Source organism: Shewanella sp. 4t3-1-2LB (assembly GCF_017368415.1).
In the GTDB taxonomy this organism is placed as follows: Bacteria; Pseudomonadota; Gammaproteobacteria; order Enterobacterales; family Shewanellaceae; genus Shewanella; species Shewanella fodinae.
In genome coordinates, this window is sequence record NZ_JAFNJD010000019.1 from 1 (window position 1) to 57671 (window position 57671).

The 57671-nt window shown below is 49.4% G+C and carries 45 protein-coding genes and 1 tRNA gene (1 of these 46 running past the window's edge); 33 read left to right on the forward strand and 13 right to left on the reverse strand.

From position 1 onward, the window contains the following. From J3L11_RS19645 to J3L11_RS08655, 3 genes are all read left to right on the forward strand, one after another. Positions 1 to 114 (forward strand): IS3 family transposase (locus tag J3L11_RS19645; RefSeq protein ID WP_347566507.1); only part of this gene is annotated, 114 nt, incomplete at its 5' end. Further along, entirely contained in the window at positions 114 to 509 is a 396-nt protein-coding gene (locus tag J3L11_RS08650) for a hypothetical protein (RefSeq protein ID WP_207570759.1), read from the forward strand. The genes J3L11_RS19645 and J3L11_RS08650, both read left to right, overlap by 1 nt. A 140-nt stretch (positions 510 to 649) precedes the next feature. Next, entirely contained in the window at positions 650 to 1219 is a 570-nt protein-coding gene (locus tag J3L11_RS08655) for a DJ-1/PfpI family protein (protein ID WP_133040172.1), read from the forward strand. A gap of 476 nt (positions 1220 to 1695) precedes the next feature. On the opposite strand, the gene J3L11_RS08660 is transcribed toward J3L11_RS08655, so the two are convergent. Continuing rightward, positions 1696 to 2310, reverse strand: coding sequence for a TetR/AcrR family transcriptional regulator (locus J3L11_RS08660; RefSeq protein ID WP_207570760.1), 615 nt, complete (start codon positions 2308 to 2310; stop codon positions 1696 to 1698). Positions 2311 to 2421: 111 nt separating this feature from the next. Here J3L11_RS08660 and J3L11_RS08665 point away from each other — a divergent pair, with 111 nt between their 5' ends. Further along, positions 2422 to 3180 (forward strand): SDR family oxidoreductase, encoded by a 759-nt coding sequence (locus tag J3L11_RS08665; protein ID WP_242695164.1) that lies wholly within the window; start codon positions 2422 to 2424, stop codon positions 3178 to 3180. 131 nt (positions 3181 to 3311) lie between these two features. Here J3L11_RS08665 and J3L11_RS08670 read toward each other — a convergent pair whose 3' ends face one another. After that, a complete protein-coding gene (locus tag J3L11_RS08670; protein ID WP_207570761.1) occupies positions 3312 to 3512 on the reverse strand; it encodes a hypothetical protein in 201 nt (66 codons plus the stop codon). Here J3L11_RS08670 and J3L11_RS08675 point away from each other — a divergent pair. Next, on the forward strand, positions 3511 to 4209 hold the full coding sequence (locus J3L11_RS08675) for a 2'-5' RNA ligase family protein (RefSeq protein WP_207570762.1): 699 nt from the start codon (positions 3511 to 3513) through the stop codon (positions 4207 to 4209). The two genes, J3L11_RS08670 and J3L11_RS08675, sit on opposite strands and share 2 nt — an antisense overlap. Here J3L11_RS08675 and J3L11_RS08680 read toward each other — a convergent pair. Continuing rightward, complete coding sequence (locus J3L11_RS08680) at positions 4199 to 5104, reverse strand: LysR family transcriptional regulator (protein ID WP_133040176.1); 906 nt, start codon at positions 5102 to 5104, stop codon at positions 4199 to 4201. The two genes, J3L11_RS08675 and J3L11_RS08680, sit on opposite strands and share 11 nt — an antisense overlap. A gap of 156 nt (positions 5105 to 5260) precedes the next feature. Here J3L11_RS08680 and J3L11_RS08685 point away from each other — a divergent pair, with 156 nt between their 5' ends. Beyond that, complete coding sequence (locus tag J3L11_RS08685) at positions 5261 to 5971, forward strand: NAD(P)H-dependent oxidoreductase (RefSeq protein ID WP_207570763.1); 711 nt, start codon at positions 5261 to 5263, stop codon at positions 5969 to 5971. Between the two features lie 45 nt (positions 5972 to 6016). Here the strand turns inward: J3L11_RS08685 and yegD are convergent, their stop codons facing one another. Beyond that, complete coding sequence (gene yegD, locus J3L11_RS08690; RefSeq protein WP_133040177.1) at positions 6017 to 7369, reverse strand: molecular chaperone; 1353 nt, start codon at positions 7367 to 7369, stop codon at positions 6017 to 6019. A 360-nt stretch (positions 7370 to 7729) separates the two neighbouring features. On the opposite strand from yegD, the gene J3L11_RS08695 reads away from it, so the two are divergent. The 11 genes from J3L11_RS08695 to selA all read left to right on the forward strand — a co-directional run bounded on the left by J3L11_RS08695 (position 7730) and on the right by selA (position 23454). Beyond that, a complete protein-coding gene (locus J3L11_RS08695) occupies positions 7730 to 8074 on the forward strand; it encodes a hypothetical protein (protein WP_207570764.1) in 345 nt (114 codons plus the stop codon). Between the two features lie 1008 nt (positions 8075 to 9082). Continuing rightward, a complete protein-coding gene (locus J3L11_RS08700; protein ID WP_207570765.1) occupies positions 9083 to 9814 on the forward strand; it encodes a DUF4197 domain-containing protein in 732 nt (243 codons plus the stop codon). 408 nt (positions 9815 to 10222) lie between these two features. Continuing rightward, positions 10223 to 10690: a MarR family transcriptional regulator gene (locus J3L11_RS08705; protein ID WP_207570766.1), complete on the forward strand. Its 468-nt coding sequence runs from the start codon at positions 10223 to 10225 to the stop codon at positions 10688 to 10690. Between the two features lie 31 nt (positions 10691 to 10721). Then, a complete protein-coding gene (locus J3L11_RS08710) occupies positions 10722 to 11939 on the forward strand; it encodes an efflux RND transporter periplasmic adaptor subunit (protein WP_207570767.1) in 1218 nt (405 codons plus the stop codon). A gap of 3 nt (positions 11940 to 11942) precedes the next feature. Beyond that, positions 11943 to 13448, forward strand: a complete 1506-nt coding sequence (locus J3L11_RS08715) for a DHA2 family efflux MFS transporter permease subunit (RefSeq protein ID WP_207570768.1) — start codon at positions 11943 to 11945, stop codon at positions 13446 to 13448. 125 nt (positions 13449 to 13573) lie between these two features. After that, positions 13574 to 15877 (forward strand): S9 family peptidase, encoded by a 2304-nt coding sequence (locus J3L11_RS08720; protein WP_207570769.1) that lies wholly within the window; start codon positions 13574 to 13576, stop codon positions 15875 to 15877. 632 nt (positions 15878 to 16509) lie between these two features. Next, positions 16510 to 19527 (forward strand): formate dehydrogenase-N subunit alpha, encoded by a 3018-nt coding sequence (fdnG, locus tag J3L11_RS08725; RefSeq protein ID WP_207570770.1) that lies wholly within the window; start codon positions 16510 to 16512, stop codon positions 19525 to 19527. A gap of 2 nt (positions 19528 to 19529) precedes the next feature. After that, a complete protein-coding gene (fdxH, locus tag J3L11_RS08730; RefSeq protein WP_133039358.1) occupies positions 19530 to 20435 on the forward strand; it encodes a formate dehydrogenase subunit beta in 906 nt (301 codons plus the stop codon). After that, the gene (locus tag J3L11_RS08735) at positions 20432 to 21061 is read left to right on the forward strand and encodes a formate dehydrogenase subunit gamma (protein ID WP_207570771.1); all 630 of its coding nucleotides are present in this window, start codon (positions 20432 to 20434) and stop codon (positions 21059 to 21061) included. The genes fdxH and J3L11_RS08735 overlap by 4 nt, the downstream gene beginning before the upstream one ends. Positions 21062 to 21063: 2 nt before the next feature. Continuing rightward, complete coding sequence (gene fdhE, locus J3L11_RS08740) at positions 21064 to 21966, forward strand: formate dehydrogenase accessory protein FdhE (RefSeq protein WP_207570772.1); 903 nt, start codon at positions 21064 to 21066, stop codon at positions 21964 to 21966. Between the two features lie 66 nt (positions 21967 to 22032). Further along, positions 22033 to 23454 (forward strand): L-seryl-tRNA(Sec) selenium transferase, encoded by a 1422-nt coding sequence (selA, locus tag J3L11_RS08745; protein WP_207570773.1) that lies wholly within the window; start codon positions 22033 to 22035, stop codon positions 23452 to 23454. A 1874-nt stretch (positions 23455 to 25328) separates the two neighbouring features. Here the strand turns inward: selA and J3L11_RS08755 are convergent. Next, a tRNA-Sec gene (locus J3L11_RS08755) sits at positions 25329 to 25423 on the reverse strand. A gap of 139 nt (positions 25424 to 25562) precedes the next feature. Between J3L11_RS08755 and fdhD the strand changes: the two genes are divergently transcribed. The 3 genes from fdhD (at position 25563) to J3L11_RS08770 (ending at position 28460) form a co-directional block, all read left to right on the forward strand. Beyond that, on the forward strand, positions 25563 to 26393 hold the full coding sequence (fdhD, locus tag J3L11_RS08760; RefSeq protein WP_189616633.1) for a formate dehydrogenase accessory sulfurtransferase FdhD: 831 nt from the start codon (positions 25563 to 25565) through the stop codon (positions 26391 to 26393). A 323-nt stretch (positions 26394 to 26716) separates the two neighbouring features. Continuing rightward, positions 26717 to 27700 carry an NAD(P)H-quinone oxidoreductase gene (locus J3L11_RS08765; RefSeq protein WP_207570774.1) on the forward strand — a complete coding sequence of 328 codons (984 nt, stop codon included), beginning with the start codon at positions 26717 to 26719 and terminating at the stop codon, positions 27698 to 27700. 328 nt (positions 27701 to 28028) lie between these two features. After that, entirely contained in the window at positions 28029 to 28460 is a 432-nt protein-coding gene (locus J3L11_RS08770; RefSeq protein WP_133039351.1) for a hypothetical protein, read from the forward strand. A gap of 10 nt (positions 28461 to 28470) precedes the next feature. Here the strand turns inward: J3L11_RS08770 and J3L11_RS08775 are convergent, their stop codons facing one another. The 6 genes from J3L11_RS08775 to cutA form a co-directional block, all read right to left on the reverse strand. After that, a complete protein-coding gene (locus J3L11_RS08775; RefSeq protein WP_133039350.1) occupies positions 28471 to 28866 on the reverse strand; it encodes a DUF2391 family protein in 396 nt (131 codons plus the stop codon). Between the two features lie 2 nt (positions 28867 to 28868). Further along, a complete protein-coding gene (locus J3L11_RS08780) occupies positions 28869 to 29918 on the reverse strand; it encodes an aldose epimerase family protein (protein ID WP_207570775.1) in 1050 nt (349 codons plus the stop codon). A gap of 26 nt (positions 29919 to 29944) precedes the next feature. After that, on the reverse strand, positions 29945 to 31099 hold the full coding sequence (gene galK, locus J3L11_RS08785; RefSeq protein WP_133039348.1) for a galactokinase: 1155 nt from the start codon (positions 31097 to 31099) through the stop codon (positions 29945 to 29947). Positions 31100 to 31231: 132 nt separating this feature from the next. After that, positions 31232 to 32842 (reverse strand): cation:proton antiporter family protein, encoded by a 1611-nt coding sequence (locus tag J3L11_RS08790; RefSeq protein WP_133039347.1) that lies wholly within the window; start codon positions 32840 to 32842, stop codon positions 31232 to 31234. A 119-nt stretch (positions 32843 to 32961) separates the two neighbouring features. Next, positions 32962 to 34779: a protein-disulfide reductase DsbD gene (locus J3L11_RS08795; RefSeq protein WP_207570776.1), complete on the reverse strand. Its 1818-nt coding sequence runs from the start codon at positions 34777 to 34779 to the stop codon at positions 32962 to 32964. Next, positions 34776 to 35099: a divalent-cation tolerance protein CutA gene (cutA, locus tag J3L11_RS08800; RefSeq protein ID WP_133039372.1), complete on the reverse strand. Its 324-nt coding sequence runs from the start codon at positions 35097 to 35099 to the stop codon at positions 34776 to 34778. The genes J3L11_RS08795 and cutA overlap by 4 nt, the downstream gene beginning before the upstream one ends. A 198-nt stretch (positions 35100 to 35297) precedes the next feature. Between cutA and J3L11_RS08805 the strand changes: the two genes are divergently transcribed. Further along, a complete protein-coding gene (locus J3L11_RS08805) occupies positions 35298 to 35816 on the forward strand; it encodes an FxsA family protein (protein ID WP_133039345.1) in 519 nt (172 codons plus the stop codon). 52 nt (positions 35817 to 35868) lie between these two features. Here the strand turns inward: J3L11_RS08805 and J3L11_RS08810 are convergent, their stop codons facing one another. Further along, complete coding sequence (locus J3L11_RS08810) at positions 35869 to 37251, reverse strand: MATE family efflux transporter (protein WP_207570777.1); 1383 nt, start codon at positions 37249 to 37251, stop codon at positions 35869 to 35871. 267 nt (positions 37252 to 37518) lie between these two features. Here J3L11_RS08810 and J3L11_RS08815 point away from each other — a divergent pair, with 267 nt between their 5' ends. The 6 genes from J3L11_RS08815 (at position 37519) to J3L11_RS08840 (ending at position 46730) form a co-directional block, all read left to right on the forward strand. Further along, positions 37519 to 37809: a co-chaperone GroES gene (locus tag J3L11_RS08815; RefSeq protein ID WP_133039343.1), complete on the forward strand. Its 291-nt coding sequence runs from the start codon at positions 37519 to 37521 to the stop codon at positions 37807 to 37809. Positions 37810 to 37864: 55 nt separating this feature from the next. Further along, entirely contained in the window at positions 37865 to 39508 is a 1644-nt protein-coding gene (gene groL, locus J3L11_RS08820; RefSeq protein WP_133039342.1) for a chaperonin GroEL, read from the forward strand. Positions 39509 to 40286: 778 nt separating this feature from the next. After that, positions 40287 to 43310 carry a TonB-dependent receptor gene (locus J3L11_RS08825; protein ID WP_207570778.1) on the forward strand — a complete coding sequence of 1008 codons (3024 nt, stop codon included), beginning with the start codon at positions 40287 to 40289 and terminating at the stop codon, positions 43308 to 43310. 98 nt (positions 43311 to 43408) lie between these two features. After that, the gene (locus tag J3L11_RS08830; RefSeq protein WP_133039341.1) at positions 43409 to 44080 is read left to right on the forward strand and encodes a response regulator transcription factor; all 672 of its coding nucleotides are present in this window, start codon (positions 43409 to 43411) and stop codon (positions 44078 to 44080) included. 73 nt (positions 44081 to 44153) lie between these two features. Further along, positions 44154 to 45164, forward strand: a complete 1011-nt coding sequence (locus tag J3L11_RS08835) for a MoxR family ATPase (protein WP_242695166.1) — start codon at positions 44154 to 44156, stop codon at positions 45162 to 45164. A gap of 138 nt (positions 45165 to 45302) precedes the next feature. After that, positions 45303 to 46730, forward strand: coding sequence for a HAMP domain-containing sensor histidine kinase (locus J3L11_RS08840; RefSeq protein WP_133039340.1), 1428 nt, complete (start codon positions 45303 to 45305; stop codon positions 46728 to 46730). 107 nt (positions 46731 to 46837) lie between these two features. On the opposite strand, the gene J3L11_RS08845 is transcribed toward J3L11_RS08840, so the two are convergent. Beyond that, complete coding sequence (locus J3L11_RS08845) at positions 46838 to 49591, reverse strand: pitrilysin family protein (protein ID WP_133039339.1); 2754 nt, start codon at positions 49589 to 49591, stop codon at positions 46838 to 46840. A gap of 190 nt (positions 49592 to 49781) precedes the next feature. Here J3L11_RS08845 and J3L11_RS08850 point away from each other — a divergent pair, with 190 nt between their 5' ends. The 6 genes in view from J3L11_RS08850 to J3L11_RS08875 are tightly spaced (at most 14 nt apart) and all read left to right on the forward strand, a layout consistent with a single transcriptional unit that may run on beyond the window. Further along, positions 49782 to 51242 (forward strand): hypothetical protein, encoded by a 1461-nt coding sequence (locus J3L11_RS08850; RefSeq protein ID WP_207570779.1) that lies wholly within the window; start codon positions 49782 to 49784, stop codon positions 51240 to 51242. A 14-nt stretch (positions 51243 to 51256) separates the two neighbouring features. After that, positions 51257 to 52249, forward strand: a complete 993-nt coding sequence (locus tag J3L11_RS08855; RefSeq protein ID WP_207570780.1) for a MoxR family ATPase — start codon at positions 51257 to 51259, stop codon at positions 52247 to 52249. Next, complete coding sequence (locus J3L11_RS08860) at positions 52249 to 53154, forward strand: DUF58 domain-containing protein (RefSeq protein WP_133039336.1); 906 nt, start codon at positions 52249 to 52251, stop codon at positions 53152 to 53154. The genes J3L11_RS08855 and J3L11_RS08860 overlap by 1 nt, the downstream gene beginning before the upstream one ends. Further along, entirely contained in the window at positions 53151 to 54803 is a 1653-nt protein-coding gene (locus tag J3L11_RS08865) for a BatA domain-containing protein (RefSeq protein WP_165900127.1), read from the forward strand. Before J3L11_RS08860 ends, J3L11_RS08865 begins: the two co-directional genes overlap by 4 nt. A gap of 12 nt (positions 54804 to 54815) precedes the next feature. After that, the gene (locus J3L11_RS19650) at positions 54816 to 57287 is read left to right on the forward strand and encodes a VWA domain-containing protein (protein WP_207570781.1); all 2472 of its coding nucleotides are present in this window, start codon (positions 54816 to 54818) and stop codon (positions 57285 to 57287) included. Continuing rightward, a protein-coding gene (locus J3L11_RS08875) for a hypothetical protein (RefSeq protein WP_133039333.1) crosses the window boundary here: on the forward strand, positions 57284 to 57671 show its beginning. 5735 nt of this gene lie beyond the right edge of the window; only the first 388 of its 6123 coding nucleotides appear in the window; its start codon is at positions 57284 to 57286; the stop codon falls past the right edge of the window. Before J3L11_RS19650 ends, J3L11_RS08875 begins: the two co-directional genes overlap by 4 nt.

Consider the following 57671-nt stretch of genomic DNA (forward strand, 5'->3'; position numbering starts at 1 on the left):
TATATTGAGATGTTTTACAACCCGAAACGACAGCATAGTTCCAATGATGGACTATCACCGTTAGAGTATGAACGTCAGTATTTTAATGAGGCTAAAAGTCGTCTAGTGAAGTAGTGGCGATTCAGACTCCAGTGAAACTGGCGCCTCTGCTTGAGACGTTACAAGGCTTAAGTATGGCTCAGTCACGATACATTGAAAAAATAGACGGAGACACTTGGGCGAGTGTTAGCAAAGAATTTGCTAATTGGCTCAGGGAGAGAGGCTTAGCGGAAGGATTTGGGTGGAGTGAAGGCGATACTCTCGTCGTCGAGGGGCAGATCTCTTTATTCTGTTTATGCTTTCCAGACCGTCATGGCGAGAGAATTAGTTTTTTTGAAGCGTGGGCAGAAGAAACTGGCCGACTGTACGGTATCAAGTCAGGCGCCGCAATATCATTTCCAGGAAATGAAAAGTTAAACGTGACATTATCGCCTCAAAATAATGTTGAGGTTCCTCCGTGGTTAAAATAAGTAATTACCAAGGTTTGCCTTGTAACAAGGCCAAGCAGCGCGACCCATTTTCCGTTCCGCCTTTGGCTGCACTCCAAATGGTCGCCTGTTTGCGGCGTTATATGGCCAGTTACTGATACTCACGAATTGTAAGGACTTTTATGAAAGTTGCATTCATCATTTTCGATCAGATGACCACATTGGACCTGATCGGAGCCTATGATCCGCTAACCCGTTTGAAGTCTATGAACATTCTTCCCGAGTTCGAGTGGGATATTTGTTCATTCACAAAAGAGGTAACCGACGATAAGGGGCTACGGCTTTTTCCTGACAAGGTTGGGGAAACATTGGTTGGGTATGACCTTATCTTTGTGCCCGGTGGTTTCGGAACTCGTTCCCTTCAATTTGACCGTGGTTTTACGGACTGGTTGAAAACGGGCAGTTCTGCGAAATTAAAGGTTTCGGTTTGCACCGGGGCTCTCCTATTGGGTTCAGCCGGGTTTCTTGCCGGAAAGCGTGCGACAACCCACCCGAATGCGTTTGGTGAGTTGGAGACCTATTGCGACACTGTAGTTGACCAGCGCGTGGTTGACGAAGGTGATGTGGTTACTGGAAGGGGCGTGTCGTCATCTATTGATTTAGGCCTCTTTCTTGTTGAGCGATTGGCTGGTGTGGACGCCCGAATTAGAATTTCGAAACAAATGGACTATCCATATTGGTGTGGGAGTTAAGGAACCCTATATAACAAGGTAAATTAACTCGGATGCAAATTCCGCTGCGCTCCATTTGCAGCATTGATATGATTCCCTCTGTCAATAGGCACATAGCTTTCTTGTCCAGAAGCCTTGTCTGGCCAGACAGAACCTGAATGAGTGATCTTTGGCAAATCAGTTTCGGCGGTTGACCTTGCTCTCTTCATTGCCAATAAAAGTCGCGGGTTTGGTTATCCGCATGACTTGTTTACGCCGTTGGAGCCTTGCCTCTGTCTAGAGACGCGAGTTGATATCGCTTAACGCCGTCGAGGGTTGCTCGCACCGCTGCCGCCAATCGCTCTCATTCAGGTTGTAACTTTTACCTGCTTTACCGCTTAGATAGTGTGTTGCCAAAGTGGTGTTTGCTGTATCCAGTTGAGGCCATTGAGACCGCTATAGTTGCAGCGGTCTTCTGTGTCGACTGATGAGCTGTGCTCATAAGCCACAGCTATCGATTAGCCTTCTGCGTGTTTGAGTGCGGGCAACAAAATATGGTCCAGTAAGGTGCCATAGTCTTCTTTGCTAAAAACGCGGTGCTCGATGCGACTGTGATAGGCCACCATGGCGACAATTATTTCACACGCCATATCAATATCTGCCTGAGGCGAAATTTCCCCTCTCTCTTGAGCCCGTAGCATCAATGTTCGGTTAAGTACACTCCATGGCTCGAAAATTCCCTGCATGGCATCTTCCGCTATTTTCTGGTAACCCGCGTAGAAAGACCCCAGCCCTGCAAGTACCTTCAGTTTGCGCTCGCTATATTCTAGCGAATGCGGCTTGAGCAGCGCCATCAGGTCGCTTCTAAGTGTTCCTGTATCGGGTAGATGTTCGATATTAAGGGAATTTCGACTCATGTGAACCATGGCATCACGTACGAGCTCCGCTTTGGAAGACCAGCGGCGGTAGACCGTTGCTTTACCTACTTTTGCCTGAGTGGACACCATATCCATGGTCATGCCATCAAAACCTGCTTCGGCGAGGATATCGATAGCGGACTCAAGAATAGCCTCATCCAGTTTGTGATTGCGTTTTCGTCCTACCGTAGCCGTGGCTTTTTCTGGGGAAGTCATGCATGCCTCATCTAATTCGATACTTGTCGGTTTCGAAACTATAATGTATCGTAATTATGTTTTTGCTAAAAATGCTTTCCAAACATTCATTTTTCAGCAGGAGTTTACCACATGAAAACCGTTATGATTACCGGATGTTCTTCAGGGTTTGGCCTTGAAATTGCCAAGTATTTCCTTGCGCACGATTGGCAGGTTATCGCGACTATGCGTACCCCTTGCGATGGTATTTTGCCCAATTCCGATAGGCTACGCATCCTGCCTTTGGATGTCACTGACATCGACTCAATCCATAAAGCGGTTGCTGCTGCCGGGGCAATTGATGTGCTAGTGAATAATGCCGGGATTGGTTTCTTAAATGCATTGGAGGGAACGCCACTACAAAAAATCCGCGAAATTTTTGAAACCAACACCTTTGGCACTATGGCAATGATTCAGGCGGTATTGCCGCAATTTAGGGCACAGAAATCCGGCATGATTGTGAATATCACATCCAGCGTTACGCTGAAATCGCTGCCACTATTATCTATCTATACGGCGAGCAAGGCGGCGGTGAATGCCTTTACAAAGTCGCTCGCGTTAGAGCTAGCACAATTTAACATTAGGGTCGGGGCGGTATTACCTGGGCGTGCTCCAAGTACACGTTTTGGCGAAAATGCCGGTGTGCAAAATCTGGAATTTCCAGAACCATACTTAGCGTTAACTCAAGAAGTATTTTCTGGATGGCAAGAATCGACTGAACCTGTCACATATGCTGAAGATGTTGCTAAGGCTGTGTGGTACATGGTTAATACGCCGACCGCGCCAATGTTGTTACCTGCTGGTGCCGATGCCATTACATGGGCAGAAGCGGCAAACCTAGAGGTGGTGTAATGACGGGATTGTCACTGCCAATTGCTAACGGTGGTGACAACGCATCGCTCATTTCACTGTGACTGTATTGACGGTTGTTTGCTTGGCCTAAGCGTTTGTTGTTGCTGATACTGTACCGCGAGCACCTCTCGTTAATTGCAACGGCGTGGCCAGTGGTGTAACGGTAAGGTGTTAAGGGTCGTCAAGATAGGCGCGGCTAGGAAGTCTTCGGCGTAGTCTATGACCATGCCTTTACCGCATAAAAATTTACGGCAGCCATTGGTAATGCACGCTTTATTGGATAACTCGCTATAATCGCGGCTAATCAGGTGTAAATCGAATGGATTTAACATGCACAAATTACTGCGTTTCCAAATCTTTAAAAATGGCTGGTATGGACTCTTCACCTTAGCACTGTGGCTGGTCGCTGGCACCGGGCAAGCGGCGCAGACGCTGGATGTATATGCGATTCCGTCTAAACCGATAGTGCAACTGGTGAGTGATACCAGCAAGCAATTAGCCACTTATGGCATGCAGAGTTTTTACCAGCAGGGGCGCCCGGTGCATATCACGCTATATCTGACAACTTTCCCTGATGACAGTGACGCCGCCATCAAACAGGCGGTGCAGCAACTGAGTCAGCAGTACCAGCCAATACCTTTAATTGCCAAAGGCTTTACGGTGACCAAAGGTAACTGGGCATTTATTGATGTGGAACGCAGTCGGGAACTGCAGCGGCTTGCTGATAAAGTGACCCTAGCACTGGAACCGTTGCGTGATCCCCATCCTGTATTGCCCGAATGGGTGAAAGCCTATCCCGGTAAATTGGCAGCTTTTGAGCGTTATGGCAGCCCCAATGTGTTCCAGAATTTTGAGCCACATCTGACGCTGCTGGCGGCTGAGAAAAATCCGCAGCTGGTAAAATTCCAGCAGTTGATGCAGCAGCAAATACCGCGTGCTAATGGTGAGATTATCGGCTTGGGTATCGGCGTTACCGATGAGTGGGGCCAACAGCGGCAAGTGCTCGCGGAATATTTTTTCAAGCCTTAGTCCCCGTTGCACTGGAGGCAAATAACTCGCGCAACCATTGATGGGAAGGATCGCGATGCGAACGCTCGTGCCACAGCATCATCATCTCGAATGGGACAACGGCAACGGGTGCTTCGGCACTGTCCATCTGCTGCGGGTCGATCAAGCGGCTCGGCAGCATCGCTACTAAGTCGCTGCTTTTTAACACTTCCACCATAAACAGAAAATGTGGTACCGACAGTACCACATTGCGTTGCTGGCCGATGGCGGTCAGCGCTGCATCAGTGGCCCCGGCAAAACCGCCCCCGCTAGGTGAGACAATGACATGCTCCAACGCACAGAAGCGCTCAAGGGTCAGTGGTTGTTGTAACGCCGGATGGCCTTTGCGGGCCGCTAACCGATAGTGTTCACTGAATAATCGGCGACTGCGTAGTGTCGGTGGCGCGGTATTCCTAACATGAAAGGCCAGATCTATCTCGCCCCGCTCCATGCGGGCCTGTAATCCAGCGGGCATCACCTGTGATACGGCAATTTTGGCATGGGGTGCTAGTTGCCGTAGTTGCGCCAACGCTGGCCGCAAAATGGTGGTTTCACCATAGTCAAAGGCGGCGATGCGCCAGATGATGTTGGCTTCTTGTGGCATAAACGGCTGCACTGCCACTAGCGCCTGCTCCAGTTCAGCTAATGCTTGCCGTAGCGGTTGACGTAACTGATCTGCCAGTGCAGTGGGTCGCATGCCGCGGGCATCGGGCAGTAACAGCGGGTCATGAAATATTTCCCGTAGCTTTGACAGTTGCACGCTAATCGTTGGTTGCGACAGATGTAGCCGCTGCGCCGTGCGTGTGACATTGTGTTCCGCCAGTAATACATCCAGCGTCCGCAGCAGGTTAAGATCCAGTGTCTTTATATTAACCATGATAATACCTGCAATTTTAGAAATTCATTATTCGTATACGTGATTAAATCCTATTGTGTAGACCTTAGCCAACAATTGAGGTCAGTTATGAATATTTTACTGGTTTACGCACACCCCGAACCCCAGTCACTCAACGGTGCCTTGTGAGATTTTGCCGTGTCACATTTGCAACAGGTCGGGCATCAGGTACAGGTGTCCGATCTGTATGCGATGAATTGGAAAGCAACATTGGATAGCCGAGACTTTCCCGCACGGCAACCCGGTCGCTTTGATGCTTCGCTAGATTCAGCGGTGGCTTTTAAAGACGATACCCAAAATGCAGATATCAAGGCGGAACAGCAAAAACTCCTCTGGGCCGATACGGTGATTTTCCAGTTTCCGCTGTGGTGGTTTTCGATGCCCGCTATCATGAAAGGGTGGTTTGATCGAGTGTACGCACACGGTTTTGCCTATGGCGTGGGCGAGTTTTCTGATAGCCGCTGGGGCGACCGTTACGGTGAAGGGGTAATGACCGGGAAGCGCGCCATGTTGCTGGTGACCACCGGCGGTTGGGATTCACACTACAGCGCCCGTGGTATCAACGGCCCCATTGATGATCTGCTGTTTCCAATTCAGCATGGTTGTTTGTTTTATCCCGGTTTTAGCGTGTTGCCACCGTTGGTGCTTTATCGGGTACAGAAGATGCAGCCATCGGCATTTACCGAGGCTTGCCAACAGCTAGCCCAGCGGTTGGATACCTTAGCCACCACTACGCCCATTCCATTCCGGCGGCAAAACTTTGGTGATTATCAGATCCCCGCTATGACATTACGCGATGATATTCTGCCTGAACAGGGCGGTTTTGCGGTGCATGTGCAGGAGAGCTAAGGCTTGTCGCCTTACCTTGCAACAGGCGTAGCGTCTGGCTGGCGGTTAGCCGAAACACACCTCGGCCCAACGTGCCAGCCCGGCGGTAACTGAGCCAAAATCGTTACCGCTGACCAAGGGCACTTGCGGTAATACTTCTGCTACCGCTTGCCGTAATAGCGGTGAGCGCGCGGATCCGCCAGTCATAAAGATCACATCTGGAACACTGTCACCTTGAGTTAACGCTTCGCGTACCAGTTTTGTGATTTGCTGTTTGGGGCCATCCAGCGCTTGCAGCATCTCATCGTAACGGATGGTGAGTGGCAGCACTTCAGTTGCTAATGCCAGCGTACTGTGAAATTCCGCCTGTTGCGACAAGGCGATTTTGGCTTCCTCAGCGCGGCGCACTAGGCTGTAACCAAGGGTGTCGTGATACACCTGTAACAAACGTGCCAGTTTTTGCGGTTCTCGTGCTTCTTTGTGCAGTAGTTTGAGTTCTGCCAGATTGCGCTGCGCATAAAAATCGTTTTGGGCTGATAGATCGTTAATCGCCACCGGATTCCACAGCTGTTTCATTGGCATTTCCAGCCCGGAGTCCAGCAAGCTGCCCAAGCCGAAATACGGCATCAGTTGCCGAAACGCCAAATGAATATCTAAGTCGTTACCGCCCACGCGTTGGCCGCTATGGGCCAATAAACTGCCACTGCGATCCTTTTTCTTGCGCCAGTTGGGGCCCATCCTTAGCAATGAACAGTCCGTGGTTCCCCCACCAATGTCCACCACTAACACGATTTGTTCCTGTGTCAGTCCGGCTTCATATTCCAGCCCGGCGGCGACCGGTTCAAACTGAAATTCAACCTGGCGGAAACCGGCGCGGTTGGCTGCTCGGCGCAAAATGTTTTCCGCTTGGCGGTTAGACTCTTCACCGCCGCTGCCTTGAAAATTAATCGGACGACCTATAACGGCATCGTCGATGGTCTGCTGGGTGACCTGCTCGGCGCGCCGCTTGATATTGGCCATCATGGCGCACACTAGATCTTCAAAAAAGCTTAGCTGCACCTCATGCAGGCCCATAGCGCCGAGAAATGACTTGGGCGATTTGACGTAATACAAATCTTGCGGATGCGCCAGATACAGCGCTAAGGCCGCTTGACCAAACAGCAGGTCCTCTGCTTGCAGGTCAATGCCTTCTTCACGGTTGGCGGCCACGGAGCGGCGCAGCAACTGTTGACCAACAGCGTCTAGCGGCTGGATCTGATAATGACGGAACAGGTACTCGGAAACCGATTCACGGGTCGGCGCTGCTAATGTGGATGGCAGATAGTGACTGGTATTTTCCAGCGGCAGTAACTGCGGCTCTCCGTCCAGCATACGTGCCACCGAGCAGTTGGAGGTGCCGTAATCAAACCCGATAAACATCAGTTATTCCCGTGTTGCCGCCAAGAAAGCCGCATAAACTAACGCAAATCATCCATGAATGCCAATGCCGTTAACAGCATCTTAGTGTTTATCCGCCTACTATTGGCGACTGTGCCATAAAACTACCAAAGCTTGGGTGAGTATTTTCCTAGAAAAATGATTTTTGCTATCTCTGAATCTTTACCGCTCAATTCTACGAATTTTTTACTGCGATACTTCCTCTGAGAGCCTGCGGGCGACATACTGCTACATCTAAATCGCAACACACATGCGGTATGACTAAGCCTTTAGCGTCAATACCCTATAAGCTGTGGAGCTAAATAGTTAGCTGACAAGCAATGAAAAAATGGAGTTGTCTACATGGATTGGGAAGCATTTTGGGCTGTAGGTGCGGTGACTTTGGTACTGGGTGTTGTATTGCTAGTCCCAGGATTGATGTTGGGACGGAAGTTAAGTAAAACGTCGTCCAATGAGTTTGTTACCAGCGTTATTACCAAACATGGGCTGTTTTTTGGTGTTGTATTTGTGGTGAGCTTGCTGCTGGCATCTGCCGCACGCTACTTTGCGCCTAATTCATTTATTGGTCATTGGACCGCGACTGATGCGGGTCTTTACAGCTTTATTGCTGTGTTGAGTGTATTAGCGATGGTGATTGAAAAAATATTGCTGTCGTTGGGCATTAATTTGGTGAGCAACAAGTGTTAGCAAAGGACGTTAAATAGTTTGTGGACAAAAAATGAGTTAGAACTCTAGCTCTAACTCATGAATTTCAGATTAACATTTCTATGGATTAATGTCCCAGCGAACCTGCAGGCGATTACAGCGGATGGTTGTGTAGCTATTCCGCTGGCTCATCACTAAAAAGCCTAAACGATAGGATCACAGAAATAACACCTGAAATCCCAGCTATCCCGTGGCCACTAAATCCCATAGCGATGACAATTGGCTTAAAGATGAAAAAGTGCAATATGATGAAGGTTGGAACCAGAAGAAGTATTAGCTTCCAACTTGGTTTCATTTCTATCCGTTTGTTGCAATATGGACAGCGATGTTTTTAACTTAACATATTAAATTTATTAGCGAAAAACCAATATTTTCTTCACGGTAAGGGCACTTCATAGATATCCCTTAGTTAAACTACTATTCAATAATGGGGCCGGTACGTAGGGCACAATAGCGAAGTCCCCTGCGTGTATACCTCCTAGCACACGAAGTGACAGCGTTTATGGCTCATGGACACATCTTTTTAGCTAATTTATCTGAATCCTAAACACTACCCGTTAAACCGAATAAGCAGCTGTAGTTAAAGGACGACCTTAAATTTATTTCAGGACGAATCGTTTCTGCTTGAGGTTAATGGTACGGAGTTGTAGATTATCGAACTGCATAAATTGTCTTTATTTATGCTTCAACTCTAACCGCAGCTGTCGTAGGAATATATCATGATGCGCGATACTCATCGTGTAGTCTGTGGCAACATCTCAAAGCAATCCCAACGTGTTATTTATCCATTCTTACGCTCGTCAACTCTCCCTAATTATCTGCCTCTTAGAAACATTTGGCGCAAGTGTGTTGAGAGCACCTGAGCAGCTTCTCCTATGACCGGACGTTTTGGAACATTTCAGTTGTAAACGTTTATCAAAAATTAATTCACGCAACGCCGCTGCAACCCTATGGCGGTGATTATTAATATTTTAGCGTCATGGAAATTCTATGTTTCGTAAAATTGCAGTAACGTTTTTATCGCTTGTTGTCTGTGCTTGCTCCTCAATGGTGGCGGATCTAGAAAGTAGCGTGCAGCAAAAATTTCAACAAATGTTGGCGGATAAATTTGCTGAACGGCTAATGGTTGGAATTGATGCCGTGGTGGATGAATTGGCAAAAAGCGGGGGGTACCTCAATGACCCGTTAGTGCGCATTTTGCTACCACCACCTATCGGTATTATTGCGGGTGTCGCCAGTGAACTTAAGCAAAATCCTGAAGCTAACCTATTACAAACATTGATGAATCAAGCGGCTGAGCATGCGATCCCTGTGGCAGGGCCGTTGCTAAAAAATATCATCACCAACATGGATGAGCCTACCTTAGTTGGTGTTCTCAACGCGGGTAACCAGGGGGCTAGTCAATATTTGAAGCAACATGCTGGCGAAATGGTGCAAACCGCATTATTGCCCGTAATTACAAAGGAACTCAATGCTAACGGTGCGGTTGAGCTCTATGGAAAGTTGCTGGAGGCTAAAAGTAAGGCGGACAACATTGCTGCAAAGGCGAACGATGTGCAACAGTCGTTGGCGACCGCGCAGCAGTTGCAAGATAACCCTGAGAATGTCGCCCAAGAACAGCTTACGCAGTATGTCGCCGAACAAGCAATGGGCGGGATGTTCCGTAAAATAGCGAAGGAGGAACTGAGTATTCGCCAAGAATTACAACAGCCCAAGTTGTAATGATTTCTCACCTTTTTAGAGGATAATAGCTTATCCGCATTATCGTAGTTGTCCCTCAGACCATCGTGAGGCCACAGATAGTTTATTGCCTTCATCAGCTGCGCGATATGCAGCGGCGTGATCAACTTTAGTCGTTCTAGCTCCGAGCGGATGACACCCGCAAACACTTACCCAAAGTCTAAACCGAATACTGCAACGGCCACGGTAAAGGCTACTGCCGTTTTTGAAAAAATTTCGACCTAGTATTTATTTTTCAGGTAGCAGGTGAGGATTTGCTGCCCAAACCAATGCCGAGAACCGAAGACCCCAAATTCCTCAGCTGCAGAGTTGTGCAGAGTTATTGCTATTGCGCCAGCTGCATTGGAGGCGTATATTCACTTTTATTTAATTGCCTAGGCAAATATTGACATGGCATATTTTACCGCAAGCAAAATTGAACAAAATCCTTTTTCGTTGGGGCACTTGTTGCATTTGGTGAACCAATATAAAGACCGGGTACTGACTCGACACTTGTTACCACTGGATATCACGGCGCAGCAGTTCAAAGTGCTGATGATGATCCATCGCGATCATGTTGAGAGCTGCAGTGTGTTGAGCCAGCGCTTATCGATTGACGGCGGTGCTACGACTCGCATGCTAGATCGACTGGAACAGAAACAACTGTTACAGCGGGTGCGAGACAGTAAGGATCGACGCCGTATCGCGCTGCAACTCACCGAAAGCGGTCACGCATTTTGTCAGCAGATGCCGGAAATAATCGCGGAAATGCTGAATGAATTCACCCAGGGACTGGATGACCAGGATATCGCACAGCTGGAACTATTGCTGCGCAAAATTCTTTGTGCCGGTGGTGTGCTAGAGCAGCAACCGGAATAACCCTTTTCAATGAATATCAAGCGAGACATTTATGGTTGAGCAAGCAACAGATAAACAGCCCGCAGTGTCAGTCCCAGCAAAATCCAGTAAGCGTAAAAAATATCTGCTGGGATTGCTGCTGGTTGTGGCTGGAACAGGCATCGGAGCCTACGTTTACCAGCAGGAATACGGCCGATTCTATGAAGACACCGATGACGCCTATGTGCAGGGAAATCTCATCACTATTGCGCCGAAAGTTCCCGGAACGGTGACCCAGGTATTTGCCGATGAAGGTGACTATGTCGAGAAAGGCCAGACGCTGGTGACGCTTGATCCCAGTGATGCCCGGATTGCATTGGATAGCGCCGAAGCAAACTTGGCCAATGTGGTGCGCCAGACCCGTGGTTTGTATAACGATGTCGACAACTACCAGGCTCAGGTACAGGTACAAGAGGTTAATTACCGCCAGGCAATGGCGGATTATCAGCGGCGGGTAAAACTGGCAAAACGCAATCTGATCTCCGATGAAGAAGTGACCCATTATCAGGACAGCCTGAAAGCTGCCGAGAATCAACTCACCGCGGTAAAACAGGCGCTAAATGCCAAATTGGCCCTTACCGAAGGCGTCAGCATCGCCAATCATCCGGCAATCAAGAGTGCGATTGCCCAACTGCAGAATGCCTATCTCAATCTGCAATATGCCCAGATTAAGGCGCCTGAGTCAGGTTATATTGCTAAACGCGCTGTGCAGGTGGGGCAACAACTGTCGGCTGGAACTGCCCTGATGGTGGTGGTGCCGCTGCAGCAGGTGTGGATTGACGCCAACTTTAAGGAAAGCCAGATGGCGGCTATGCGCATTGGACAGCCCGTGGACATTGTGGCAGATCTTTACGGTGATGATGTGCATTTTCAAGGACATATCGCCAGTTTAGGGATCGGCACTGGCAGCGCTTTCGCGCTATTGCCAGAACAAAATGCGACCGGAAACTGGATAAAAATCGTGCGACGTCTGCCGGTGCGTGTGGTGTTTGATAATCCCCAGCAGTTGCAGCAGCATCCGTTACGCATTGGGCTGTCCACGCAGGTAACTGTGCATCTTAAAGATGAAAAAGGCCCATTGCTGGCACAGACGCCGGTAACCAAACCACGTTTCAGCACTGATATATACGACGATCAGTTGCAGCAGGCACACAAACTGGTTGAGCAGATTCTACAAGATAATGGCATCAAGCCTAGTGATGTTGTGGTCGCTGACAGCAAGGGTCTCTAACGGATGAGCAACTATCAGTTCCGGCCGCAGAATCTGGTGTTAGCAACACTGGGGCTGTCGCTGGCGACCTTTATGCAGGTGCTGGATACTACGATTGCTAACGTGGCATTGCCCACCATTGCCGGTAACCTTGGGGTTTCGTCTGATCAAAGCACCTGGGTCATTACTTCCTTTGCGGTATGTAATGCCATCGCGTTGCCACTGACTGGCTGGGTGTCGCGTACGATTGGTGAAACTAAGCTGTTCCTGGGGGCGGTGATCATGTTTGCGATCACCTCATTTCTTTGTGGTATGGCGCAGTCGATGAATGAACTGATCCTGTTCCGGGCGCTACAAGGTTTCTTCTCAGGGCCGTTATTCCCCATGTCGCAAACGCTGATGATGGCGATTTTCCCCCGTGATAAGCGCGGCCTGGCATTAGCGCTGATAGGCATGGTGACGGTGGTGGCGCCGATTGTTGGGCCGATAACCGGTGGCTGGATCACCGACAATTACTCCTGGCGCTGGATCTTTTACATCAATGTGCCCATTGGGATTTTTGCCGCGCTGGTGGTCTTTATGCAACTGCGTGGTCGCCAAGAAGATACCGTGCGCAACCCCATCGATTTTGGTGGTTTGTCATTGCTGGTTATTGGGGTGGGCGCACTGCAGATCATGCTAGATAAAGGCAACGACCTCGACTGGTTCTCTTCCAGTTTTATTGTGTCGTTGGGGTTGGTATCGCTGGTGTCATTGGTGGCCTTTGTTATCTGGGAGCTTACCAGTGATCATCCCATTGTTAATCTGTCGCTGTTTCGCGATCGAAACTTTACCGCTGGCACTATCGCTTTGGTGTTTGGTTATGCGGCGTTTTTTGCGATCGCACTTATTCTGCCACAATGGTTACAGATCAATATGGGTTACACCGCCATCTGGGCTGGGCTCGCGGCGGCACCAATGGGCGTTATTCCGCTGCTGACATCGTCCCTGATGGGTAAGTATTCCCATAAGTTTGATCTGCGGTTGCTGGTGACCGGTTCCTTTATGGTGATGGGGGCGTCCAGTTTTATGCGTGCCGGGTTTAACCTGCAAGTGGATTTTGCCTCGGTAGCTTTGGTGCAATTGTTTATGGGCCTGGGCGTGGTGCTGTTCTTTATGCCTCTGACCACCATTTTATTGTCAAATCTGGAACACCATGAGATTGCTGATGGCTCTGGCTTGGCAACCTTTTTGCGGGTACTGGGTGGCAGTTTTGCCTCGTCACTGAGTATCTGGTTGTGGGATCGCCGTGAAATTTTTCACCGGGCGCAGCTCAATGAAAACATCAGTCTGTTAAATGACAAGGCCATGCATTATCTGCAACAGATGGGGGGCGTGACCCAGAGCAATCTGGCGCAGATTGAACGAATGCTGCAACAGCAGGCGGTGATGATGTCCACTATCGACTATTTCACGCTGTTGGGCTGGATGTTTATCGGTTTGATCGTGATTATCTGGTTTGCCAAACCCCCATTCTTCCATAGCCATTAAATCGGCGTGCCAAGGACGGTACACATCTGTTAACGAAGTTTAGCGGTTAAGATTATTGTATAAAATATGTGATTTATGTTAATGAATAGCTGATTCTTTCAATAATAAATTCAATAACAAAACTCATGAACATCTACAAAACTCTGCTATATGTCACTTCGCTGTTATTCGGCTTGGGTGGTTGTGTCTCTGCGGGGGCACCAACTGATGCCAGCGCTCAGCTCACTCTAAAACGGATTTTTCAGGATAAAGAATTCAAGCCACAACGCGCACCTTATTTCCGCTGGCTGGATGATGGCAGCGGTTATACCGTACTGTCACCCCGTGACAAGCAAGCCAACGCCAAGCCCAAGGCTGATGATGAACACGGCGTCAAAGGCAGCGATATCGTATTTTATCAGGCCGATGGTAGCGGCCGTAAAGTGCTGGTATCGCTGGAGCAACTAACTCCCATCGGCGCCAAAGAGGCGCTCACCATTGAAGATTATCAGTGGTCTGACGATGGCCAATGGCTGTTAGTCTTTACCAACGGACAGAAGGTGTGGCGCAGTCGTACCCGGGGGGATTTCTGGGTCTTGAATCTGAAGAATAACAAGCTGTACCAATTGGGTGGCAAGCAGCCCGATGCCAAGGTGTTGATGTTTGCTAAATTCTCGCCTGATAGCAAACGAGTCGCCTACGTCAAAGAAAACAATATCTATATGGAGTCGCTGGGCAGCAGTAAGGTCACCCAACTGACTACTGATGGCAGCGATACCTTAATCAACGGGCATTTTGACTGGGTTTATGAAGAGGAATTCACTATCAAGGATGGTTTTCTCTGGAGTCCTGACAGCCAGAATATTGCTTACTGGCAGCTCGATAGCAGCGGCGTGAAGTTATTCACCATGATCAATAACACCGCCGGGCTCTATCCAACCATCACCCAATTCCCCTATCCCAAAGCGGGCGAGCAGAATTCTGCCGTGCGCATTGGTGTGGTCAATATTAAGGACAAAAAGACCCGTTGGGCACCGTTGCTCGGTGATAATCGTGATCGTTATGTGCCGCGTATTAGCTGGGCTGGCACCAGTGAAGCGGTATTGATCCAAGATGTGAATCGGCCACAAAGCACCAACGTATTGCGCTTGTTTGATTGGCAAAAGCAGCAATTGCACACCATTATGACCGAGCATGATGACGCCTTCCTGGAGTGGTTCTATCAGGCCGAATGGGAAAAAGACGGTAGTCATTTTATTTGGCACAGCGAACGTGACGGTTGGCGCCACCTGTATCGGGTTTCCCGCGATGGTAAAAGCGTGGTGGATTTAACGCCGGGTAACTACGATGTGGTTGAACTGCTAACCTTGAATGAAGCTACCAACAGTCTCTATTTCACCGCATCGCCCGATCATCCTGAGGCGCGTTATTTGTTTAAGGCCAGTCTCGATGGCAGTGGCAAAGTGACCCGCATTACTCCAGAACAATTTAGCGGCAATAACCATTACTACATTTCCAAAGATGGCAGTTTGGCGATGCACACTCACAGCCGCTTTGATGTGCCGCCTTCCAGCGAAATCATCAAAGTCGATGGTCATAAAGCCATTAAAGCGCTGACCGATAATGCAGAGCTAAAGGCTAAACTCGCTAAACTGGATCTACCGCAACAGCAGTTCTTCCAGGTGCAGGCTCGTGACGGTGTAGCGCTGGATGGCTGGGTGATGTTTCCGCCACATATGGATAACTCTAAAAAGTATCCGATTATTTTTTACGTCTACGGCGAACCTTGGGGCTCCACGGTGCAAGATGTTTGGGGCGGTGACAACTACCTGTGGTCGAGCATGATGGCGCAGCACGGTTTTATCATGGTGTCAGTGGATAACCGCGGCACCCGTGCGCCTAAAGGTTGCGATTGGCGTAAATCCATCTACAAGAAAATCGGCATTATCACGGTGCGTGACCAAGTGGATGCACTAGATGCCATGGCTAAACGCTGGCCACAAATTGATACTGAGCGCGTCGGTGTCTGGGGGCATTCCGGTGGTGGCAGTTCAACCTTGAACCTGTTGTTCCGTCACGGTGACAAGTTCAAGGTCGGTGCCGCATTTGCGCCAGTGGCGGATATCCGTCTGTATGACTCCATTTATCAGGAGCGTTACTCCGGCAATCCGAAAACCGATCCAGAGAGTTACACTCAGAGCTCGCCTATCACTTTTGCTAAAAACCTCACGGGCAAGTTACTGCTGGTGCATGGTACCGGTGATGATAATGTGCATTATCAGGGCACTGAAGAGCTAATTAACGAACTGGTGAAATACAACAAACAGTTTGAGTTTATGTCTTATCCCAACCGTACCCACGCACTTAAAGAAGGTGAGGGTACAACGCTGCATCTGCAGACACTGAAGACGCTGTTTTTCGAGAAGTATCTGCTAACGCCAGCTAAATAGTCGGTGCACCGATACCCACAAGCCATGCCAGATGGTGCGGCTTGTGGGTTGGAGCACTACCTGAATAGTCTACGTTCCGTTTCTATGTGAGTCGCACTGTATACAAATAGTGCAGCATTGGCCGCCGTTGCTGCCATTGTGTGTTGTATGCAGTCGATTACCAATCTTGGCTGTCACTACCCGCAGCACAATCATTAAAAGATCGTTGTCAGCCAGGGTAAAAATGTCCCACGGGTGGTTTTTATCTAGCAGTAACCACTGGTGAGCAGTTGTGAAGAGTGACGGAAGTTAATTTTTTAGTGATACATATCACATTTAATATTGATAAATATCCAATATGCGACATATTTACCAATATAGCTAAGACAAAATGACCAATTGATAATATGTTAAAAAATAGAATTAAACACTAAAATAATTTATTTATATTTTATTATATTCTTTTAAATGTTGTATTTAAGCATTGTATCCTTTCAAAAATCATATGTGATCAATATCACTTGTCGTTATTTGTTATCTATTTTCCTTTTGCGGATAATTGAAGCACGGATAGTGGTGTTATTTGCCAGTGTCCGAATCGGCGGTCTGTGGACTGCCAATCGTACTCATAACAAACAAGTGTGAGATTACTTATGAACAGACGACAGTTTTTCAAACTGTGTGCTGCCGGGGCGGCAACTTCAGCGATTTCTGCGCTGGGGTTGATGTCCGACAAGGCCTATGCCGCAGTGCGAGAATTCAAGCTGCTCAGAGCCAAAGAAACCCGCAATAATTGCCCTTATTGCTCAGTGGGTTGTGGCCTGTTGATGTACAGTCAAAACAGCGGCGGCAAAAACTCAGAACATGCGATTTTCCATATCGAAGGGGATTCAGACCATCCTGTAAGTCGGGGTGCATTGTGCCCGAAAGGTGCGGGTCTGGTGGACTATGTTAACAGCCCACACCGCCTGCAATATCCAGAATATCGTGCTCCAGGTAGCAACAAGTGGCAGCGACTCAGCTGGGATGAGGCGTTCAAACGTATCGCCCGCCTGATGAAACAGGATCGTGATGCTAATTTGCTGCAGAAAAACACGGCTGGCGTCACCGTCAACCGTTGGCTGACTACCGGGATGATGACCTCATCTGGTATGTCGAATGAAAGTGGTATTGCGACCCAGAAGTTCGCCCGTGCTCTTGGCATGGTCGCTATCGATACTATTGCGCGTAACTGACACTCCCCAACGGTAGCAAGTCTTGCTCCAACATTTGGGCGTGGTGCCATGACCAACCACTGGATCGATATCAAGAATTCCAATGTGATCGTGATTATGGGCGGTAATGCTGCAGAAGCACATCCTGTCGGTTTCGGCTGGGTGACTGAAGCAATGCAACACAATAACGCCAAGTTAATCGTGGTCGATCCCCGTTTTAACCGTAGTGCCGCATTGGCCGATCACTATGCACCCATTCGTTCCGGTACGGACATCGCGTTCCTGCTGGGGGTTATCCGTTATCTGATCGATACCAAGCAGGTTAACTACGACTACGTGAAAGCGTATACCAACGCCAGTTATATCATCCGCGAGGACTTCGATTTCCATGATGGTCTGTTCAGCGGCTTTGATGAAGAAAAAGGCGCTTACAATACTGAATCCTGGTATTACGAACTGGATGAACAGGGCTATGCGAAAGTCGATGACACCCTGCAACATCCTCGTTGCGTCTGGAACCTGCTAAAACAGCATGTAGAACGTTATGACTTCAAGACGGTAAGTAACGTTACCGGAACCCCGATAGATGACTACCAGACCGTCTGCGAAATGATCGGCAGTACCCATACCAAAAACCGGGTTGCTACCTTTATGTATGCGCTGGGCTGGACCCACCACAGTAAAGGTGCGCAAAACATCCGTACCATGGCGATGGTGCAGCTGTTGCTGGGTAACATTGGTCAACTGGGTGGTGGGGTCAACGCGCTGCGTGGCCATGCTAACGTGCAGGGTTCTACCGATATGGGGTTGCTGGCGCAAAGCCTGCCGGGTTATCTGAAGCTGCCAAGTGATAAAGAAGCAACACTTGCGGCGCATTTAACCGCCCATACGCCAAAACCATTGCGTCCCGGCCAGACTAACTACTGGCAAAACTATCCCAAGTTCTTCGTGTCACTGCTGAAATCATTCTGGGGCGATGCCGCCACCGCTGAAAACGATTTTGGCTACGACTGGTTGCCAAAATGGGATCAGATGTATGACTTCGGCAAACACATCGACATGATGTATCGCGGTCAGGTGAATGGACTGCTGGTGCAAGGGGTTAACGCCATTAACTCCATGCCAAACCGCAATAAGACACTGAAAGCACTGAGCCAGCTGAAATATCTGGTGGTGCTGGATAACCTGTCTTCTGAAACTGCCACTTTCTGGCAAAATGAGCCGGGCTTTAATGAAGTGAACACTGCTGAGATCCAAACCGAAGTGTTCCGCTTACCGACGACCTGTTTTGCTGAAGAAGAAGGCTCTATCGTTAACTCCGGTCGCTGGATGCAGTGGCACTGGAAGGGCGCTAATGCACCTGGTGAAGCGATGGCCGACTCAGAGATTGTGTCAGGCATCATGCTAGAACTAAAAAATCTCTATCGTGACGAAGGTGGTGTGCTGCCAGAACCTGTGGCTGCGGTGAACTGGCATTATGCCATTGAGCACAACCCGAGTTCAGAAGAACTCACCAAAGAGCTGAACGGTTATGACGTTGCTACCCGCCGCCAGGTCAGCGGTTTCGGTGAACTGAAAGCCGATGGTAGTACCGCTTGTGGTTGCTGGCTGTATGCCGGTTCCTGGACCGAAGAAGGTAACAACATGGCTCGCCGTGATAACCATGACCCGTCAGGGAAAGGGATCACGCCGGGATGGACCTTCTCATGGCCGATGAACCGTCGCGTGCTATACAACCGTGCGTCTTGTGACATCAACGGCAAACCATGGGATCCAGAACGTACTATCGTTGAATGGAAAGACGGTAAGTGGCACGGGATCGACGTGGGCGACTTCAACATGAAGCTGACGCCGCAAGAAACGGCCAGTCCATTCATTATGCAGCCTGAAGGTGTGGGTCGTCTGTTCGCCCTGAAGCTGCTTAAAGAAGGACCGTTCCCGGAACATTATGAGCCGGTAGAATCACCCATTGGTACTAACCCGTTGCATCCTAAAGTGGTGCACAGTCCGGTATTACGCTGGCTTGAAGGGGTAAGGGAAACTCTTGGGACTAAAGATGAGTTCCCGTATGCCTGTACCACTTACTCGCTCACCGAACACTTCAACTTCTGGACCACTCACTGCCGACTGGCTGCGATTTCCATGCCGGAAACCTTTGTGGAAATGAACGAAGTGTTGGCTGCCGAGAAAGGCATCAAGAATGGCGACTGGGTGAAGGTCAGCTCCAAACGTGGGCATATCATCACCAAAGCCCTGGTGACCAAACGTTTGCGGCCGTTGCAAGTAAACGGTCAGGTAGTGCATACCTTGGGGATCCCGCGTCATGGCAGCCACAATGCACTGATCAAGAAGGCTTACACCTGTAACGTGTTGACCACCGAAATGGGTGACGCTAATACCGGTGTACCTGAGTACAAGGCGTTCCTGGTTAACGTAGAAAAGGCGGAGGGCATCTGATTATGGCCGAACAAGATATCATTCGCCGTTCTGGCACCACCGACATTACGCCAGCTTCACAGGCACGTGTTGGTGGCGTGAAGAAGGTTGCCAAACTGTTCGATGCAACTAAGTGTAATGGCTGTAAAGCCTGCCAGGTTGCCTGTTCAGAATGGAACGATCTGCGTGAGGAAGTCGGTGAGTTCAGTGGCTCATACCAGAACCCACCGTCATTGTCGCCCGAATGCTGGACCCTGATGAAGTACAACGAGATTGAGGATGCTGGCAAATTACGTTGGCAGTTTACCCACTCTGCGTGTATGCATTGTGCCGATCCGGCCTGTCTGAAAGCTTGCTCTACCGCTGGCGCGATTATTCAGCGCGCCAATGGCACGGTGGATTTTGATTCGGACAAATGCATCGGCTGTGGTTACTGTGCCAGTGCTTGCCCGTTCGACATCCCTAAGATCAGTGCTAAGGACAACAAAGCCTACAAATGTACCTTGTGTTCTGACCGCACGGCGGTAGGGCTGGAGCCTTCTTGCGTTAAGACCTGTACCACGGGTGCGCTGCGCTACGGTACCCGCGAAGACATGTTGTTCTATGCGGAAAAACGGGTCGAAGAGCTGAAGGCCCGCGGCTATAAAAACGCCGGTTTGTACAACCCTGAAGGGGTGGGTGGCACTGCGATGATGATGATCTTCCATGACATCAATGATCCTGAAAGCTACTACATGCCGAAAGATCCTCAAGTGCCAATGGCCACTGAGATCCGCCAGGATTGGCTCAAGCCATTAGGAACTGCAGGTCTTATCGCGACCGCCGCCTTTGCCCTGATGCACCGCATCACGGTGGGCCGCAACATCGTCGAAGAAGATCAACCCGGCTACATTGATGCTGCGGCCGAGAAAGAGGAGGACAGTAAATGAGCAAGCAAGAGATGATTGTGCGTCATAAGCTGTTTGACCGGTTATGTCACTGGACCATTGTCGTGGTTGGCCTCGTGACCTTTTTTACCGGGTTCTCCTTCTTCTATCCGTCGTTTCAGTGGCTTGGTGGAATTGTGGGTACACCACAGCTGGCAAAGGTGATGCACCCGTTTTTCGGGATCGCCATGTGCCTGTTGCTGGGGCTGATGCTCATTCGTTATTACCACCACAACAAGTGGGATAAGTATGACTGGCCTTGGATGAAAGCCGTGGTGTGGGTATTGCTGCAGAAAGAGGAAAACATTCCGCCAGTGGGGCATTACAACCCTGGACAGAAGATGCTATTCCGTTCTTTCGTCATCTTTGTGATCGCCTTTATCGTAACCGGCGTGATCATGTGGCAGCCGTATTTTGCACCTATGTTTGAGGCCTCCACTGTTAACTGGGCAACGCTTATCCATGCTGCCTGCGCCATTCTGATGCTGATTGCTATCGTGGTGCACTTCTGGATGGCGACCTGGATCGAAGGTTCCATCACCGGCATGTTGTACGGCAAGGTTTCCAAAGCCTGGGCCCGTAAGCATCACCCGGCGATGCTGGACGATTTTAAAGAAGAGGAGAAGTAGAGATGACATTTGCCAGTGAAATCCCGTTGAGTCTGGGTGATAAATCGCCCTTGGCACTCAAGCCGCTGTTGGCGGCCAAGCCACAGGATATTTATCGTCACCGGGCCGAACGGCTGGAAACACTAGCCGAAGGGTCGCCGCTGGCAGACTATCTCAAGCTGTGCCGGTCGCTGGTGGCCACTCAGCTGAAATTGGCTGAGGCGCAGGAATTTGGTCCCGCGCCTGAGCTGGATATGACGCAACCCATGCCATTATCACTGCAATATACCGCCGACAATCACTACTGGCTGGTGCAACTGCAATCACTGTTAAGTGAAATGTTGCCATTAGTCCCAGCAGCGGTTGCCGGGGTTATTCGTGAATTGATGGCGCTGACGCCTGAACAACAAGCGGCCTATGGTAATAGCTTGCGGCAAGGGCATCTGAGCGATGTTCCTGCCCAGTACAGCTTGTTCCTGTGGGCGGCCTTGTCAGCTTATTGGGCGCACTGGGCACCTATGGTGATTTCACGGATGGATATCGCGGCGGTTAAGCAGACCGCACTGTGTCCGGTTTGTGGTAGTCATCCGGTGGCGAGTGTGATCCGTGAGGAGCCAAGGGAAGGATTGCGTTATCTGCATTGCAGTTTATGCGAAACACAGTGGCATTATGTGCGCGCACAGTGTACTAACTGTGATGACGCCAAACAGTTGTCGTTGTGGGCTTTTGATGACCACCAGGCAAACATTCGCATTGAAACCTGCGATCATTGCCACGGTTATACCAAGATGCTGTTTGTTGCCAAAGATCCGCGTATGGAAGTGGTAGCAGACGATCTGGCTTCGCTGGGACTGGACAGTCAACTGAGTGATAAGGGGTACAGTGCTACCACACTGAACCCACTACTGCTGGCGCATGAATCGTAGGCACGGCAGCCCTGAACACCCGGGAGGGCTGTAGGCCCTCCCTTTATTGTTTGCTATTTGTGACAGATGATGACCCAAGTATTTGATTCTCCTGAAAAGCTCTATCGTGCATTGCCATCCATGGATGGGTTATTGGCTATGGCTTCGTTGCAGCCGTTGCTGCAGCGTTATGGTAAAACCGCTTTCAAACAGGCACTGAACCAGATGCTAGCGGCGGCACGTGCGCAGATTGCTGCTAGTCAGCAATTGCCGGAGTGGCTGAGTATCGATACGGAGATTTTCAAGTATTTGGCTGATCAACTGCAGGCGAGTCATCGCCATAGTTTACAGCCGGTTTGGAACTTGACCGGCACCATACTGCATACCAACCTTGGGCGGTCGCAGCAGTCCGAGGCTGCCGTGGCCGCCGTGGCCTCCGTAATGCGCTATCCCACGCCGCTGGAATTTGAGCTGGAAGCGGGTAAGCGCGGCCATCGTGACAATACTGTCAGCGAGCTTATCCACCGCTTGACGGGGGCCGATGCCTGTTGTGTGGTAAATAATAACGCCGCGGCAGTGTTACTGATGTTGTCTGCGGTCGCCGCGGGCAAGGAAGTGATTGTTTCCCGCGGTGAGCTGGTGGAGATTGGCGGTGCATTTCGCATTCCAGACATTATGCGTCAAGCTGGCTGTACGTTGGTGGAGGTGGGCTCGACTAACCGTACGCATCTGCGCGATTATGAAGCGGCCGTTACCGAAAACACCGGCGCGATTATGAAGGTACACACCAGTAACTATCATATCAGTGGTTTTACCTCTGCGGTTGACGAGGCTTTGCTGGCGAAATTGTGTCATGCACGGGGATTGCCACTGTTGTCTGATCTCGGCAGCGGGGCATTGACCGATATGCGTCGCTTTGGCCTGAAGCAGGAACCGACACCGCAAGCAATGCTGGCCGATGGTGTGGATTTGGTGAGTTTTTCTGGAGACAAGCTGCTGGGGGGGCCGCAATCGGGACTGATCGTTGGCAAGCAGTTGCTGATCAATCAGTTACAGCGCCATCCGCTGAAGCGGGCGTTGCGCTGTGACAAACTTATTCTGGCGGCGTTGGAAGCCACGTTGCGCCATTACCTCAATCCGGAGACGCTGGATCAGCAGTTGCCTATCATGGCTAAGTTTGCTCGTACCGAGGGGGAACTGCAGTCTCAGGCGCAACGGTTTATTACCGCGCTAGCCGCCGTCTATGCCCCGGCTTACCAATTACAAAGTATTACGTGCCACACACAAGTGGGCAGTGGTTCGCAGCCAGACACTTTTCTACCGTCAGTTGCTTTGGCCTTCAGTGCCACAAACGGCGGTTCTATTCTGGCGCTGGAACGGCATTTCAAAACGGCAACTCGCCCGGTGATAGGCCGTATCGCCAACGACCAATTGCTGCTGGATCTGCGTGGTGCCGACGATTTCGATGAACTATTGACCGACCTGCAAACTCTAGGGGCCGCCTTATGATCATAGTAACCGCCGGTCATGTGGATCATGGCAAGACATCGGTTATTCAAGCACTGACGGGCATGAATACGGACCGACTACCGGAAGAGCAACGCCGTGGCATGACTATCGACCTCGGTTATGCTTTCTTGCCGATGCCCGATGGCAGTCGCTTGGCTTTTATCGATGTGCCGGGACATGAAAAATTTATTAATAATATGCTGGTAGGCGTCAGCCATGCCCGCCATGCGTTGCTGGTTATCGGCTGTGATGATGGGGTGATGCCCCAAACCCGTGAGCATCTGGAAATTCTGGCACTGTTGCCGCTGCAGAGCCTGACGTTGGTACTGACCAAAATCGATCTGGTGGACCCTCAGCGTCAGGCACAGGTGCTTAACGATGTTTTACTGTTACTGCAATCCCATGGACTGGAGGCTGCCGGTGTTTTTCCTGTTTCGGCGCTGACGGGCGATGGTATTGATGGACTGCGCCAGCATATCTGTACCTTGTCAGCCGACGCAGCGGATGACCGACAGTTATTCCGTATGGCACTCGACCGGGCTTTCACCGTGAAAGGTGCCGGTTGTGTGGTGACCGGAACGCTTATCAGTGGCAGCGTCCGTGTTGGGGACACGCTTTACAGTTCCGCGCAGCAAGGTGCCCTGCGCGTGCGGGCAATACATGCGCAAGGACAAGAAACTCAGTCCGTCGCTGCGGGTAACCGCGTAGCATTAAACCTGGTGGGTACTGATAGCCATCGGCTGCCACAGCGGGGCGACTGGCTCAGCAGTATCGAAATTCCTGCCCCCAGCGAACGGCCCGTGGTGGTAATTGATGCGCAGGAGCCTTTGGGACATTGGCAGAGTGTGCATTGTCATCATGGTGCGGACCATACGCAGGCGCACCTGTCGTTACTGGGGGAGCCCGATCCCCAAGGTCGGCAGTTGGCAGAGCTCGTGCTGGAGCAACCATTGCTGCTGTGTCAGAACGATAGAATTATCCTGCGTCATGCAGGAGGCAAGCAAACGATAGGTGCAGGTCGAGTGTTGGCACTCAGCGTACCAAACCGCCGCAAACGGACACCGCAACGGCTGGAATCTTTGTGGGCCTTGGCACAAGCTGCCGATGTGGTGACCGCGCTGCAACAACTGGCGACAACCGCAGCACTGCCTGTCGATGAAGTCATCTGGCGCTGGCAATTGAATGAGTCAGGATTACAGCAGTTGTTGGCGCAGGCGAATCTGCAAAAAATTGCACAATGGCTGGTGGCTCCGGCGTTGCTTAAACAGGAAAGTGAACGTTTTATCAACGTGTTGGCAGAATACCATCAGCAAGCGCCGGATCAGCTGGGCGTTGGACTGAGTCGCCTATTACGGATGTGCCACTGTACGCTCCCTGATGTAGTGGCTAAAGCGTTGGTCGAGCAGCTGATCCAAGAAGGGCGCTTGCTGAATCGCGGCACCATGCTGCATTTACCCCAGCACAAACAGCAGCTCTCTACCGAAGCGCAAGCTTTCTGGCAACAGTTACTGCCGTGGCTGTTGTCGCAGTCCGGTCCAGTGTGGGTGACCGACATGGCGGATGCACTTGCTGTTGATGCCGACAGTATTCGCCCTTTTTGTATCCAGTTGGTACAGCAGGGCTACATTTGCGCCATTGTTAAAGACCGCTACATGCTTAATTTTCGATTGTGTGAGATCGCCGATTCCATCCGCGAACATTTTCGTTACCATGACGCTCTGGAAACGGCCGAGTTTAAAGAACTGGTCGGGCTGGGGCGCAAAGTGGCAATTCAATTGTTGGAATTCTTTGACCGCAGTGGCTTCACGCGTCGTAAGTACCGTTCCAACAGCCGTGATATCCGTGATGGGGAATTGTTTCGGGATCTGGGAGAGTGGCGGAAGAACATAGGAGTCGAACCTACCCGGGACTGCTGGCAGCCCCACCCGGATTTGAAATCCGGACGCCTCACCGGAGACGACGTTCTTCCTCTGAAGGACACAGAGATAGTAAGTAATGATTGAACATTATTCAACGAAAGTTTTATTTTCCAGCATCATTTGTGATCAGAATAATAATTTATTTTTGGCACACTTGTTTTTAATTATACAGTAGTTCATGGGGTGCTTATGTACGATAATTGCGCAGATGTTGTAGTTGAAAAAAATATCACCCTCTTTGAACGAGATAAATGTTCGGAATTAACTGATAAATTAGCCAACGAAGTGCGAGTGGCACTGGTCTATAACGGTATTTCACATACCGTCATGCTGGCCAGCCCACAGGATTTGGAAGAGTTCGCTATCGGCTTTACTTTATCAGAAAGAATCGTGTCAAATATCAACGAAATCAAAGGTATTGATGTTGAACGTGTCGAAAACGGCATTATCATTCATATTGAAATTACCCAACGTTGTTTTGTGGATTTGAAAGAACATCGTCGCAGTATGGCGGGACGAACTGGTTGTGGTTTATGTGGCGTTGCACAGCTTGATGATGCGGTGAAGCCTATAAAAACTGTTGATTCAGATGCAGTTTTTAATATGGAGTTTTTGTCCTCTGTTTTGGCTACAGCAAAAATGAAACAGAGTAATTTTGAATTAACTGGGGCGACACATGCGGCCTTAGGTTTAAATAGTAAAGGAGAAGTTATCTATATATACGAGGACATTGGCAGGCACATTGCCCTAGATAAACTTATTGGTGCATTTTCCCGTCGTAATGCAGAAAAGCCCGTGGCGGTACTGTTAACCAGCCGCGCAAGTTTTGAAATGGTACAAAAGGCCGCCAGTGCCGGTATTCAAATCCTGTTCGCCATGTCGGCCGTCACTGCACTGGCCGCGGAATTGGCAGAAAAGAGCAATATCACCCTCGTCGGTTTTTGCCGTAATGGCCGTGCCAACGTTTACAGCCACAGTTTCCGGCTGCAGAACAGGCTCGCGCCGGTAACGACCATCTAACCAGCATTCTCTGTTTGAGAAACCGTGCGGGCAGTGGCTTAACAGCTGCTGCCTTGGGAATATTGTACTTTTTTGGAGTCTATTCATGACTTGGCAACAATTTAAACAAGACTATCTGGTGCCTTTCCATATTGGCAGATTGAGCAGAACGGCCCGACTATCGGTTATCTGAACCAGCGTTAATGGCCGATTATTGGTAGAGCACGATTTGGCACCGCCTAGGCGGTGCTTTTTTTTGCGGCAATGACTGACGTGTTGGCGCATCCGCGGCTAAAGGCTAAAGTAGGAGGCATCAATGCTAATAGCACTATTAAGGATATGAGATGCGACAGGTACAGTTTGATAATCCAGGTGAGCCCTCCGTATTGTATGTTGCCGATGCGCCCGTACCACAGCCTACGACAGGACAGGTGTTGATCAAAGTCGCCGCAGCGGGTGTTAATGGCCCAGATCTGTTTCAGCGTCAGGGCAGCTATCCGCCACCGCCAGAAGCGTCACCAATTCTGGGGCTGGAAGTCGCCGGTGAGATTGCTGCGGTCGCCCAAGGTGAAACTCGTTGGCAAGTTGGTGAGCAAGTGTGCGCGTTAGTGCCGGGCGGTGGTTACAGTGAATATGTGCTGACCTGGGCCGGCCATTGTCTACCGTTGCCGCAGGGCTGGAGCATGCTAGAGGCCGCGGCGTTACCCGAAACCTTTTTCACCGTGTGGGGCAATCTTTTTATGCGCGGTGCGCTTAAACGTGGTGAAAGCGTGTTGTTGCATGGGGGTTCTGGTGGCATTGGGTCGACTGCCATTATGCTGGCAAAGGCGTTTGGTTGCCGGGTGATTGCTACCAGTGGCACCGATGAAAAACGCGATTATTGTCTTGCTCTTGGTGCCGATGCGGCGTTTGATTACCATGACGGTGTATTCGTAGACCCCGTGTTAGCGTTTACTGATGGGCGTGGTGTTGACCTCGTGCTGGATGTCGCCGCGGGTAAAAATATTAATGCCAATCTGCGAGCACTGGCATATGACGGACGCATGATATCCATTGCTACCCGTGACGGGCGGATGGCGGAAGTGGATGTAGCATTGCTGATGTCTAAGCGCATTATCTGGACCGGTTCGACATTGCGACCACAATCTGTATCAGCCAAAGCTGAGATTGCAGCACAACTGCGCCATCAGGTCTGGCCGATGCTGGAACGGGGACAGTTAAAACCGACGATTCATAAGGTATTTCCTTTGGCGCAGGCCGCCGAAGCTCATCAGTTGCTGGAATCAGGGGCGCATATGGGTAAAGTGGTGCTGACATTAGAAGGATGAGATGCCGTTGTTGTGTCGTTAACAGCTGAAAATTTGTTGCTTACAGCAATTAAAAGATTTTTCTCGCACAAATTCGTTTGCGTTAGCGGCTTTTTAGGCTAAATTCCCATCTGACGCCAGATGGCAGAAAAAATAGGGTGAGAAAAACGGCATTTTTGCTCGAAAAATCACCTTTTTGCCATTGATTCTGTAAAAGATTCTGTAAGAATACGCTCTGGCTGAGCTCCGGCGATTACCGGTGCACTGCGGCGGACGGAAACATCGGTTCAAGTGCGCATCTCTGGTTTATTAATTTGGTATATGTGTTGATTTAAGGGTATTGGCATATATGTATAACACGGCTAAAAAACAAGTTTGGTATGGCGAGCTGAGAACCGCACGAGGAAACGCTATCGTCATCCATGACAATCAGTTACCCGAGGCCTCTGCTGGCCGTATCTACCTGTACAATGCACAGCGCAAAGCTATCGTTGAGTATGTAGAAGACCTAGTAAAGCCTAACCTGCACGAACTGAGTGATGAGCAGTTAAAAGCTGCTGAAAGTGAGTTCGGGGGGGCCTGGAAATCTGCCCGTGCTGAATTTATGCAGAAACATTCTGCCCGGATCAGCCTGGCAAACATCAAAGACACTGCCCCGGTACGTAAAGCCAAGCCGGTACCGCAGCTCGATGATGACGCAGACAGCGGCGACGAGATCATTGGTGATGATTTTGAAGATGATAGTGATGACAGTTGGGAAGATGAAGATTACGAAGAGTAATCTGCAGTAATTATTCCTTGTCGAAACTGTCGACTATGATGGCGCCCATTGAAGCGGGCATGGCAATCAGTAATGTCCGCTTCAATGCCAGATAGGGTTCCGTCAACAGTGGCCATTTATCCAATGCCAACAGCACGATACTGACGACCACTAATGTCAATGTGTATGCCAGTATAATTCGCAGTAAAAATACCAGTATTCGGCTGCGGATCCGTGCCTGAAACACACTCTGGTAGGCATACAGCGCAATAAATCCCAAGCTTAATCCTACCACTAGCAGCAGATTCCCAATGGGCAGCGACGCAGCAAGATCCCAAGCCTCCTGTGAAAAGGCAATTGGAACCGATAACGCAAATGCACCGATACTGATTTGTCCTAAATCTTCGCTGTTAAAATAGAAATTCATGGTCAACTGGTGGTAAATTCGTAGCGACTGATATGATGGTAAGTCTGCCCTGGCAACACCCAGGGATTTCCCGGCAGCAACGGTTGGTTGGGAGAATCCGGCAGCATTTGCGGCTCTAGGCACCAGCCTTGATGATCCTGCAATATGCTGCCGCGACGCCCAGTGGTTCCACCGAGGAAATTTGCCGTGTAGAACTGCACGCCAGGCTGGTTAGTGTGCAGTGTCAGTTGGCGCCCAGAAAGTGGACTATGTACCGTTGCTACCTGCTGCAAAGTGCCTTGTGGATTATCGACAATGTAACAATGATCATAACCTTTGGTCGCAGCTAGTTCTGGATGTTGCAGGCGTTCACCAAGGCTGACGGGACGGCGCAAATCAAACGCCGAATTTGCCACCATCATGGTGCCATGCGGTATGCCGAGTTCGTCAGGCAGTAGCACTTTATCGGCGGTTAACTGCACTTGCTGCTGGCGGATATCGGCACTGCCATCCAGGTTAAAATAGCTGTGTTGGGTCAGGCTGATTGGACAAGGGGCATCGGTAGCCGCCACAAATTCTACATAGAGGTTGTTGCCCGCCAAACGATAGTCCAGCTGTACCTGACAGTTACCGGGAAAGCCCATATCACCGTTCGGACTATTGAGCGTCAGGCGCAGACCATCGGGCAGGGTGCCCATGTGCCATAACTTACGGCTGAAACCTTCATGCCCTCCGTGTAGACAATGCCCATGAAAATTATTGTCCAGTTGGTAACTGTGGTTCTGCCAGTTGATGCGACTGTTAGCAATGCGGTTACTATAGCGACCAGCGACTGCGCCCAAGTGGGCTGTTTGCGCTAAATAAGCGGCGGCCGAATCGGTCGCGAGCACGATATTGGCTCGGTTGCCCTCGCGATCAGGGCTCCACAGTGAACGAATGATGCCGCCAAGACTGAGCACTTCCAATGCCAGGATCCCGTTATCGAGGCGGATGCGTTCGATTTCGCCGCCTCGCGGATCTTGCCAGGGTTCCAGTACACTGAATCTTACGGTAGCACTCTGTCCTTGATTCATTCGTTAATGCCTGTGTTTGTAATGAATTACTTGCCTATTCTCGCAGCTCCAGCCGTTGGACTGCACAGGTAAATCTGTGCTTCCAGGCCGGTACTGTGGTGATATTCCTGTTCAACGGCGGCAATGACTTTGTCGGTAAATTCATGTTCTACCAGTGCAACAACACAGCCGCCAAAGCCTTTGCCCGTCATGCGCACCCCTCCATGACTACCCAACTGGCGGCGAATGATCTGTACTAGCGTATCAATCGCTTCCGGCACAATGGCAAAGTCATCACGCATGGAGTCATGAGATTCTGCCATCAATTGCGAAATCCGCTCAATATCGCCTTTGGTCAGCGCCCGGACGGCCTTCTGAGTACGGTTGTTTTCGGTGATGACATGGTGAGCGCGGCGATAAGCGATGGGATCCAGCTGCGCCTGTTGCTGTTGCAGTTGCGCCAGTGTCAAATGACGCAGGGTATCCAGCCCGAAATGGGCTGCCACTTGTTCACATTGTTGGCGCCGTTCATTAAAGTCTTCACTGTGTTGCACTGAAGGCAACCCGGAGTTGATGATCAGCAGGCTAAGGCTGTCAGGAATAGGGACTGGCTGGCATTCCAGATCCATACAGTCAATCAACAACGCGCAGTCTTCTTCTGCCATGGCACAGGTGATCTGATCCATAATGCCACAGGCATGGCCTACATAATGGTTTTCACCGCGCTGGGCCAGTTGTGCTACCGCTAGTGGTGACAGATGCAATTGGCTGGTATCGTTAATGGCGGTACCAAAAGCGATTTCCAGTGAGGCCGATGAGGCCAATCCAGCTCCTGCAGGCACATTACCCACCACCGCTAGATCCAGCCCTTTGGCGGGGAGGCCACTCAGGGCCACCGCAGCACTAAAGCCTTTCAGATAATTGATCCAGCCGTCGCCATCTACCATTGGGCCTTCGGCACCGTAGCGCCATTGGCGGATGTCAGGAAAAGCATCGGCAATGGCACGAAATTGGTCATCATTGCGGACTTTTACCGCAATGACCGTATGGAAGTTGATGGCGGCAGGTAACACAAAGCCATCGTTATAATCGGTGTGCTCGCCAATAATATTGACGCGACCCGGAGCACTGAAAAGTGCATCGGGTTTAGTACCAAATGTCTTCACAAACAGTTTGGTCGCACTGGGTGCAGGGTTCGACATTTTTCGGGTCATTCCACAAAAAACAACTTAATTATCAAAGTCTGGCACAGACTTATTTATCCTGCTGTTATATCACGACTGTTGTGGCTAACGTTAGCAGGATTTGCGGCGATCACCGTGGTTCAACGCTGGTCAGGCCGCGGGCGCATCATCGGCGCAGGAGGCCAGCGGTAACAGCTCGGTGGCCACATGATCGACAAAACCGGCACCAGCAGCTTCATACAAGTTGTAGACACTATGCACGCCAAGCTCTTTAAGCGACTGGGCATCTTCACCATATTGGATAATAGCGCTGATCTTGCCTTGATAATCTAGTTTCTTCAGTTGCTGCACTGCAAACAGATTACCGGCGTGATAAGGCATTGCCAGCAACACCAGTTCCAGGTTGGGGGCGCGGTCGAGTTTTTCCCAAAAGTCGGTATCAGCAGCATCGCCTTTGACCACATTGCGACCGTGCTGCCGATGAAAGTCCACCAGCTCCTGCTTGTGTTCAATGCCGAGGATCTCACCGCCAAAGCGGTTTTTCAGTTCATCATAAGCACCACTGCCGATACGGCCCATACCAAGGATCAGAAAGCGCGGATTACCAATGGGGATTGGCCGATCCTCGGGGTGCAACGGCTTGCGCTCCAGTCGTACCAATTTTTTCTGAAAGCGCTGATACACTTTGCCCACCAGCGCATTAAGTGGTGCCGCTAGTAAAAAGCTAATACTCAGCGCCACGGCAATGATCACCAGCCAGTGTGCCGGCAACCAGCCTTTGGCCGCTGCCACTGCCGCGACGATGAGACCAAATTCGCTGAAATTCCCTAGATTAAAAGCACTGAGCATGGCAGTGCGCGAGCGCAGTTTGAAGCGGGTCAACAGCCAGATAAACAACAGAATTTTTAAGGGGATCAACAGTGCCAGCAACAACGCCAACAGAATGTCGCTAGCGCTAGGTAAGCCATTGAGACCTATGGTGAGGAAAAAAGCGACCAGAAAAAGTTCTTTAAAATAAAACAGTGACTTGGCTAGCTCGGAGGCTTTTGCATGTCCCGCCAGCAGAATACCGATCACCAGCGCTCCGAGGTCCGGTTTTAACCCGACAGATTCAAATAACCAGGCACCGACAACCAGTGCCATGACCAGCCCGAACAGCACCAGGAGTTCACCATGACCCACTCGATCAAAGGCGCGGTAAATCAGTGGCTTGACTAGTGGCAGTAACAGTAATGCTAGTGCCCAAGGTGACGGAAAATTCCCTTTGGAAATCGTCAGAAACAGTACCGCAAAGATATCCTGCATGATCAGAATACCAATGGCGACCCGACCATAAAGTGTCTGCATATCGCCTTTATCTTCCAGCACTTTTACCGCGAAAACGGTACTGGAAAAGCTCAGGGCGAACGCCAGCAATGTTAATTGTTCTACCCCAAGACTGGTGATCTGACTCAGACCGATTATGCCCAGAATCTTCAGTAATGGCACAAACAGCAGAATTGACAGTAACAGATGTAACCCTGAGCCAGCCCAAACTTCCGCCTTAAACAGGCTACGAATATCCAGCTTCAGACCAATAGCGAACAGCAGCAACGTCACCCCAAGGCTGGCGAGAGCGTTTAGCAGCGGGAGACTGTCGCTCTGGATCCCCATGATGTAAAGCACAAAACCAGCGGCGAGATAACCGATTAATGGTGGCAGATTGATCCGGCTGACCAGCAGGCCACAGGCAAGGGTGATAACAAGAATGGCGGGTTCCATGGTAACGCGATACCGTAAGCAAGTAGAGTTCCTGCTCTCTACTATAAGGCATTCAATACCATAAATAAAAAGGCGGAGTTGCTCGTAGCAGACGCCGCCTTTTTGGTAAAACGTTCGGCTTAGTTGAGCAAATGATCCAAATGTGGTGCAAATTCACTTGGTGCCATAAAGCCCGTGACGCGTAAATCGTCGCGTAGTTGCCCATCTGCACCGACAAACAACAGGGTTGGCAGTCCGAGGACGTTGTAAGCATTCAGCAGTTCTTCGTCCTGCTTATTCATGGCAGTAACATCGGCCGTCAGCAACACCATTTGTGACATCCGCTGCTGTACGGCGGCGTCTTTAAAGGTGATATTGGCAAATTCTTTACAGGCCACACACCAATCGGCATAGAGATCCAGCATCACGGGTTTACCTTCAGCTTGTGCTTTGGCAATCTCTGTTTTAAATTCGGCTAAGGTACTAATGTGTTTGAACTCTGTTGTTCCAGCCTTGACCTCGGTGTTGCCGTAGCCATAACCCAGCGACAACATCACCGACTGTACACCATAAGCAAAACTGCCAATCAGCAGTAGTTGCAATAGTACGCCGCGTACGGTTTGCTTCCAGGTAAAAGCGGTGGTTTTATTTTCATGGATCAAATAACCCGCTAGGCAAATGCCCCACACCGCCCACAACAGATCAGACACCAGACCTGGCCAAATCCGCCCCAACATGATGATTGCCACCATGATCAGTAAGAAGCCGAAGATATGTTTGATGATCTCCATCCAAGCGCCAGCTCGGGGTAGCAGTTTACCGCCCGTGGTGCCAATCAGCAGCAACGGCAGCCCCATGCCCATACTGAGAATATAGAGCGTGATAAAGCCTTGCAGCAGATCACCACTTTGGGCCACGTAAACCAGTACTGCTGACAGCGGCGCCGTGGTGCAAGGTGAGGCCACCAATCCAGAAAGTACCCCCATCATAAATACGCCAGTGAGCTTGCCGCCCTGCTGTTTATTAGAAAGCGTATTCATCTTTTGTTGCCACGAGGATGGCAACTGTAGTTCATAGACGCCGAACATCGACAAACTCAGCAGCACAAACAGCAGCGAAATGGCAATGAGCACTGGTGGACTCTGTAAGGCGGCCTGATATTTCATCCCCGCGGAAGCGACTACCAATCCGAGAATCGAATAGGTGAGTGCCATACCTTGCACATAGGTCATTGATAGCGTAAAGGCGCGTGCAGTCGACACTTTTTGCCCTTGTCCGACAATGATACCGGACAGGATGGGATACATAGGGAACACACAGGGTGTGAGTGCCAACCCAATACCCAGTACAAAGAAGGTCAGCAATGTCAGCAGTTTGCTGTCACTGTGGAGCAGCTTATTGAGCAGTGAATCCTGCTCGGTCAGCGGTTGTTTGGCGCTTGCGTCAACAGTGGTTGCGGTTGCGGCGTTATTGCTACTCTCCGCAGTCGCCGCCGCAAGTTTACCCGCGTTTTCGGCTACTGGTTTTAGCACCAATGCGCTGGTGGTTGGCGGAAAACACAATTTGCCTTCAGCGCAGCCCATGTAAGTGACTTTAAGCGTGGCTTCTGTCCCTGCTTGCTTGATGGCAACGGGGATCTCCACATAACTGCGGTAAACTTCCTGACTACCAAAATAATCATCGTGATGACTTTCACCGCGCGGCTTGGCGATATCACCCAACTCTCCGCCCTCAATCGCGAACTGCAGTTTGTCACGGTACATATAGTAGCCATCGGCAATCACAAAGCTGACCTTGACTACTTGACCGTCCTGTACGGCATCAAAAGCGAATGCCTTGTCTACAGGCATCAGTTCCGGCTCGCTTGTAAGAAACGGGAATTTGTCACTCAGGCCACTGGCATGTGCTAGCGGTAGTAACATTAATGAGGCAAACAGCAGGGTGATGAGTCGTTTCATAATCTTGTGTTGTCTTTTATCCAGTCCAGATACGCCGGTAGCCCCTGCTGGATATTCACCGCAAGCAGCTCCGGTACTTCATAAGGATGTAATTGCAGCACACGTTGCTGCAATTGCGGGTAAACCGCCGCCAGACATTTCAGTTGCAGGCTGACTTCCGTCGTTTCACAGTTTTGCCCCTGCCACTGGTATACCGATGTTATTGCCGCAGAAACCTGCGCACATGCCACCAGCTTTTCATCCACCAGCGTTCTGGCAAGATCTAATGCCGTGTCATGATCGGGGCAACTGCAGAATACTAACAGGAATTCTGGCGTTATACTGTTCATCTGTGTCACTCTGTTAATTAACGGATGGCCGTGCTAGCAGGACAATCCGAGCGCTTACTTTACGTTGTTTGTCCTGTCGTTGCATTAAGCAGTTGCTAAAACAGTGAACTTTGGCAGCTACGCAGGTCTTGAATTCAGACCCTTGCGGCCCCATAAAGTTTTTTCAAGTAGTGAGTAAACGAGATCTTCATGCCTTTTTTAATCTTGCTGGTGGCAGTGATATTTTTACCGATGATGGAGCTGTCGGTGCTGATGCAGGTCGGTGATGTTATTGGAACATTCAACACCGTTGCTTTAGTGATCTTGACCGCCGTAGTCGGTATTTCACTGGTGAAAAGCCAGGGCTTGAATACGCTGATGGCAGTACAACGTAAACTGGCGCAGGGCGAAGCCCCCGGACAAGAGATTGTTGAAGGGATGCTGTTGGCGCTCGCAGGCATACTGCTGGTGATCCCAGGTTTTGTGACCGATTTTGTCGGGGTCATTTTTCTCACCCCATTCTGCCGCGCTGTCATTGCCAAATTTCTCTACAAACGCATGCAACTGCGGGTGGTGATGGCACCGAAACATCGGCGACCACCGTTTGCTGAACCGCCACGACAGGATAAAGACAGCGTGATTGACGGCGAGTATGAACATAAGCCAGACCCATCGGATAAACGGCCTGAAAGCCATCAGTTGCCTAATGATGATGATAAACGGCCGTGATGCTCGTTTAACATCATCCACGATTTGCTTGCCGAGCTTGCCTAAATTGCCTTTATTTACTGTGCCAATCGTTGTCCTGATAGTGGCAGGGATGGTGCATCTTGGCGGGTTCTTTCATGCGCATGGCGATGAGGTAACTCACCAGCCCCATCAGCAAGTTACTTACTGGTAATGCCAGCAGCAACCCTTTAACTCCTAGGCTCCACGCCCCTAATGCTGCCAATGGCAACATTAGTACAAACAGCCTGCACAGGTTGAGCATTAGTGAGGCCATCGGCCGGTGATAGGCATTAAGCGCGGTAGCCACAATGATCACCATTCCCAGGGGGCCGTAAGCTAGCGGTAATACCTGGATATAAAACGTCAGCCATTCCAGCACCTGTGGATCGTCCGAAAACAATCCTGCCAGCGGTTGTGCCCATAATGCTAATGGCAGGTACAGTAAGGTCTGAAACACCAATACGAATCGCAGCGATAGCATTACCGCGTCCCGTGCTCGCTGTTTTTGGCTGGCGCCGAGATTTTGCGCGACAACTGGCACAACGCTAGATGACAAAGCCATCGATGCTATCAGCAGTACCGATTCCAGCCGGGTTCCTGCGCCAAATGCTGCGACTGCCGCATGATCAATACGCGCTAACATTGCCATGATCAGTGCATTTGCTAGCGGATTCATCAGATTCATTACGGCTGCTGGTTGGGCGATATGAGCCAGCTGTGTCCAGTTGGCCCACCAGCGGTGCAAACAGATGGGCGCTGCCACCAGCAATTGCCGCTTCAATACCAACAAATAACCGGAAAAACACAGCGCCACCACCCAAGACACCACAGTGGCAATTGCAGCGCCTTGTAACTCCAATCGCGGAAATGGCCCGATACCAAAAATCAGCAATGGGTCGAGGATGAGGTTAATCACCGCCGCCAGTGCCAGTATTTGCGCAGGAAGGCGAGTATCGCCGGTGGCTTTCAGTCCCTGATTGCCCACCATTTGTAGCACTAGCAACGGTATGCCGATATACCAGATCTGCATATATTGATGGATCAATGGCAAAATATCGGCGGCGGCCCCCATCAGTGTGAACAACCAGTCGTTAAACAGGCTACCTAGGGTTGCCAAGCCACTAATCACTATAAACGTCAGCAACAGTGCGTCGTGCAGAAACACTTTGGCTTGGGGGGCATGACCACCACCAATCAGGCGGCCGAGATTGGTCGATACGCCAGCACCAATACCAATGGCAATGCTGGAGATAATCAAGGTGACCGGAAAGGTAAAACTGATTGCGGCCAACGCTTCAGTACCGAGGCGACTGATAAAAAAGGTATCAACTAGGTTAAAACCGAGCACGGTTAAAATACCCAGCATGTTGGGCAGACTCATGTTGAGCAGCACACGACCGATTGGCTGACTCAGCAGCCCGTGTCTGTCTCTCATCGTTTACTACTACTCCATGAGCGAAGAAATTGGATTTGCTGTTGCGCGGCGATTCTAACAGGAAGCAAGCAAGCGACAAAACTTGATTGCACAAACACTGATGTACTCCGAAAAAATTTCAAAAAATTTTTCGGTAGACACTTGGAACTCTGAAAATTAGCCCCATATAGAGCTACATCTGGCAGCAGTGATTCATCGCTGCTGTATTTATCAACCTGTAAACTCGCCTGAATATGTTGGGCAAAACGTCATTAGGAGAATCCATAAATGAATATTCGTCCATTACATGACCGCGTAATCGTTAAACGTCTCGAAGTGGAATCCACTTCCGCTGGTGGCATTGTGCTGACCGGCAGCGCGGCCGAAAAGTCTACTCGCGGCGAAGTGCTGGCAGTAGGCAATGGCCGGATCCTGGAAAATGGCGAAGTGCGGCCATTGGATGTGAAAGTTGGTGATGTCGTGATCTTCAACGAAGGTTATGGCGTCAAGAAAGAGAAGATCGACGGCGAAGAAGTACTGATCCTGTCTGAATCTGATCTGATGGCCATTGTGGAATAAACCACACTACCCATTACGTCATTCCAATTCACCAAAGAATCAAAGGATAATCAACATGGCAGCTAAAGAAGTAAAATTTGGCAATGATGCCCGCGTAAAAATGCTGGCGGGTGTAAACGTTCTGGCTAACGCAGTCAAAGTCACTCTAGGTCCTAAAGGCCGTAACGTAGTGTTGGACAAAAGTTTCGGCGCACCGCTGATCACCAAAGACGGTGTGTCAGTGGCCAAAGAGATTGAACTGGAAGACAAGTTCGAAAACATGGGTGCGCAGATGGTAAAGGAAGTTGCTTCCAAAGCCAACGACGCCGCCGGTGACGGTACGACTACAGCGACCGTATTGGCGCAGGCCATTGTTAACGAAGGCCTGAAAGCGGTAGCTGCGGGCATGAACCCAATGGATCTGAAACGTGGTATCGACAAAGCCGTTATCGCAGCAGTTGAAGAACTGAAATCTTTGTCTCAGGCATGTTCAGATTCTAAATCTATCGCTCAGGTAGGTACTATCTCTGCTAACTCTGACGAATCTATCGGTCAGATCATCGCTACTGCGATGGAAAAAGTCGGCAAAGAAGGCGTGATCACTGTTGAAGAAGGTCAGGCACTGGAAAACGAACTGGATGTGGTAGAAGGTATGCAGTTCGACCGTGGTTACCTGTCTCCTTACTTCATCAATAAACCAGAAACTGGCAGCGTAGAACTGGATAGCCCATACATCCTGCTGGTTGACAAGAAAATCTCTAACATCCGTGAACTGCTGCCAGTACTGGAAGGCTTGGCAAAATCAGGCAAACCACTGCTGATTGTGGCTGAAGATGTTGAAGGCGAAGCGCTGGCGACTTTGGTTGTGAACAACATGCGCGGTATCGTGAAAGTGGCAGCAGTGAAAGCCCCAGGTTTCGGTGATCGTCGTAAAGCCATGCTGCAGGATATTGCAGTCCTGACTGGCGGTACTGTTATCGCAGAAGAAATCGGTCTGGAACTGGAAAAAGCCACTCTGGAAGATCTAGGTACCGCTAAGCGCGTAGTACTGACCAAAGACAACACCACCATCATCGATGGTAACGGTGCTGAAGATCAGATCAAAGCCCGCGTGGTACAGATCAAGCAGCAGATTGAAGAATCTACTTCTGACTACGACAAAGAAAAACTGCAAGAACGTATGGCTAAACTGGCCGGCGGTGTGGCAGTGATCAAAGTCGGTGCGGCTACCGAAGTTGAAATGAAAGAGAAAAAAGCTCGCGTGGAAGATGCTCTGCACGCTACTCGCGCCGCGGTTGAAGAAGGCGTGGTCGCTGGTGGTGGTGTTGCGCTGGTTCGCGCCGCGTCTAAGATCCACAACGTTGAAGTACTTAACGAAGATCAGAAACACGGTGTGGTTATCGCGCTGAGAGCTATGGAAGCACCATTGCGTCAGATCGCTGCCAATGCTGGTGAAGAACCTTCCGTAGTGGCTAACAGAGTGAAAGATGGTAGCGGTAACTTCGGTTATAACGCTGGCAACGACACCTATGGTGACATGCTGGAAATGGGTATTCTGGACCCAACCAAAGTCACCCGTTCCGCGTTGCAGTTTGCCGCTTCTGTTGCCGGTCTGATGATCACCACTGAAGCCATGGTAGCTGAGTTGCCAAAGGATGAAGCTGGTGCTCCTGATATGGGTGGCATGGGCGGTATGGGTGGCATGGGCGGCATGATGTAGTGCGACGAGAGTCGCAAGGTCGCTACCCTAGCAGGCTACACGGTAAGTGGATACTAACCTATCCGCTTAGCCCTCTGCTAAAATAGTAGTCGAAAATCCGTTGGTCGGATGAACCCAGTCCGATCAACGGCATTCCTTCGGGAATGTTTCGCCTGATTGCATTGAAAGTAATCAGTTTGATCAAATTAGGCGCTAGTATGCTGCCTATCAAGGGCTAAACCCACGTCACCGACAGGTGACAATTAACGAAGAAAGGCGACTTCGGTCTGCCTACAAAACGTAATGAGGTTTACGCCGTCAAACTTGCCATTCTGGCATTTGCAATAACATCTTCGGCTGCGCGCCGGAGGCGAAATGTGTTACTTGTCAGCGGTTAATTATGCTTATCAGCCGCTACCTATCTTCGATACCAGATAAATTTCAGCGTTTTTAAATGGTGTTTTTGTTTGCTTTACTACGTTAACGTGTAGGGATTATTACCTGCTGTAAGCATACCCCCGCCTGACGGTTACACAACAATGGTTTGGTTAACATACACCTAAGGCTATGCTTCCCTTGATCGCTTTGAAATACTGATACTCACTGCCTCCCAATAGCGGCAGCTCAGATGACGATTACAACCTTGGCGGAATTCTGGATGACATCATCCGGTGCAAGGTTGGTGCAAGCTTTGTTTGTTATAAGAATATTGCAACAAATTGAGAACAAATAATAAACGACTCGTCATCAATGACTTAATAATAAAAAAGCCAATAAAATCTATTGGGAGGAAATTCCAGTGTACAACAACAAAGCCTTTCCGCTGTCGTTGCTCACTTTAGCTCTGATGGGGCTGCAACCCTTCAGCGTTTCAGCAAAAGACGACACCAAATCAATCGAAGTACAGACATCATTCTCTTCTGCCGCATCGGCCAACGACCAGCAGATAACGAAGGATGAAGCTCGTAAACCGTCAGAAGATGTTAAGGAACATATTGAAGTCACTGGAACCCGACTGCAACACGGTAACCTTGTTTCCAAACCTACCATTATTACGGCTCAAGAGATTAAAGAACGTGGCGTTACTAGCGTAGAAGAATTGATCCGGACGTTACCACAAAATCTGGCAACTATCGGCGGTTTGGCTAATACCCGCGCACGAGGACCTTTGGGCGCAAGTGACGGAAACGTGCGCGCCATGTCCAGCATTGGCGCGCTGGGCGTATCTGCGGCTAATCTGGGTGGCATGGGCGCTGGCCGGACTTTAATCCTAATTAATGGACGCCGCATGGCAGGGGCAGCAGGCATTGAAGATGGCTTTGTCAACCTTAATGGCATTCCTTTAAGTGCTGTTGAGCGAGTAGAGATCACGACAGATGGCGCATCTGCTGTTTATGGTGCTGATGCAATGGGCGGCGTGATTAACTTTATTTTGAAAAGTGGCTATAACGGCACATCAGTCACTGTACAGCATGAGGACTCTAATAATGGGGCTGATAATTCGCGCCTCAGTTTGTATAGTGGCTATGGCTGGACCTCTGGTAACATCTCTGTCACCTTGGACTACAGTAAACGCGACCCCATTATTAATGCCAAAACCGGCTATGTGACTAATAATTACGCACCATATTTTAACAACGACCCTTATTACGATAACCGTTCTTTCTCGGCGGGTGGTCAACCTGCATTTATCGATAACTCAGTTTCGATTTATGATCCTGACACAGGTACTTATAATACTTTGACCCAAGCATATACCGTCCCGCAAGGTTTTACTGGGCAACCAACAATGGATGATATGATCATGGTTGATGGTAGTGCCAGGCGGGATTTTGTACCTAAAGTAGCTGGTCCGAAGAGCGAAACTAAGAGCATTACGTTAAGTTTTGAGCAGCGGCTAACCGAGCACCTGGTCATGACGGGGAATGGCCTGTTCTCTCGTGCAGAGTCATCACAGGATCAAATTGAATCTTCAGGTTTGCAGCTCAATCTTGCCCCAGGGCAAGCTTATAACCCGTTCCCGGAATATGCTTTGAGTAGTTGGAGTCCTGGAGTTACAGCGGCTTATTACCCCGCTGATGAACTTGCTTCCGGTGTTTTGCCTTATGGGTACAGTGAAAATACTGCAGATAATTGGAGTGTGAATTTAGGGCTAACCTATGAGATAAGTGATGATTCTAAATTAGATTTTATTTATACGACGTCACAGGCCAGCACTTCTGGTACACGCTATGGTTATGATTCTATTGTATCTATTGACCGAGATTCCACTTCAGATACAGGCTGGAGCTGTTACAACTTCAATTTAGCTCAAGGGCGTTATACTGGCGCTAAACTGGCTTTTTATCAGGATCTGTTTAATCGTCAGTGTACCGCATTAACCAGCTCAGATCCGAACATTGCTTTTAACCCTTGGAAATCATCTGCGGATGGTTCTGGAGGTTCAATCGATGACTTTTATTATCTGCACGCTGACGAAGATCGTGGTTCTCGTTTAGAAAACTACGAGCTACGATTAAATGGTGCCTTATATGAATTACCCGCAGGCAAGATTTATTATGCAGTGGGCGGTGAATATAATGATGACGGGGTAGATAGTAGTGAAGTAAAAGTAAAAACTGGCGAGTCTGTCCATCGAACCCGCGAGGGGTACTTTGCTGAATTATCCATTCCGGTATTTGGTAAGAAATTTAACTACCCTTTGATGAAGTCCCTGACGTTGAGTCTTGCGGCTCGCCGAGATAAGTACAACACTGAAGGCGCCATTGGTACCGTTGATGGTGTGAATATCGACTTAGGTGGCAAAATTTTATATGGCACTAACACGTTTGCTAGAACAACACCATCTTACGGATTTAACTGGCAGCCAACTGAAGATATCACATTAAGAGCAAAATGGAGTGAAGGCTTTAAAGCGCCACCATTCACTGCCTTGTTTGATGTTAGAGGTACCTCGACCTACACAACGACTATCGCAAATGATCCCCTGTACGACTGCCGTGTCCATAATGATTGTGATTTTGATTATGGTGACAGCTACTACGGCTACAATGCGCCGCAAACTAACGCTCCTAATCCAGATCTCAAACCGGAAACGTCCAAGCAAAGCTCCTATACTCTGTCTTGGTATCCAAGTGGTGTGCTGGCGGGACTGACTCTCGATATCACTTATAACGATACCAAGATCAAAAATGAATACGCTCAGGTTGCCGATTTGATCCGTATGGCACCTCAAGCTGAGGTCTATCAACTGGAACAGTATTACCCACGTGATGAAAATGGCAAAATTACCGCCAAGAGAAACATGACATTTAATCTGTCAGGTTCCGAATACTCTTCGGTAATGTATGAACTGGGCTATTACATCAACACGGCTTTTGGTTCATTTGAACCGAAGATTACGTATCTCGACAATTTGAAATCGGAACAAAAGACGTTTGCTGATAGTGAAGCTGTGTCGAGTTTAGGGTATCTGCAAGGCGTCGACGATTATAAAATTAATGGTTCTTTCCGATATAACTATGGCGATCTGGTTGCGACTATGTGGGTTTATTACACCCCCAGCTATCTCAATGATTATGAGGTTATTAGGTCAGCGGGTAATGTTACCAACCCTACCTATATCAAGAAGGTGAATTCAATGATCACCTATGATTTAACGCTTTCCTATCAGTTGACCAAGGATTTACATCTGAATTTTGCGGGTCGCAATATTCTAGATGAACAACCGCCATTCGTCGTGGTCGGTGGGCTTCCGTTTGACTCGGCGAGATACAATACTGCGGGTCGCACCTTGTCACTGGAAGTGCAGTATGATTTCTAACATTGCTTAATGTTTTAGAATAAACGCCCCCGTTGTGGGGGCGTTTATTATTCTGGCGTTAAGTACCACGTTGGCCAGCCAGCCGTTAAGGGGGAAACATGCGTTTGCTATTGGTAGAAGATGATGTAGATGTTGCCGAAACGCTGGTAAGTTACTTGGAAAAGCACGGTTACGTGGTTGATTTGGCTCCGACTTTGGCAATTGCGAAAACAGCTGTAATGGCAAATAGCTTTGATTTAGTCCTGCTTGACCGATTATTACCCGATGGTGAGGGTATGTCTATGCTGCGTTTCTTTGCTGATAATAAGTGTCCACAACGGGTAATTTTATTAACGGCATTAGGGGATGTAGATGATCGTGTTCGGGGATTAGAAGCCGGTGCTCACGATTATATTCCGAAGCCATTCGAGCCAAGAGAACTCCTCGCACGCATTCGCAATACGTTACGCCAACCCATGCAGACTGCTAGAGAAGTTAAGACCTTAGGTCCACTTTCTTATGACGTTGAAAGTCGGGCTTTTAGTATTAACGGTGAAGCGCTTAACTTACGTCGGACGGAAGCACTGGTGCTCGAAGCGTTAATGTCGCGACCAGGCAGTTTGGTCACACGTGAAGCGTTAGAGTCGAAGGTTTATGGATATGACAAATTTGTCACCTCTAATTCGCTTGAGTCGCAGGTCAGTCGGCTACGTAAGAATCTCGCAGAACATACGGATAAGATTAAAATTCAAACCGTTCGTGGTTTAGGGTATAGCCTTAACGCAACTTAACTTTTTGAGATCAGGCTGCGGCAAGCTAAATCAGTCAAAGTACCTCTATATTATCTTGATCAATAAAGGCATTATGCAAATAGACGCAATGGCAGTCGCCAAAGCTCATGCGACTGAATTCAAACAGGTATTTGAGCAAATTCATACAGAAGTTAGCAAAATGATCGTCGGTCAGACCGATGTCGTCAGTGGCGTGCTCACCGCTCTGATGGCTGGCGGACATATTTTGTTAGAAGGTGTTCCTGGCCTAGGCAAAACGATGCTGGTCAGCACGATTAGTAAGGCGGTTAGTCTTGATTTCAGTCGTATCCAATTTACGCCTGATATGATGCCAGCAGATATTGTTGGCACTACGGTACTGACTGAAAATGCCAATGGTGGACACGAACTGACGTTTCAACAAGGTCCTATCGTGTCCAATTTAGTGTTGGCGGACGAAATTAACCGCGCGACACCTAAAACGCAGTCCGCTTTACTGGAAGTCATGCAGGAGAAACAGATTACGGTTGGGCGCAATACGCTGACAATGCCAGAACCATTTTGTGTGATGGCAACGCAAAACCCGGTCGATCAAGAAGGCACTTATCCTTTGCCTGAGGCACAACTTGACCGTTTTTTGTTTAAGCTCGTTGTTGGATATCCTTCTGAACAGGACTATCACACCATCATCGATCGCACGACCAGTGGACAGCAAATTGATATTGAGTCGGTTTCAGATGCCAAAACGCTGTGTCGATTGCGGCAAATTGTACGAGATGTTCCTGTACCTGAAGTGGCAAAGTCTTATGCGATTAGATTAGTGATGGCTACACAGCCCGGCAGTGAGTATGCAACCTCAAAGATCAATCAATTTGTCTCTTTAGGTGCTTCACCGCGAGGGATCCAAAGTCTCATGCTGGCTGCAAAGGTGCAGGCTTTACTGAAGGGACGTTATGCGGTCAGTTGTGATGATATTCGTGCAATAGCATTGCCAGTGTTGAGACATCGCGTCGTGTGTAACTTTCAGGCGCAGGCCGCGGGGATAACGGCAGATACATTGATTGAAGATGTGTTGGCGAATGTAGCTTTGCAACACCGCTCATAAAAACGCCTATTACTATTTATTGGTAACCCCGTAGGCGCGAGTCTGATCGGGGTTTTTGTTTATAGTTATTAACGTCTAGTGTTGTATCACAGCCTAGGCTTGTTAAATCATCAGGGAAGATATCCATTGGGATCAATTATGAGATTTAAGGTATTCACGCAGCTTCATCGCTCAATGATTGGACAGATGCTGATTTTGTGGATGATTTTTATCGCCGCTACTGTCTATTATCTGACGATTGTGCCTTTGCAAAGTATTGACCTTAGACCGCCAGATCCCACTTACTATACCGTTGAGAAAGTTCGCCGTGAGCTACGCGATTTTATGGACGCTAAGTTTGCCGGAAAGACAGATGCTAAGGAGTTTCACTTTTCTGACGACCTTAAAGATCTCCTAAAGCACAACCCTGATTTTAGATATTACATGATCATTGGTGATGAAGAATTAGGCAGTGGTAAGCCTCCGATATATTATGACAAATTGCACTTGGATAAGCTCGATGCCGCTAACAAGGAATTTGGCAACTCCGTGCTTTGTAGCTATTACATGAAGGCGATGGATCAACCAGGGAACCATGGATATGTGCAATATAATTTTTGTAACAAGCAAAGGTATTACCTAGAATTTTCAGGGATTAATAAGGTTGAAGTCCCGATCCCGGATAATCTCTGGAACTTCTACAAGCGAATGGTGCTGGGGGCCAGCATGAACCTGCTGATCTCCGCTGCTGGTGTCATCATCATCACCGCAATAATTTTACTGTTTAATTGGCGTTTGATGAACAAACTGGCTCAAGTTGCTTATTCATTTGACCCTAAAAATCTTAACCGCAAGTTGCCGGAAAAGGGCTTACCTCACGAGGTCTTGCCCCTTGTTCAAGCCGTCAATGAAATGATTTCCCAGATTGATGAAACACAGAAACAACACAACTTTTTTCTTTCCACTGCTGCGCATGAAATGCGTACGCCACTGACGGTACTTAGGACGCGGCTAGAGATGCTAGACGATGGACCGCTTAAAGATAAGTTGATTAATGACCTAAGACGCTTGATCCATTTGGTTAACCAATTACTACGATTGATGCGAATTGGTGGGGCTAAGTCGTTGGATAAGGAGATAGACTTAGTCCAATGTTGCCAGCGCGTGGTACGTGAGCGTTCTATGCTGGCCGAAAACGCCCAGGTGACATTGCAATTTCAGCCTGAGGTCGAGTCTTATGTGATCCCTGGTGATGAAGGTTTACTGGAAGTGGCTATCGCTAACTTAGTGGACAACGCCGTATCGTTTTCTGAGCCTCATAGCTGTGTAGACATTTTATTGCACCGCGACGGTGTGTTATCGGTACGCGACTATGGACCGGGGATCCCTTCTGACAAGGTACAGTCGCTGTTTGAACCCTTCGCTAAGTTTCCACCGAACCGTAACGGTCACGGATTGGGGCTTGCTATTGTCAAAGCGATTGCTTCTTTGCACAGCGCCCAGGTCGACGCAGAGAATATGGAAAATGGCGGGGCACAATTTAATATTCGGTTTCACTCACAATTCAAACAGAATCCAAGTCAATAAAAAAAGCCTGACATATCCATGTCAGGCAAAGGGCAAGGAAGAGCAAGGAAAACATTAAACAATCGACGCGCTACCCTATATATGAGTTGTGCGTCGGTTTTTAAGGGTTAACGTACTTGATGGCCGTAAATGTCCCATACTTCGACAGGTCCTAAGTGCAGAGCGCGAATATCTTGCTCAATCTTACTCAGGTCACCGATGATCACCCATGTCAGCTCCTTGGGCTTATAGGTTGCTTTAGCCAATGCTTCAACTTGCGCCTGTGATACTTTTTCTAGGCGCTGTGTCGCAGTTTCTACGCGTTGATATGGCACCTTGTAGACATCTGCATTGATCATGGACCCCAGATAGGCACCATTATTGGTAAATCCCTGTGGAATCGAATGGATTGCCGAGTCTTTATCGCGCTGCAGTTCATCTGCCGTGATCGGGCGCGATGAAACGTAATCGCTAATCTCGCGTTTAATTTCGAGCATCGCTGCCGCCGTTTTGTCCGTCTGGACTGTGCCGCTGGCCGTGAATACTCTGTCACCTGTCGGGGCATTACTGATCCCCGCACTGAAGCCGTACGCCCAGCCTTTGTCTTCGCGCAGATTCATATTTAGGCGGCTGTTGAAGCCGCTGCCCAATGCGGCATCCATTAAGCTTTGCGTAGCAGCACTGTCTTTATCAAATGGTGCTACAGCATGTCCAACACTGATATGACTTTGTACGGCTCCTGGCGCATCAACTAGAATGATTTTGCCAACGTCTCCTTGTGGCAGTGCAATTTTGGCAAGTGGTGAGGGAGTGATTTGCTGCCAATCACCAAAGTAGCGCTCAGCTAGTTCTTTGGCTCGTTTGAGGTCAATGTCTCCAACAAAGTACAATGTTGCGTTATTGGGGCCTATCTCGTGATCATGAAAACGTTGTATGGTAGTGCGCGACAGCTGTTTGGCTTCTGCTCGGGAGATAATTTTGCCAAAAGGATGTTGTTCGCCCCATATCGCTTTGGCATAAACTTGCTCGCTCGCTCGCATTGGATCGCGTTCATAGCCGTCATAAGCAGAGTCAATATGAGTGATCACTTTATCCAACTCCACCTGTGGATAGGTTGGGTTACGGATCATTTCTGCGGCTAACGCAAACACATCGTCAAGGTGTTCGGCAAGACCACTCCAACTGACGCCACTGTTTTGTGTGCCAGCACCACCACTTATCGAGACCCCAAGTTTATCCATCTGCTTGGCGAGTTCACTCATGTTGTACTTTTTAGTTCCCATTGCCAGCATACTGAATGCCTGAGCTGCGACACCGGGCGCATAGTGCTGATCGGCCAGGGATCCTGTGGCAAACTGCATAGAAATATCCACTAACGGTAAATTATGTCGTTCAGCTACTACCAGTTTGATGCCATTTTTCAGCACTGCTTGATGAATGGGGGGCATGGTAACTTTCCCTTCAAATTTGCCGATAGCTGGGAGCTTTGTGCGGTCGACGTTGCCATTCATTGCGTTGGCTTTTGGTAAGGGCAGTAAGCGAACTTCGTAGTACGGTTTATCTAACCAGCGCTGGGCAACTTGGCGTACATCTTTAGGACTGGCAGTACTTAACCATTGACGCTGCTGGTTAATAAAGAGTGGATCGTTATGTTGTGTCAGGCCTTCAATCAAACGGGTACCAATCGCCGCGTTGCTTTCCATTGAGCGCAGTAGTTCAATCTCCCCGGACAAATTGATCGCCTTGAGCTGTTCCTCTTCCGGCCCGTCTTTAAAGTATTTTTTCAAAGTGGTGTCAATGAGTTGATTCACTTCGTCAATATTGGCTCCTGGCTTCAGCGATATATCCAGAGAAAAGATGCTGGAAACATCACTCGCATTGACTGATGCTTGCACGCCGAGCGCCAACTGTTTTTCATCAATTAATAGTCGATACAGTGGCGTGTTTTTATTGCCAGCCAATGTTCGAGAAACAAGCTCCATCAAGGTCGTATCCTTGGCAGAGTTGTTTGGTAGCGCCCAAACACGATTCAAGCTTACCGTTGGAACTTTATCGTAGATAACATCGCGCTTGACTTGGCTGAGTTCTGGGATCCACTGGTCGATTCTATCCAGCGGTCTCCCTGCGGGAACATCGCTGAAATAGTGCGTTACCTTGTCTTTGGCTGTGGTGAGATCGACATCTCCCGACAATACCAATACCGCGTTTGCTGCACCGTAAGCGTCCTTGAACCATTGTTTAACATCTGCGAGTGATGCGTTATCTAAATCTTCCATTGAGCCAATAGTGGTGTGATCGTAGGGATGGCCTTTCGGATAGAAATTTTTAAGGAAACGCGCGTAAACATTTGCACCAGGATGCAACTGGCCTTGGCGTTTTTCATTCTTTACTACGGCACGTTGTTCATCTAATAACTGTTGAGTAATGCTGTTACCAAGATAACCCATACGATCCGATTCCATCCACAGAGCTAAATCCAGCGCATTGCTGGGCACTGTTTCATAAAAATTGGTGCGATCTAGGTTGGTGGTGCCGTTCATGCCAACGGCACCGGCTTTATTAAATGGAAGAAAGTATTCGCCTTTTCGGTGAATAGTATCTTGGAACATAAGATGTTCAAACAGGTGTGCAAAACCGGTTTTCCCGGCTGCCTCATTTTTTGACCCAACCTTGTACCAAACACCGACAAAGATGTTGGGCACACTGTGATCGCTGTGAACTAAAACAGTGAGTCCATTTGGCAAAGTAAATTGTTGATACGCTATGTTGATTTTTTCAAATGCAGTATTATCTTGCCCAGCGGCAACTGCGCTAAATTGTGGCACACCCGACAGCGTGGCGAGTAACACGGCTAAAAGAGCTGTTTTATTCTGACGTTTCAACGAGCTTCCCCTGAAATGAGTAATTCTTCATTAGTTCATTAAGACATAGATTCCTTGCACCAGCCTTGCAGCATTTATGAGAATGTTGTGAAAAAGTTAGTGTGGGTAATGGTGGTTGCAAGGTTGGTGCAAGTTTCATGGTGTCAAATACAAGTATCGTAAAAGGTTGAAGATACGACACGGTGTAGGAATGACGTTTAGTAGCCAACAGCAATTGCTCTCCAGACTCGATCTGCTTGCCAGCAAAGGTCGGCATAAATTGCTGTGCGCTGTTACTATCGGCGCACACAGAAAAGCTCTGCCCTATTTCTTCTGGGGGTTACTACCTGCCGCGCTAATCACCTTTTTATTGAATGTTCTGCATCCTGGGATGTTGCGGCATTCTTGGTTGCTGTGGCTGACTGCTGCCTTGGCTTTGCCTTGTATCGCGTACCTCGCTCGCTTTGCTATCGACTGGTTTGCCAACAGAAAAGTGACTCGAGCACAATCGTTGGCACTATATGATGCCCAACTGCAGCTATCAGATCGTTTACAGACAGCCGATGAATTCGTTGTGATTGAACAACCTACGGGATTTCAGCAAGCTGCAATAGCGGATGCCCGCAGTGCAATAGTCAGAGCGATAGGCTTCAAGTTACATGATATTGAGATTGCCAAAATCTCTATTCCGTTGACGGCCAAGTTGTTGGCTATATTCGCCATGTTGTTGCAATTCTATCTTGTGCTGAACATTGGCGTGAGTACGTTATGGTCAGCCCCTGATTTACTCAGTAGGTCAGTAACCACACAGGTGGGTAACGTCTCAGCCGGTATAAAACTCACGCCAATCACAGCGTCTGCGACCCAAGTCGTTGGTTTAGTTGCTGAGCCGCATCATTCTACCCGTGCCGCCTCTCGAGAAAGTACCCCGCGTATGTCTTCTCAGATTGAAAATAGCAAAGGCAGTAATAGTGCCAATGGTGCCGTCAGCGCAGGCGGAAATGGGGAAGCGGGGCCTTCAGGCCGAGAGATGCCCACCGCGCTACCAACACTGGAGTCCAAGCGTCCAAATGCTGACCAACTTCCTACGGCGCATCAGTCAAGTTCACTTGAGGGTGATAGTCGTGGGGGCCAACAGCCAGAAGCGCATGGGCGTGGTAGTTACCAGCAGGCAGAGAACACCAAAGTTAATGCTTCAACGGGTGAACAGGAAAAAAACACTACGGATGAGCAAGCTAAACAAGGTGAAATGTCAGGCAATCAGAATATGGGGCAGCAACGGAACACCCGTGCTAAAAAGGAACAGGATCAGAACAAAAAGGATCAACAACAGGGCTCTGGCAATCAGCAGGATAGCAATAGCCAAAATAGCAGTACTCAAGGGGATAACTCTCAAAAGAAATCTCGTGGAATTAACCAACTGATGTTGGCTGTCCCAATGGAAGATCAGTTTGTGGGGACTCCAGGCCCAGGCCCTGAACAACACAGTGTCCACCTGCAACAGCCAGGGAAAAAAACTACCCCCGTTATCCCCAATCCCAGCGAGGCGCGTGGGCAGGCGCAGGGCGGACAGCCAGCACAGCCTGAGCGTATGCTGCAGCCGTGGGAAGTGAAACTACTGAGTCAGTTTTACCAAAAAATTCATGCCGATGATAACAATAAGGTCCAATGATGGCAGGAGTAATGATGGATATTCATCTCGCGGATACTGAGCAGCAAATCGCATTTTTCTGTGAGCATTTTAATGCGATACATCAGGAAGTCAGCCGTATGATTGTCGGCCAAGAGTCAGTGATTGACGGAGTGTTAACCGCGTTATGTGCCGGTGGACATGTGTTGCTGGAAGGGGTGCCGGGTTTAGGTAAAACCATGTTGGTTAGCTCCATCAGTCGCGCGGTGAGTTTGCCATTTTCGCGCATCCAATTTACACCGGATATGATGCCTGCCGATATTCAAGGTACATCTGTATTGATGGAGAATGAGTCTGGTGGACACGAACTCACGTTCCAGCCAGGCCCGATAATTTCCAACTTGGTGCTTGCTGACGAGATCAACCGGGCAACGCCTAAAACGCAGTCTGCGTTGCTAGAAGTCATGCAAGAGAAGCAGGTTACTGTTGGACGTCGCACCATCAAATTAGATGAGCCCTTCTGTGTTATGGCGACACAAAACCCCGTGGAGCAGGAGGGGACATATCCGTTGCCAGAAGCGCAACTTGACCGTTTTTTGTTCAAGCTTGTGGTCGGTTATCCAACGGAACAGGACTATCACACCATCATTGACCGCACTACAAGTGGTGAGCAAGTGGCACTGAACGCCGTCGCGAGTGGTGCCATCCTTAATGATATGCGGCAGATTGTGCGCCGAGCTGCGGTGACAGATGCGGCAAAAACATTTGCCATTCGACTGGTGATGGGCACCCAACCTCATAGCGCCTATGCGCCAACCATCATTAACGACAACGTTGCACTTGGTGCTTCACCGCGAGGGATCCAAAGTTTGATGTTGGCCGCTAAAGTGCAAGCGTTGCTACAACATCGATACGAAGTGGTTGAGCAAGACATCCGCAACGTGGCAATGGCTGTATTGCGTCATCGCTTAGTTTTGAACTTCCGCGCACTCGCATCAGGGCTGAATGCCGACGCATTAGTCGCAGCAGTACTACAAGGGTTGAAGTAATGTTTTCTAAACATGGCGATACCTTGTTTGATCCCGCATTCATTGAACAGGTTCAGCAATTTAGCTTAAAGGTGTCGCAGGCGGGCAAGGGGGGGCGTTTGGCTGAACAAAAAACACCTGCGCGTGGTCAGGGGTTGGAGTTCGCTGATTTTAAACCTTATGTGGCCGGCGACGATCTACGTGCCATTGATTGGAACATTTACCGACGGTTAGGACGGGTGTTCGTTCGGGTGTTTGAAGAGCGGCAAGACCTGCCATTATATATATTACTTGATCTCTCTAGCAGCATGTTTTTAGAAAAACCATCGCGGATCACCGCCGCAAAACAAGCAGCGCTGGCTCTCGGCGCTATTGCTCTCAATCAACATGATGCCGTGACCTTATTACCTTTTTCAGAAAAGATCCAATTAAGCCACAAAGGATTGTCTGGTAAACATCAACTATTGAGTTTAGTGCAGTTATTAGAACACGGTGAACAGCAAGATAAAACTTCGCTGGCTGACGTGGTGCAAGAGCTTTCCCATTTTCCGCTACGGCAAGGGTTGGTGGTGATCATTTCTGACTTTTTTGACAATCACGGTATCGATTCGGTTGTCTCAGCAATTTCATTACTCAAACACCGCGTGTTATTGGTGCAACTGACGCAGCCTTGGGATGCCACACCGCAATCACTCCCCGGATTAACAGATGATGTACGGATCCAAGATTGTGAAACTGGCGAATTCGTCGATGTGCAAGTAACGCCAGAAGTGTTGTCAAACTATATGCAAGCCTATCAAAAGTTTACTGACGCACTTACCGAACTCGCGAAGATGCGTAGTACCGGACTGTTACAACTGAATGCCAGTGAGCCGGTGTTACCGCAATTGGCAACATTATTTGGGCAGGGAGGTCTGAGACTTTGAGTTTCACATTACTTCCAATCACCGCTGTCATTGCGGGTGCCATATTGTTAGTGCTGGCAATTTACTTGTTACAATGGCTGCGAACGCGCACGTCGGTTGTCGTTGTTGCAGCAGTATATTTTTGGCAACAAGTTAACCATCAAGCGCCTGCGCGAGTGCTTTGGCAAAAGTTTCGCTATTGGTTTGCCTTGTTACTGTCATCGCTGATTGTATTGTTGATCTGGTTGGCGTTTGCTGGCATTCAGTTGGGTGGACAAAAAGCTAACACTCAGTCTTTATACTTCCTTGATAACTCAGTATTAATGCTCGCGCATGGCAACATGGCGGCAGCGAAAGCGCAGCTAATGAGTGATTTCGCCGCAGATGCAACGCCAATTCATCAAGTATGGTTAGGGGATGCGGGGGCAACCCTGTTGCTTAAGTCCGATGAGAGTGAGGCGCTTTTGGCTCCTAGACTGGCGGCAGTTGAGGCAACGGTTCATCAAACATCCTTTATGCCGTGGCTACAAGCGCTACAAGCCAGGATGGCACAAAATACAGCGGTGGATATTTACTATTATGGTGTCGCATTAAATCGTGCAGCGTTAGCTAACATACCTGCTAATTTTACGTTTCATCCGCGTTATATCGCCGAGCCTGTTAGCCGAAATCTGGGCATCGTGGCGTTAGGCCAAGCGCCTGCAGCATCGGCTGTTTGGGGAAATGTGGATGTAATGTTCCAGCTCTATGCAAGTGATGACACTCAACTCAACGCCAGTTTGATCAAATTTGCTTTGAACGGTCACTGGTTTCAGCCAAGTGAAGTGAAGCCCCTAGGGAACGGCCGCTTTAAGCTCAGCAATCTTGATGTGAGTACCGCGCCGCAGCAACTGCAACTGGCATTAACGCAGGCTGATGATTTTACGGCAGATGATACTGCGACATTGACCTTGGCAACGCTTCCAACGCTGAACATCCAACTAGGCAACGGTTTACCTGCATGGTTACCCAAGTTATTAACGCTGGATAAAGGCGTGTCATTGGTGGCGAATACGGCGGATGTGTCGGTATGTTTGGCTGGCGATGCACAATGTCCTTCTGCAGCGGCAAGCCTGGTGTTGGATGACTCACTGGATAAAGTGGTCTTTGCTGCACCCACACACTATTGGCAAGCGAGCCTGCAAAACCAATGGCGTCAGAATGGCTGGCAGACATTGGTGGAACAGCAGCAGTTTCCAGCGCTGGTAATGCAGCAAAGTGACACTCGTCAAGTGCGATTGAGCGTTAATGCGATCAATCAATTATTGCAGGAGCAAAGTGCGGAATTACCTAGGATCATTAGCCAGAGTCTGCGTTGGCTAGCAAATAATAGCCAAATGACACCTTACCTCGCTATTGGCGAACCGTGGCCCCAGGGCCCAATGACGACAAGCACGCTTGAGCCGCTGCCGTTAGAGGCTGGCCTGCTTGAAAACAGCCAAGGACAATCTTGGTCTGCTGCTTTGCTGTCCACCACAGATTCACGCGTCATTACTGAGCGACCAGCGCTAGAAGCGGAGACCAGTATGATGCCTCTGAACGCTAATTCAATGTTGTTCTGGTGCCTAATGGTAGCGCTGTTGTTGCTGCTTGCCGAATGGATGCTGATACAACGTGGTCATTTACCTTAAGGAGTTTATGGCGTGAGTGTAACCTTCTTGCATCCTTGGTATGCCCTATTGTTAGTGATATTGCCCTTCGTATGGTTTCTCGGTCGCCGTTTCAGTCGCATCCAGCGCAGTTTGCGTTGCGTGTTATTAGCCAGTTTGATTGTGGCGTCGATGCAACCTGTGCTTATTCATCAAGTGGCGCAACAACATACAGTGGTGATGTTAGATCAATCAGATAGTCTTTCCGATGAGGCGAAAGCGCAAGCCGTGGTGTTACTTAAGCAACAGTTAGCCTCTATACAGGACAAGGCCAATGTGGATGTGTTGCAGTTGGCTGGGACACCGATTGCTATTGATGGATTAGTTGTTCACTATTTCCCCAGCGCGCAGTCATCGTTGTCGCAATTGGTGTCTCAGGCGTTGTCCCTAGTGCCCGTTGGCAGTTCAGGCAATCTTGTATTGCTGAGTGATGGTCAAGCGACTGATCCCCACTGGTCGCGGGACCTCACTTTGCTAAAACAACGCGGCATTGTGCTCAATTGGATAAGGTTATCAGCGAAACCGCAGACACCTTTTATCGCTAATGCGGAGAGCGATGCCGTGCGTATTGGTAGCCAGCCTGCGCTCCATGTCAGCATTGAGGGCATCGATAATTACCATCAGTCACTCAGTCTGCAAGTGTTTAAAGCGGATCATCTCATTGCTGAAAAATCGCTGGTGGCGGAACAGTGGCGGGGACACTCATCAATATCAACTTCTCTAACACTGGGGGCTGTAAGCGAGGAGTTTACCGCCGTTGAATTACGCTTAACCACTGCTGATAAGCAGACACAATTTGCCTCACGTCAGTTATGGTTGGCGGCACAGCCTGCTTATTCACTGTTGTTTGTTGGAAACGATCCACAAGCTGAGCGGCAAATGCAGCAACTGCTCGGAAGTGGCTTTCAGGTTGTGCAGGCAAAATTACCACTAGCGGCAGATACGGACTTTGCGCAGTATCAGGCTGTGATGCTAGATGATATAGGCAGCACAGCGTTGCCTGAGTTGACACAAAAACGGTTGCTGACGGCTATTGAAAATGGCTTAGGCCTCTTCTATACCGGTGGGGAAATCGCTTTTTCAAAGGGCGGTATGGCAACACAACCCCTCGCGCAGGCGTTACCCGTCAAACTGCAACAGCAGGAACAGCAACGCGAGCCCGGGGTATCGTTGGCGATTGTCATTGATAGTTCAGGCTCTATGCAAGGACGGCCGCTGGAACTGGCCAAGCAAGTCGCGCGTTTAGCGGTGCGTAAACTTAAGCCTCAAGATCAGGTGGGTATTGTTGAGTTTTATGGTACTCGTCAATGGGCTGTACCGATGCAGGCAGCGCTGCATCCAGATGATTTGGAAAGAGCCATTGGTCGATTGCAGGCACAAGGCGGTAGTGAGTTATTCCCCGCCATCCAAGAAGCTTATTTTGGACTGAAAAACAGTCACAACCGTTACCGCCACATCTTGTTGATCACCGATGCGGCCGTCGAAGAGGAAAACTATCAACGTCTGTTACGTTTTATTGCCCAGGACCAAATTAACGTTTCTACAGTATTAGTGGGCGAAAGCACCGATGGGGAACAACGCATGGCGGAAATTGCCAATTGGGGCAGAGGCCGTTTTTATGCGATCCATAATGAATTCAATATGGTGGAGATTAATCTGCATCGGCCTGCAACGGAGCCGCAATCCATTTTGCGCCGCGGTGATTTTCAACTGTTACACACTGCGACGCAGACACCTTTACCAGTACATTTGCAAGATTATGCCAAAGTGCAACCCCAACCCGCTGCCCAAGTGATTTGGCAGGAAACGCACTCAGGCGATCCACTGGTAAGCAGCTGGCGTTACGGTGCTGGCCGTGTCAGCGCTTTTATGACAGACCCCTTAGGCAGTGGGACTCAAGGGTGGCAACAGTGGCCAGAATATGGGCAATGGTTGGGCAAGCAAATCACTTCTTTGACCAATATGCAGCAGCACTTACAGCTGCACAGTGAACGCCAATTTAATCGTTTACAGATACAGTTAGATGTCGCTGCAGACGTCCGTCAGCCGACGTTACAGTGGAAGTCCCAGTCGTCTGAATCCTGGCATAATTTGTCGCTACAGCAGCGTTCACCAACTCTCTACCACGCAGATTTGGATATTAAAAACAGTGCTGATGTGCTGCTACAAGCGAGCGATGGTGTACACCTTCAACGCGCAGCCAATGGGGCGTCAAGTGACATAGCCCCAGAGCAGCAGGTGTCGCAGCAATGGTCGATGTTACTCAGCCAAGTGGTGCATCTGTCCGGCGGTGTTCAACTGGATGGCACCCTCGCGAATTTGCCAACAGTTTCTCCTACACTGATGGGGCTTGCCGGATTGTCTCTATACCCAGGGCTATTGTTTGCTGCTCTGTTGCTTTACTTCGTTGAACTCATTTACCGCCGTTGGCCGCGCGCCCTTGTTGTATCAGGAACCCGAGTATGAGCCCGTTTTTAAAACCTTTACTCATCGCATTAGCTATTAGTGGCTTATATCTTCCGTCGGTAATGGCGAATGTTGGCACAGTGAGTGTGCAACAGTTGATATCCTCTGAATCAATCAATCCGATGATGTTGGATAGCCTCTATCAACAATCAATCACCTCCAAGGGGGGTGTTGTTACACTGCAACAACAGTTACAACAACTGGCAGCGTCATCCACCCGCGGAGCTGATAAAGCGAGAGCCACGTTACTTGCTGGTGCCATCGCTTGGCGGCAAGGCGATATCGCGCAAGCGAGAACATTGCTAACTGCGGCGGTAGCGATAAAGAAAGACCCGTTGTCACTGAGTTGGCTCGCCCGTCTGCAAGAGGCATCAGCGAACAAAC

Excerpts from the sequence above, each read along its gene's own strand:
- J3L11_RS08655 (WP_133040172.1), top strand. The coding sequence starts at position 650 with ATGAAAGTTGCATTCATCATTTTCGATCAGATGACCACATTGGACCTG.
- J3L11_RS08660 (WP_207570760.1), bottom strand. The coding sequence starts at position 2,310 with ATGACTTCCCCAGAAAAAGCCACGGCTACGGTAGGACGAAAACGCAAT.
- J3L11_RS08665 (WP_242695164.1), top strand. The coding sequence starts at position 2,422 with ATGAAAACCGTTATGATTACCGGATGTTCTTCAGGGTTTGGCCTTGAA.
- J3L11_RS08675 (WP_207570762.1), top strand. The coding sequence starts at position 3,511 with ATGCACAAATTACTGCGTTTCCAAATCTTTAAAAATGGCTGGTATGGA.
- J3L11_RS08670 (WP_207570761.1), bottom strand. The coding sequence starts at position 3,512 with ATGTTAAATCCATTCGATTTACACCTGATTAGCCGCGATTATAGCGAG.
- J3L11_RS08680 (WP_133040176.1), bottom strand. The coding sequence starts at position 5,104 with ATGGTTAATATAAAGACACTGGATCTTAACCTGCTGCGGACGCTGGAT.
- yegD (WP_133040177.1), bottom strand. The coding sequence starts at position 7,369 with ATGTTTATCGGGTTTGATTACGGCACCTCCAACTGCTCGGTGGCACGT.
- J3L11_RS08695 (WP_207570764.1), top strand. The coding sequence starts at position 7,730 with ATGGATTGGGAAGCATTTTGGGCTGTAGGTGCGGTGACTTTGGTACTG.
- J3L11_RS08700 (WP_207570765.1), top strand. The coding sequence starts at position 9,083 with ATGTTTCGTAAAATTGCAGTAACGTTTTTATCGCTTGTTGTCTGTGCT.
- J3L11_RS08705 (WP_207570766.1), top strand. The coding sequence starts at position 10,223 with ATGGCATATTTTACCGCAAGCAAAATTGAACAAAATCCTTTTTCGTTG.
- J3L11_RS08710 (WP_207570767.1), top strand. The coding sequence starts at position 10,722 with ATGGTTGAGCAAGCAACAGATAAACAGCCCGCAGTGTCAGTCCCAGCA.
- J3L11_RS08715 (WP_207570768.1), top strand. The coding sequence starts at position 11,943 with ATGAGCAACTATCAGTTCCGGCCGCAGAATCTGGTGTTAGCAACACTG.
- J3L11_RS08720 (WP_207570769.1), top strand. The coding sequence starts at position 13,574 with ATGAACATCTACAAAACTCTGCTATATGTCACTTCGCTGTTATTCGGC.
- fdxH (WP_133039358.1), top strand. The coding sequence starts at position 19,530 with ATGGCCGAACAAGATATCATTCGCCGTTCTGGCACCACCGACATTACG.
- J3L11_RS08735 (WP_207570771.1), top strand. The coding sequence starts at position 20,432 with ATGAGCAAGCAAGAGATGATTGTGCGTCATAAGCTGTTTGACCGGTTA.
- fdhE (WP_207570772.1), top strand. The coding sequence starts at position 21,064 with ATGACATTTGCCAGTGAAATCCCGTTGAGTCTGGGTGATAAATCGCCC.
- selA (WP_207570773.1), top strand. The coding sequence starts at position 22,033 with ATGATGACCCAAGTATTTGATTCTCCTGAAAAGCTCTATCGTGCATTG.
- fdhD (WP_189616633.1), top strand. The coding sequence starts at position 25,563 with ATGTACGATAATTGCGCAGATGTTGTAGTTGAAAAAAATATCACCCTC.
- J3L11_RS08765 (WP_207570774.1), top strand. The coding sequence starts at position 26,717 with ATGCGACAGGTACAGTTTGATAATCCAGGTGAGCCCTCCGTATTGTAT.
- J3L11_RS08770 (WP_133039351.1), top strand. The coding sequence starts at position 28,029 with ATGTATAACACGGCTAAAAAACAAGTTTGGTATGGCGAGCTGAGAACC.
- J3L11_RS08775 (WP_133039350.1), bottom strand. The coding sequence starts at position 28,866 with ATGAATTTCTATTTTAACAGCGAAGATTTAGGACAAATCAGTATCGGT.
- J3L11_RS08780 (WP_207570775.1), bottom strand. The coding sequence starts at position 29,918 with ATGAATCAAGGACAGAGTGCTACCGTAAGATTCAGTGTACTGGAACCC.
- galK (WP_133039348.1), bottom strand. The coding sequence starts at position 31,099 with ATGTCGAACCCTGCACCCAGTGCGACCAAACTGTTTGTGAAGACATTT.
- J3L11_RS08790 (WP_133039347.1), bottom strand. The coding sequence starts at position 32,842 with ATGGAACCCGCCATTCTTGTTATCACCCTTGCCTGTGGCCTGCTGGTC.
- J3L11_RS08795 (WP_207570776.1), bottom strand. The coding sequence starts at position 34,779 with ATGAAACGACTCATCACCCTGCTGTTTGCCTCATTAATGTTACTACCG.
- J3L11_RS08805 (WP_133039345.1), top strand. The coding sequence starts at position 35,298 with ATGCCTTTTTTAATCTTGCTGGTGGCAGTGATATTTTTACCGATGATG.
- J3L11_RS08810 (WP_207570777.1), bottom strand. The coding sequence starts at position 37,251 with ATGAGAGACAGACACGGGCTGCTGAGTCAGCCAATCGGTCGTGTGCTG.
- J3L11_RS08815 (WP_133039343.1), top strand. The coding sequence starts at position 37,519 with ATGAATATTCGTCCATTACATGACCGCGTAATCGTTAAACGTCTCGAA.
- groL (WP_133039342.1), top strand. The coding sequence starts at position 37,865 with ATGGCAGCTAAAGAAGTAAAATTTGGCAATGATGCCCGCGTAAAAATG.
- J3L11_RS08830 (WP_133039341.1), top strand. The coding sequence starts at position 43,409 with ATGCGTTTGCTATTGGTAGAAGATGATGTAGATGTTGCCGAAACGCTG.
- J3L11_RS08835 (WP_242695166.1), top strand. The coding sequence starts at position 44,154 with ATGCAAATAGACGCAATGGCAGTCGCCAAAGCTCATGCGACTGAATTC.
- J3L11_RS08840 (WP_133039340.1), top strand. The coding sequence starts at position 45,303 with ATGAGATTTAAGGTATTCACGCAGCTTCATCGCTCAATGATTGGACAG.
- J3L11_RS08850 (WP_207570779.1), top strand. The coding sequence starts at position 49,782 with ATGACGTTTAGTAGCCAACAGCAATTGCTCTCCAGACTCGATCTGCTT.
- J3L11_RS08855 (WP_207570780.1), top strand. The coding sequence starts at position 51,257 with ATGGATATTCATCTCGCGGATACTGAGCAGCAAATCGCATTTTTCTGT.
- J3L11_RS08860 (WP_133039336.1), top strand. The coding sequence starts at position 52,249 with ATGTTTTCTAAACATGGCGATACCTTGTTTGATCCCGCATTCATTGAA.